This is a genomic window from Roseateles sp. P5_D6 (genome assembly GCF_054049415.1).
On sequence record NZ_JBFUMK010000008.1, the window covers coordinates 169090 to 223522 of the forward strand.

A 54433-nucleotide genomic window follows, 5' to 3' on the forward strand; every position below is an offset into this window, starting at 1 on the left:
TCCCCGAGGCCCTGGCCTCGCACAAGCAGGAACTGGTCGGCAAAACCGTGGTGAGCTATTGCACCGGCGGCATCCGCTGCGAGAAGGCGGCCATGGTGCTGGAGGAGGAAGGCCTGACGGCCTGGCAGCTTGACGGCGGCATCCTGAAGTACTTCGAGGACACCGGTGGCAAGCATTACCACGGCAACTGCTTCGTGTTTGACGATCGCAGGGGCGTCAACGCCGACCTGAGCCCAACGTGATGAAAGGGCGATTTGGCGACTTCGCGCTGAAGGCCATCGGCATCCTGCTGATGCTGGCGGCCCTCGGCTTTGCCGTTAGCAAGGCGCCGGACCGCTCGCTGGAAAGCCTAGTGCCGCGCTGGGCGCCGCCGCCGTCGGACTTCGTCGACCTCGATGGCCTGCTCGTGCACTACCGCGACCAGGGCCCGAGCAGCGACCCGCTGCCCATCGTCCTCATCCATGGCACCGGCGCCAGCCTGCACACCTGGGAAGGCTGGGCGGCCGAGTTGAAGTCCACCCGGCGCGTCATCAGCTTCGACCTGCCCGGCTTCGGCCTGACCGGGCCGAACGCCGACAACGACTACAGCGATGCCCGCTACGTCGCCTTCGTGCGCCAGTTGCTGGCGCGCCTGGGCGTGGGTCGGGTCATTCTGGGTGGCAACTCCCTGGGCGGCGAAATCGCCTGGCAGGTGGCCCTGGCCGACCCCGCCAGCGTCGCCGGCCTCGTCCTGGTCGACGCCGCTGGCTTCGATTTCGAGCCGGAATCCATGCCGCTGGGCTTTCGCATCGCCCGCATCCCGGTGCTGCGCGAGCCCATGCGCTGGCTGCTGCCACGCCGCGCGATCGAGGAAAGCGTGCTCGACGTCTACGGCGACAAGAGCCGCGTCACCGCCGCCCTGGTGGACCGTTACTACGAACTGACGTTGCGCGAAGGCAACCGTGTCGCCTTGATGCGGCGCATGGATCAGCTCGCTCCTGGTCCCTTCCAACGCCTGCCCGAGATCAAGGTCCCTACCCTCATCCTCTGGGGCGAGCGCGACCGGCTGATCCCGCTGCGCTGGGGCCGCGAGTTCGCAAAAGCCATCCCGAACAACAAATTGGTGGTTTTCCCGAAGCTGGGCCATGTGCCTCAGGAGGAAGACCCGGCTGCTACCCTTGCGGCCTTGCGCGACTGGTTGCCGACGGTCCCCTCGTCCAAGGACTACCTTGGCCGGTCCCCCGAGGGGACGGCGATGCTGTGGCCGGCGACCGGCAATCACATCGCCCCAGACGGGCCGGCTAGGGAGCGGCCCGTCGCTCGGCCCGCAAGTCGCTGAATAAATGGAAGGTCTGACATGAAGAAGATTGCCCTGTTCACCTTGGCCTTGGCCGCATCGCTGGCCCAGGCCCAGGCACCCGAATGGAAGAAGCTGCGCATCGGCGTCGAAGGCGCCTACCCGCCCTTCTCCGAGATCGGCCCGGACGGCAAGCTGAAGGGCTTCGAGATCGAGCTCGTGCAGGCCTATTGCGCCGAAATGAAGGCCCAGTGCACCCTGGTGCAGCAGGACTTCGACGGCCTCATCCCCGCCCTGCAATCGCGCAAGGTGGACGCCATCTTCGCCAGCGTCTCCATCACCGAGGAACGCCAGAAGGTTGTCGCCTTCTCCAAGCCTTACTACAACACCCCGGCCCGCCTTATCGCCAAGGCGGGTGTGAAGCTCGACCCCACGGCCGCCGGATTGAAGGGCAAGAAGATCGGCGTGCAGCGCGGCACGACGCATGAGACCTACGCCGCCGCGACCTTCAAGCAGAGCGAGATCGTTCGCTACGGCAGCCAGGACCAGGTCTTCCTGGATCTCAAGTCCGGCCGCATCGACGCCACGCTGATGGATTCGCCCGCCGGCGACTTCGGATTCCTGAAGAAGCCAGAGGGCAAGGGCTTTGCCTTCTCGGGCCCCGCCATCATCGACGACAAGGTCTTCGGCGTCGGCACCGGTGTGGGCATGCGCAAGGCCGACGAGGCCACGCTGGGCAAGAAGTTCAACGCCGCCATCGATGCCGTGCAGGCCAACGGCACGTTCAAGAAGCTCGCCGACAAATACTTCGACTACGACATCGCGCCGCGCACCAAGCAGTGATGCGTCGCCGCTCCGCCCTGGCCCTGCCCGTTGCCCTGGCCCTCGCCAGTACGGCCGGGGCCCAGGCGCCGCAGCGCCTGCGCATCGGTTTCGCCGTGGGCTACGCCCCTTTCAGCGAGATCGGCACCGACGGCCAGCTCAAGGGCTTCGAGATCGACGTGGCCCAGGCCCTGTGCGCACGTCTGGGCCAGCAGTGCGCCCCGGTCATCCTGGAGTTCGACGGCCTGATCCCGGCGCTGCAATCGCGCAAGATCGACGCCATCATGGCCTCGATGTCGATCACGCCGGAGCGCCAGCAGGTCGTTGCCTTCTCGTCGCCCTACTACTACTCGCCGGCCCGCCTGGTCATGCGCGGCGACCCACGCGCCGACGTCAGCCCAGCCGGCCTGAAGGGCAAGCGCATCGGCGTGGAGCGCGGCACCATCCATGAACGCTTCCTGGCCGAACAATTCAAGGGCATCCAGCTGATGCGCTACGCCACCCAGGACCAGGCTTTCCTGGATCTGAAGTCTGGCCGCCTGGACGCCACGCTGGTGGACGCCGTCATCGCGCAGTTCGGCTTCCTCAACCATGCCGACGGCCGCGGCTTCGGCTTTGTCGGGCCCGATTTCGCCAAGGACCAGCGCTACTACGGCAAGGGCATCGGCGTGGGCCTGCGCAAGGCCGATGCGGCGACGCTGGGCCAGCGCATCGACGAGGCACTGGCCGCAATGCGCGGCAACGGCACTTTGAAGACTCTCAACGACCGCTATTTCAGCTTCGACCTCATCACCCCTCCCCGCTGAGCGCGGCCTTCTTTCTCATGTTGCACGGATTCCTCCCCAGCCTGCTCGAAGGCTCCGCCGTCACGCTGGCGGTGGCGCTGTCTTCGCTGGCCATTGCCTCCCTGCTGGGCCTGATTGGCGCGCTGGCCAAGCTGTCGCGCTCACGCGTCGCGCGAGGCGTGGCAGCCACCTACACCACGCTGATCCGCGGCGTGCCCGACCTGGTGCTGATGCTGCTCGTCTTCTACGGTGGCCAGCTCGCCGTCAATACCATCGCGCCCAAGCTTGGCCATGATGACTTCATCGATATCGACCCCTTCATCGCCGGCGTGCTGACCATCGGCTTCATCTTTGGCGCCTACCTGACCGAGGCCTTCCGCGGCGCCTTCCTGGCCGTACCGCCGGGCCAGCGCGAGGCGGGCCTGGCCTATGGCATGAGCCCCCGCCTGGTGCTTTGGCGCATCACACTGCCGCAGATGTTGCGACATGCGCTGCCCGGCATCTCCAACAACTGGCTGGTGCTGATCAAGAGCACGGCCATCGTGTCGATCATCGGCCTGTCCGACCTGATGACGCGCGGCAAGCAGGCCGCCGGCACGACCCGCGAGCCCTTCACCTTCTTCCTGGCCGTGGCCCTCATCTATCTCGTGTTCACCAGCGTGTCGGAACTCGTCTTCGCCTGGGCACAGCGGCGCCTGGCCATCGGCACCAAGGCGGGCCGGTTATGAGCGCCGCACGGCCGCCCGAAGGGGCTCGCTCCCGCTTGGCGGGACAGCGCGAAGCGCGAAGGGTGCACAAATGAACTTCGATGCCGTCGGCGAGAACTTCCCGCTCTACCTCACCGGGCTCGTCACCTCGCTGCAGCTGCTGGCACTGTCTTTGGCAGGCGGCCTGGTGCTGGCCGTGCCGCTGGCCATCGTGCGGACCGTGTTCTTGGGCTGGCCATCGCGGCTTGTCTGGCTCTACACCTATGTCTTCCGCGGCACGCCGATGCTGGTGCAGCTCTTCCTCATCTACTACGGCGCGGCCCAGTTCGAGATCGTGCGCGACAGCTGGGCCTGGCCCTGGCTGTCGTCGGCCACCTTCTGCGCCTGGTTGACCTTCACGCTGAACACGGCCGCCTACACGACCGAGATCATTGCGGGCAGCATCCGCGCTTTGCCGGCCGGCGAGATCGAGGCAGCCAAGGCGCTGGGCATGGGCCGCGGGCTGATGCTGCGCCGCATCGTTCTGCCTGCCGCGCTTCGCCGTGCCCTGCCGGCCTATGGCAACGAGGCCATCTTCATGCTGCATGGCACCTCGCTGGCCAGCACGGTGACACTGCTGGACGTGACCGGCGCGGCCCAACAGGTCTATGCCAAGTACTACCTTCCCTTCGAGGCCTTCATCACGGCCGGCGCCTTCTATTTCGTGCTGACGCTGTGCCTGGTCGGTCTGTTCCGCTGGGCCGAGAACCGCTGGCTCAAGCCGATGATGTCCCGCTAGCCATGAATATCCAACGCCATCCCTTGCTCTCCCCTGCCCCGGGCACGCAGCGCGAGCTGGTCTCGCTGCATTACGGCCAGCCCGGCGGACAAAAGGCCTACATCCAGGCTTCGCTGCACGGCGACGAGCTCCCTGGCATGCTGGTCGCCCACCACCTGCGCCTGCAGCTTGACGCGCTGGAGGCTGCCGGCCAGATCAGCGGCGAGATCGTCCTCGTCCCCATGGCCAACCCCATCGGCCTGAGCCAGTTCATGCTGCATGCCCATCTGGGCCGCTTCGAGCTGACGACGGGTGAGAACTTCAACCGCCATTACCCGGACCAGATCGATGCCGTCGCCCAGGCGGTCGCAACCCAACTGGGCAGCGACGCCGCGGCCAATGTCGCCCTGCTGCGCCGCGCGCTGAAGGCGGCGGTGCTGGCCAGCCCGGTCGATACCGAGCTGCAGTCGCAGCGCCGCAAGCTGCTGAGCCTGTCCTGCGACGCCGACATCGTGTTGGACCTGCATTGCGACGCCCAGGCGCTGATGCACCTCTACACCGAGACGCCCTGCTGGCCTGACTGCGACCCGTTGGCGCGCTTCCTGCGTTCGCGCCTGACGCTGCTGGCCCAGGACTCGGGTGACAACCCCTTCGACGAGGCCTGCTCCCAGGTCTGGTGGAAGTGGGACAAGCATTTCGGCGGCAAGTTCCCGATTCCGCAGGCCTGCCTGTCGGTCACCGTCGAGCTGCGCGGCGCGGCCGACGTGACGCATGAGCTGGCCGCCGCCGATGCGAAGAACATCGTCGACTTCCTGCGCTGGCGCGGCCTGATTGCCGGCGACAAGCCCGAAGTGCCGGAGGCCATCGGCGACGCCCGCCCGCTGGCCGGCAGCATGCCGATCAAGTCGCCGGTGGCCGGCGTGCTGACCTTCGTCAAGGAGGTGGGTGTGGAGGTGACGGCCGGCGAAGTGCTGGCCCATGTCATCGACCCCATCACGGCCGAGGTCACTGAATTGAAGAGCCCGGTCGACGGCCTGTTCTTCGCGCGCGACTTCCTGCGCTTTGCGAACGCCGGCATGCGCGTCGCCAAGGTCGCGGGCCGCGAGGCGCTGCGCACCGGCAAGCTGCTCGGTGCTTGACATGAAGCCCCTCGCCCAGCCCAGCCGCGCTGAACGCGGGCAGGTCCGGTCGGTCTTGCAGACCGCGCTGCGGCATGTGCCGCAGCCCTTCGGCAGGCACATGCCGCCCGCAGGGCGCCATGTGTCCGGCCTCAGCCCCCTGGGGGACGGCGATGCTCGCGGCATCGAGCCGCGAGCACATCGCCAGCGCGGGCCGGCTTGGGAGCGGCCCTGCGTTCGGCCCGCAAAGAGAAACTGAAATGACGATCCAACTCCAGGCCACCAACATCCACAAGCGCTTCGGTGATCGCGAGGTGCTCAAGGGCATTTCCTTCGCGGCGCGGCGCGGCGATGTCGTCACGTTGATCGGGTCCTCGGGCTCGGGCAAGAGCACCTTCCTGCGCTGCCTGAACCTGCTGGAACAGCCCAACGAAGGCGAACTGAGCCTGTGCGGCGAAGCGCTGAAGCTGACCCGCGACCGCGACGGCACGCTGAAGGCCGCCTCGCCTCAGCAGCTGCAGCTGTGGCGCGCCAAACTGGCCATGGTGTTCCAGAACTTCAACCTCTGGGCTCACATGACAGTGCTGGAGAACGTCATCGAGGCACCCATCCACGTGCTGGGCAAGCCCAAGGCCGAGGCCATCGAGCGCGCGCAGGCGCTGCTGGCGCGCGTCGGCGTCTCGCATCGCGCGAACGTCTACCCGGCCCAGCTGTCGGGCGGCGAGCAGCAGCGCGTGGCCATTGCCCGGGCGCTGGCGGTCGACCCCGAGGTCATGCTGTTCGACGAGCCCACGTCGGCGCTGGACCCGGAACTGGTCGGCGAGGTCCTCAAGGTCATGCGCGACCTGGCGGCGGAAGGCCGCACGATGATCGTCGTGACCCATGAAATGGGCTTTGCGCGCGAGGTCTCCAACCACTGCCTGTTCCTGCACCAAGGCAAGGTCGAAGAGGAAGGCGACCCCAAGGAAATGTTGCTGCGCCCGCAGTGCGAGCGGTTGCAGCAGTTCCTCAGCGGCGGGTTGAAGTAGGCAGCGGCATGCACCGCGCGCTGGCCCGACTGCTGTGGCGCGCGCTGGCGGCGCTGAGCCTCGTGCTGGCCATGATCGGCGTCGTGCTGCCGGTCCTGCCGACGGTGCCCTTCCTGCTGCTGGCCGCCTGGGCGGCCGGCAAGGGCTGGCCGGCGCTGGAGACCTGGCTGCTCAACCACGCGCACTTCGGCCCCGGCATCCGCCGTTGGCGCGAGCGCGGCGCCGTGCCGCGTCGCGCCAAGTGGCTGGCGGTCGTGATGATGGCCTGCAGTGCCGTCATGCTGGTGCTGACACCGGCGCCGCTGGCCGTGAAGATCGCCGTGCCCGCCATGATGGCCGCCGTGGCGATCTGGCTGTGGCGCCGCCCGGAAACCTAGGCCGCCGGCCGCCAGTCGTGGGCCACCAGTGAATCGATGAAGGCCTGCTGCGCCGTGCTCAGCGGCCGCTCCGACTGCACCAGCAGCTTGACCTCTCGGACGATCGGGCAGTCGGCCGTGCGCACATGCATCAGCCCGGCCGCGTCGGCGATGGACCGGGGCATGAAGGCGACACCGAAGTTGGAGCGCACGAAGGCCTGGATCCAGTCCTCGCGGTGGGACTGCTGTACCACCTCCAGGCGCACGCCGCGCTCGTCCAGCAGGCGCTCGATGTAGCTTGAGAACTCGCAATAGATGCGCTCGCAGTAGCGCTCCCGGTCCAGTTCGGCCATGGCGATGGCGTCGCGGCCGCTGAAGCGGTGATCCTCGCCGATGGCGACGACATAGTCCTCGCGAAACAGCAGCCGCGCGTCAAAGCGCCGCGGCGTTTCGTAGGGCGAGCACATGATGCCGATGTCGACGTCGCCGCGGTCCAGCTCGTCGGTCAGCGCCTCCAGGTTGCCCTCGCGGAAATGCAGTTCGATGGCATGCCGATCCTGGCTGTCGACAAAGCCCGGCAGCACCTGATGGAAGTCGATGGTGCACATGACGCCCACGCGCACCACCTCGCGCTTCTCGCGCTTGAAGCGCCGCGCCTGTTCGCGGGTGGCCTGGGCGGTGTCGAAGATCTGTCGGAAGTTGGGCAGCATGGCCTGGCCCAGCTCGCTGAGCTGCACGGAGTTCTTGGTGCGGTCAAACAGCCGCCCGCCGATGGTCTCTTCCAGGCGCTGGATGGCCTTGGTCAGCGCGGGCTGGGACACGAAGGAACGCTCCGACGCACGCGTGAAGTTCAGCGTCTCGGCCACGGCCAGGAAGTAGCGGATCTGGTAGAGCTCCATGCGCGGCGGTCGCACGGGCCGGTGGTTTCCTTACACAAACCGCGATAACCGACACGCATCGGGTCATGAATTGATGAGATTTCACGGCTGACGCGGCGATCCAGACACTGCGGCCCTCGCTTCCTCCAGCCGCCATGTCCACCACAGCACCTAACCCGCCAGTCCGCACGCTCGCCATCATCGGCGGCGGCTTTGCCGGCACCACGCTGGCCAAGTCCCTGCATGGCCGCCTGCCCGCGGGCTGGCAGCTGCTGCTGATCAGCGAGGAGAGCTACACCACCTTCAACCCCATGCTGCCCGAGGTGGTCGGCGCGGGTGTCTTTCCGGAGCATGTGGTGGCACCCATCCGCGAGATGCTGCCCGGCGTGCGCTTTGTGATGGGCGCCGTCAGCCGCATCGACAAGGCCGCGCAGCGCCTGACCTGCGACACCCTGCACGGCCCATTGACATTCGGCTACGAACACCTCGTGCTGGCCCTGGGCCAGCACGCCCGGCTGGACCTGCTGCCCGGCATGGCCGAGCACGCGCTGCCGCTGAAGCTGGTGGGCGACGCGATGCACATCCGCAACCGCGTGCTGCAGGCGCTGGCTCGCGTGGAACTCTGCGATGACGCGACGCAGCGGCGGGCCCTCGCCCACTTCGTCGTCATCGGCGGCGGCTTCTCCGGCGTCGAGGTGGCCGGCGCGCTGGCCGACTTCGTCAAGAGCGCCAGCCGCCACTACCCACGCACCCGCGCCGCCGGCTTCGGCATCACGCTGCTGCACGACGGCGACCGCCTGCTGCCCGAACTGCCGCCGGCCCTGGGCGACGCCGCCGCACGCTCGCTGTCGCGCCGCGGCGTGCACGTGCGCTGCGGCACGCGGGCGGCGCGCATCAGCGCCGATGCCGTCGAACTGTCGGGCGGCCAGAAGCTGCCCAGCGCGACCGTCGTCTGCACCGTCGGAACCCGCCCCAATCCGCTGGTGGAGGCGCTGGCTTTGCCGCTGCAACGTGGCCGCGTCGCCACCGGCGCGGACGGCCGCGTGTCAGGCGAGCCCGGCCTATGGGCGCTGGGCGACTGTGCCGCCCAACCCAACGCCCGGGATGGCCAGACCTGTCCACCGACGGCGCAGTTTGCCGTCGCCCAGGCCAAGGCCCTCGCCGACAACCTGCTGCGCTGCCTCAGCGGCCAGCCGACCCGGCCCTTCGCTCATGCCGCCCGCGGAATGATGGCCACGACCGGTCACCTCAAGGGCGTGGCGCTGCTGTTCGGCCTGCGGCTTTCCGGCCTGCCCGCCTGGCTGCTGTGGCGCGGCTACTACCTGCTGCGCATGCCCACGCTGGGCCGCAAGACGCGCATCTGGGTCGAGTGGACCTGGGGCCTGTTCTTCCCGCTCGACATCACGCACCTGCGCTTCACCCGCACGACCGAGGTTGACCGCGGCACCCCACCCCCTTCAGTTTCCAAGTAAGGAGAACCCTCATGTTCATCGGCAAGACCGCCCTCGTCACCGGCTCCACGTCGGGCATCGGCCTCGGGATCGCCCGCTCGCTGGCCGCCCAGGGCGCCAACGTCGTGCTCAACGGCTTCGGCGACCCGCACGACATCGAGAAACTGCGCCTGACCCTGATCGAGCAGCACGATGTGCAGGTGCGCTACGACCCGGCCGACATGAGCCAGCCCGACCAGATCGACCGCATGATGGGCAAGGCGATTGCCGAGTTCGGCGCCATCGACCTGCTCGTCAACAACGCCGGCATCCAGCATGTGGCGCCGGTCGAAGAGTTTCCGATCGACAAGTGGTACGCCATCCTGGCGATCAACCTCAGTGCGGGCTTTCACACCACCCGCCTGGTCGTGCCGGCCATGAAGAAGAAGGGCTGGGGCCGCATCGTCAACGTGGCTTCGGCGCATGCGCTGGTGGCCAGCAAATACAAGTCGGCCTACGTGGCGGCCAAGCACGGCGTGGCTGGCTTCACCAAGACCGTGGCGCTGGAGTTGGCCGAGGCCGGCATCACGGTCAACGCGGTCTGCCCGGGCTATGTGCTGACACCGCTGGTCGAGCAGCAGATCCCCGACACCGCCCGCGCCCGCGGCATCAGCGAGCAGGCCGTCATCCGCGACGTGCTGCTGGCCGCCCAGCCCACCAAGCAATTCGTCACCGTCGAACAGGTCGCGGCGCTGACGTCCTTCCTCTGTTCCGACGACGCCGCCTCCATCACCGGCGCCGTGCTGCCCATCGAGGGCGGCTGGACGGCGCAGTGATTCTTTCCTCCCCTTCCCCCCAACGCTCCAGGAGCATCCCATGAAGACCATCCGCACCCGCACTTCCCGCTTCAGCCACCTCGTGGCCGCCGTTGCCGCCCTCGTCGCCAGCCTGGCAGGCGGCAGCGCGCACGCAGGCGATTGCCCCGCCGACAAGGTCATGGCCAACGCGCTGGCCGACGCCGCCACGGCCCCCATCGGCGTGACCGACACCGAGCTGGCGTCCATCGACCTGGCCAAGGAGAACGTGCACCTGGCCCAGCGCCGCCTGCGCATGCGCCACATGACCATTGCGCCCGGCGGCGTCGTGCCCTTCCACAGCCACGAGGACCGGCCCGCGCTGATCATGGTCAACAGCGGCGAGATCTACGAGAACTCCAGCAAATGCGCCGTGCCCATCCTGCACAAGGCCGGCGACATCTCGCGCGAGTTCCTCGGCACCAAGCACTGGTGGAAGAACAGCACCAACGCGCCCGTCGAGCTGACCATCGCCGACATCGTCAACGACGGCAAGCCCGCCACGATGAAGGAACACATGTAAGCCCGCGCCCCAGCCCGCCGACCCACGCCCACCTACCCAGCCGAGACCCACCATGGCCACCAAGAATGCTTCTCCCACATCGCGTCCGCAGGTCGTCCTGGTGCTCCAGGGCGGCGGTGCGCTGGGCGCCTACCAGGTCGGCGTCTACCAGGCGCTGCACGAAGCCGGCATCGAGCCGGACTGGGTCATCGGCACGTCCATCGGCGCCATCAACGCCGCGCTGATCGCCGGCAACCCACCGGAGCGGCGCATGGAGAGGCTCAACGACTTCTGGCGCCACGTCGAGCAGCAGAACCGCCTGGCCGGGCCGCTGGACTGGCTGGGTATGGGCAACCTGATGGCCAACATGACGACGGTGATGCGTGGCATCCCGGCCTTCTTCGAGCCCAACCTGGCGGCCCTGCGCGGCAGCCAGGCGCAGCTGGGCGTGGACAAGGCGTCCTACTACAGCACCGAGCCGCTGCGCGAGACACTGCGCGGCCTGGTCGACTTCGAGCAACTGCAACGCGGCGGCATGCGCCTCACTGTCGGCGCGGTGAATGTGCGCAGCGGCCAGATGCGCTACTTCGACTCGCGCGAAGAACCCGTCGGCCTGGAGCACGTCATGGCCTCAGGCGCATTGCCGCCGGCCTTCCCGGCCGTCGTCATCGACGGCGAGGCCTACTGGGATGGCGGCCTCTACTCCAACACGCCCATCGAGGCCGTGCTGGACGACAACCCGCGCCGCGACGCGCTGATCTTTGCCGTCAACGTCTGGCACCAGACGGCGCCACAGCCTGAGTCGATCTGGCAGGTGATGGGCCGCCAGAAGGACATCCAGTACGCCAGCCGGGCCGACAGCCACATCACCCGCCAGAAGCAGATCCACCGGCTGCGCCACATCATTCGCGAGCTCGGCGGCCTGCTGTCGCCCGCGCAGCAGCGCGCCGCCAAGGAGCTCACCGCCTGGGGCTGCGGCACCACCATGCACGTGGCTCACCTGCTGGCGCCGCGCATCGAGGGCGAAGACCACACCAAGGACATCGACTTCACGCCCGCCGGCGTCAAGGCGCGCCGCTCCGCAGGCCTGGTGGACGCCCGCCGCATGATCGAACGAGCGCCCTGGCAGGCGCCAGTGGACCCGATCGAGGGCGTCATCGAGCACGTGTTGGAAGAGGCGGCATGAACCCTTTGGCGTTCATCGGCGCCGCGGCCTGCGCGCTGCTGATGGGCGCGGCCATCCAGCGCGGCGCCACCTGTACCGTCGCCGCCGTGGGCGAACTCGTTGACCAGCGCAAGGCCAGCCGCCTGCGCAGCCTGCTGGAAGCCTCGCTGTGGGTGGCCGGCGGACTGCTGTTGTTGCGCCTGCTGCCTCTTCCCCACCCAATCCTGCCCGCGCCCTTTGCACTGACCGTTTGGACGCTGCTGGGCGCCGCTCTGCTGGGCCTGGGCGCCTTCGTCAACCAGGCCTGCGTCTTCGGCGCCATCGCGCGGCTGGGCAATGGCGAGTGGGCCTATCTGGCAACGCCGCTGGGCTTCTATGTCGGCTGCGCCAGCGTGGATGGCCTGTTCGCCGCGGCCCGGCCACAACCGCTGCCGGCTGGCTCCGCGCTGTGGGTGGCACCCGCCGCGCTGGGGCTGGTGTTTGCCGCCTTTGCGTTGTGGCGCGCCTTCATGCGCAGGCGCCAGCCGTGGTGGACGCCGCACACGGCCACCGTCTCCATCGGCCTGAGCTTTTTGGCACTGCTGCTGCTCGAAGGCGCCTGGGCCTACACCGACGCGCTGGCCGAGCTGGCCCATGGCATGACCATGCGCAGCGCCGCGCGCCTGACCCTGTTCGCCTGCCTGCTGGCCGGCGCCATCTTCGGCGGCTGGCACGCCGGGCTGTTGAAAACCCGCCCACCGAGCGCGGCCGGCCTGGCGCGTTGCCTGATCGGCGGCCTGCTGATGGGCTGGGGCAGCCTGCTGATCCCCGGTGGCAATGACGGCCTCATCCTGCTCGGCCTGCCTCTGCTGTGGCCCTACGCCTGGATGGCCTTCGCGACGATGTGCGCCGTCATCGCGCTGGCCCACCAATGGGCCGGCCGCTAAGTCACGCCAACACGCGCGCAGGGCTTCACCGCAACTCGGCCCAGGTCTTCAGCACCTGCGTCTCGTTGATGCCGTCGCCCTGGGTATCCAGTTCCAGGCGGGCCTGGGTCGAGCTGACCGGGGTGATGCGAAGCGTCGAGTTGTCGCTGCCCTTGATCACCCACTGGCCGCTGCTCGGGTAGGCGTCGTTGCCCGTGGCCACGAGGGGCAGGCGCGTCGTGATCAGCACCTGCTTGTCGCCAAAGCGGCTGCTGGCCAGGCCGCCGGCGTAACTGAAGCTGCTTTTCTGGCCGCCGCCCAGCGGTTCGACGCGCAGGGTCAGCTGGGCGTCGATCAGCGTGGTCGAGAACGCCTGGCCGCTCAAGCGACCACTGAGGACGAGACGAGGCGTGGACAGGCTCAGTTCGCTGACGCCGGCAGGCGTCTGGCTCAACGTGAGATTGAGCGTGCCGTCGCCCTGCACGGTGTCCGTGCCGCGGGTGGCGCTGAAGGCGGTCAGCGTCATCGCCAGCGTCGCGCTGTAGCTGTTGCTGTCGAAGACGCCGGTCAATACCTGCAGCCCCAAGCCGATGCGCCCCTGCATGACGGAGCCATCTTCCTTGCAGGCCTGGGCGTCGAGGGTGATGGCATCGCCGACGTCGACGTTGCCGTTGTTGTTGGCATCGCTGATGTTCAACACAACATTGCCGCCCTGGCTGCAGCTGATGGTCTGGCGCAGCTCGATGCCCATCGGCAGCGCAGGCTGAACGCGCGCCTCAAGCACCGTGCGGCGCGCGACGACGATCGCGCGGCGCAACAGGCCTGCCTCGCCGCCGACCTGGGTACCGGTCAGCGTGCCTCCGGTGTTGCCGAGGTAGAAGGCGCTGGACACCGTCGCCTGGCCGATGGCCTCGTAGTTGCTCGCGCTGACTGCCAGCAGCGACGAGTCGGGCGGCGCCGGCAGGTTGGGCACGCCGGCGGTGCCGCCGCCGCCACCGCAGGCGGCGAGGCCGAGCATGCCGGCCAGCACGGGAGCAGACAGGAGGATGCGATGTGTCGACATTTGTTGGAACTCCCTGGATAACGTCGCGACCGCCCGCAATGCGGTCGCGCCAGGGTTTTACATCAGGCGGGCAGCAGACCCCTATCCTTCAACATGGGCTCCACGACCGGGTCACGGCCGCGGAAGGCGCGGAAAGCCTCGCCCGGCTCGCGGCTGTTGCCAGTCGAATAGATGCACTCGCGCAGCCGCGCAGCGACCGCCGCATCGAACACATTGCCGGCCTCGACGAAGGCGTCGAAGGCGTCGCAGTCCAGCACCTCCGCCCACAGGTAGACGTAGTAGCCCGCCGCATAGCCAGCGCTGCTGAACAAGTGCTGGAAGTGCGTCAATCGGTGATTGAGGCCGACCTCGCTGGGCAGCTGCCACTTTTCGAGCGTTTCGCGCTCGAATGCAACCACGTCATCAGGTGCTGCCGGCAGCGCGTGCGCGGCCATGTCGACGAGGGCGCTGGCCGTGTAGCGCAGCGTCTCGTAGCCCTGGCCGAACTGGCGCGCGGCCTGCAGCTTGGCCAGCAGCGCATCGGGCAGCGGCTCGTCGGTCTGCCAGTGACGGGCGAAGGTCTTCAGCACCTGGGGCTCGGCCATCCAGTGCTCGTAGAGCTGGGAGGGCAGCTCGACAAAGTCGCGCAGCACCTGAGTGCCCGCCAGGCGCTCATGCTCGACGCTGGACAGCAGGCCGTGCAGGCCGTGGCCAAATTCGTGGAAGAGCGTGCGCACATCGTCGAAGCTCAGCAGCGTGGGCTCGCCAGCGGCGCCGCGGGCGAAGTTGTTGTTGTTCAGGATGACCGGCGTCGCACCCAGCGCGCGGCTCTGGTTGCGCATCGCGTTCATCCAGGCGCCGCTGCGCTTGGTCGGGCGGGCGAAGTTGTCCTGCAGGAAAAGGCCGCGCAGACTGCCGTCGGCGTTGAAGACCTCATAGGCGCGCACGTCGGCGTGGTAGCCGGCGAGGTCGGGCCGGGCCTTGAATTGCAGGCCGAAGAGCCGGCTGGCGCAGTCGAACATCGCCGCCACCATGCGCTCCAGCGAGAAGTAGGGCTTGACCTCGGCCTCGTCCAGCTCGAAGCGGGCGCGCCTGGCCTGCTCGGCGTAGAAGCGCCAATCCCAGGGCTCAAGTTCATGTGTGGCACCGGCCGCGGCCATGGCACCGAGTACCGCCTCGCGCTCGCGGGCCTGAGCGGCCAGCGCCGGGTGCCAGACGCGCTCCAGCAGGCCCATGACGGCGCCCTGGCTGCGTGCCATGGTGTCTTCCAGCGCATAGTCGGCGTAGCAGGCATGGCCGTGCAGCTTCGCCTGCTCGGCGCGCAGCTCAAGGATCTCGCGGCAGATCTCTCGGTTGTCCGTGTCACCGGTGTCGTCGCCGCGGCCAACCCAGGCACGCCAGGCCTGCTCACGCAGGTCGCGCCGCGCGCTGAAGGACAGGAAGGGCACGATCAACGAGCGCGACAGCGTGATGACGTGGACACCCTCTTGAAGGCCACGGTCGACGGCAGCCTGGCGGGCGGCGGCACGCACGAAGCCGGGCAGGCCGGCGAGCTCCTCCTCGGTCGTCAACCGCAGTTGGTAGCCGCTCTCTGCGGCCAGCACGTTCTGCGCAAAGCGCGTGTTCAGCTCAGCCAGGCGGGCCATCACTGCGGCGTAGCGGGTACGCGCCTCGGGCGCCAGGCGGGCTCCGGCACGCAGGAAGTCCAGATGCACGCGCTCCAGCAGCCGGCGCTGCTCGGGCGTCAGCCCCAGGCGCTCGCGCTGTTCGAACAAGGCGTCGACCCGGGCAAACAAGCCCTGATGCATGTAGATGGCGCTGCCATGTTCGGCCAGCGGCGCGGCTAGGGCGCGCTGCACGGCCTGCAGCTCGGGCGAGGTGGCCGAGGCAGCCAGGGTGTAGAAGAGGTGTTCGAGCCGGGTGAGCTGGCGGCCGCCGGCGTCGAAGGCGGCCACGGTGTTGGCAAAGTCCGGCGCCGCGGCCTGCGCCGCGATGGCGTCGATCTCGGCGCGGTGGGCAGCCAGCGCGGCGTCGAAGGCAGGTTGGAAATGCGCCGGGGTGATGTCGGCGAAGGGCGGCAGGCCGTGTGGGCCGGCCCAGTCGTGCAGCAGCGGGTTGCTCATGCAAAGTCCTTCAGAAAACAAAAAGGGCCGCTTCCTGCCGGAGGCGGCCCGCTTGCAAGGGTCAGTGAACGGCGCGGATCACTTGCCCGCGGCCGCCTTTTCCTTGCGGATGGCCTTCTCGTCGTTCTCGTCGTAGGCCTTGTTCTGGCACTCGGCCTTCCACTTGTCGTTGCCGTCGAAGTGCTTCTCGGTGCGCTCTTCGAGCGCCTTGAACTGGGCATCCAACGCGTCCACCTTGTCAGAGAAGCCCTTGCGCTTGATGCCTTGCTCGGCATCCGCGGCCTTGACGGCCTCGACCGCCGTGCCGAAAGCTGTGGTGCGCGCCGTATAGGCGTCGTTGCGAGCCTTCAGTTCGGCCTTCTCGAGCTTGGGGGCCTCGGCCGTCAGCGCCTCGTGCGCCTTCAGGATGGCTTCCTTCTCGGCCTTCACGTCGGCGATCTGCTTGCCCAGCACGGCCTCGGCGGCCTCAAGGGTGGCCTTCTCCGACTTGAGTTTGTCGGCATTGGCCTTGTAGGAAGCCTGCTCGGCCTTGATGGCCTCGGCTTCCTTGCTGTTGTTGTCCTGCTGGGTGATGCAGGCGCGCAATTCGTCGCGCGACATCAGTTTGGCCTTGGGCTTCTCGACAACCGGGTTGCTGACCTTGTTGTTCTTCGGGTCGACCTTGGCCTTGGAATTGGTGGTGACTTGTGCCTGGGCGGAGACAGCGAGACCCAAGGCCAACGTAAGAAGAATGCGTTTCATGAAGAGGGCGCAACCGGGTTGCGAAGGTTCAAAGCGGGAGGCGGAATGATGCCACGAGGCTTCGCCGCGATAATCCTCGGCTGCTCTTCGTTACAGGGGCCCCGGCCCCTTCCCCATGGCGCTCAAAGCCACCATCCACAAAGCCCAGCTGCAGATCGCCGACATGGACCGCCATGTCTACGGCGACCACGCCCTCACGATCGCCCGCCACCCGAGCGAGACCGACGAGCGCATGATGATCCGCGTGCTGGCCTATGCACTGAATGTGCCGGCCGACGATCTCAACGGCCGGCTCGAATTCACCAAGGGCCTGTCCGACGTGGACGAACCCGATCTCTGGCAACCCGACCTGACGGGCGAGCTGCAGCACTGGATCGACCTCGGCCAGCCCGACGAACGCCGTCTGATGAAGGCCCATGGCCGCGCCCGCCGCGTCAGCGTCTACAGCTTCGCATCCAGCACGCCGGTGTGGTGGAGCGGCATCGAAAACAAGCTGACGCGCGCGCCACGCCTGGCCGTATGGCAGATTCCCGCCGAGCAGTCCCAGGCCCTGGCAGCCCTGGCCGAACGCAGCATGCAGCTGCAGATCAGCATCCAGGACGGCAGCGTCTACGTGTCGACCGCCAGCGCATCGGTGGAGGTCCACCCGGTTGCCCTGAAGGCACCCACCGAATGACACCCCGGCACGAACCCGGCCACCAGCGCTTCACGCTGCCGACCACGCCCCTCAGCGTGCTCGACTACGAGCTGAGCGCTGGCCGCGTCGTGTTCACCCACACCGGCGTGCCGCCGGCCTATCGTGGCCAAGGTCTCGCCGCCAAGTTGGTTGAGGCCGGCCTGCAATGGGCCCGCGCAGAAGGCCTCAAGGTCGTGCCCGCCTGCAGCTACGTCCAGCTCTACATCCAGCGCCACCCCGAGTGGCAGAACCTCGTCTAAGAGACCCTCACCATGTCCACGATCCTGCAATCCGTTCCCGTTGGCCAGAAGGTCGGCATCGCTTTCTCCGGTGGCCTCGACACCTCCGCAGCCCTGCATTGGATGAAGCTCAAGGGCGCCCTGCCCTACGCTTACACGGCCAACCTCGGCCAGCCCGACGAGCCGGACTACGACGAAATCCCCCGCAAGGCCATGCTGTACGGCGCCGAGAAGGCCGTTCTTGTCGACTGCCGCGCCCAGTTGGTCGCCGAAGGCATTGCCGCGCTGCAGGCCGGTGCCTTTCACATCAGCACCGCCGGCGTGACCTACTTCAACACGACGCCCATCGGCCGCGCCGTGACCGGCACCATGCTGGTGGCGGCCATGCAGGCCGACGGCGTCAACATCTGGGGTGACGGCTCGACCTACAAGGGCAACGACATCGAGCGCTTCTACCGCTACGGCCTGCTGACCAACCCGGCGCTGAAGATCTACAAGCCCTGGCTGGACCAGACCTTCATCGATGAACTGGGCGGCCGCGCCGAGATGTCGGCCTTCATGACCGAGAAGGGCTTCGCCTACAAGATGAGCGCGGAGAAGGCCTATTCGACCGACTCCAACATGCTGGGCGCCACGCACGAGGCCAAGGACCTGGAGCATCTGAACAGCGGCATCAAGATCGTCAATCCCATCATGGGCGTGGCGTTCTGGCGCGATGACGTCGTCGTCAAGGCCGAAGCCGTGTCGGTACGCTTCGAGGAAGGCGTGCCCGTGGCGCTGAACGGCGTCGAGTACCGCGATCCGGTGGCCCTGCTGGCCGAGGCCAACGTCATCGGCGGCCGCCATGGCCTGGGCATGAGCGACCAGATCGAGAACCGCATCATCGAGGCCAAGAGCCGCGGCATCTACGAGGCTCCGGGCCTGGCGCTGCTGCACATCGCCTACGAGCGTCTCGTCACCGGCATCCACAACGAAGACACCATCGAGCAGTACCGCGACAACGGCCGCAAGCTCGGCCGCCTGCTCTATCAGGGCCGCTGGTTCGACCCGCAGGCCATCATGCTGCGCGAGGCCGCCCAGCGCTGGATCGCCCGCGCCGTCACCGGCGAGGTGGCCATTGAGCTGCGCCGCGGCAACGACTATTCGCTGCTGGACACCCAGAGCCCCAACCTGACCTATGCGCCCGAGCGCCTGAGCATGGAAAAGGTCGAAGGCGCCTTCAGCCCCGCCGACCGCATCGGCCAGCTGACGATGCGCAATCTCGACATCAGCGACACGCGCGGCAAGCTGGGCATCTATACCGGTGTCGGCCTGCTGGCCGGCGGTGGCCTGCCCAAGCTCGAGTGATTTCCCGCTGAGGGCTGGCGAGGCCCTGGTGAATACTGTATAAATCAACAGTATTCGCTTTTGAGGAGCCCGCCATGCACAGCCAGTACCGCCAGAACTACGTCCCCGGCCGCCCGCTGCCTCTGTGGTTGCAGAAGCTGCTGAGCTGGCTTTGACAAGCCTTCAGAACGCCTCGGCCACCCGCAGGAAGCTCGCAAAGCGCGGCTTGCCACTCGGCGTCAGGTCGCGATAGCGATAGGTGACAGTCGAGCCGATGGGCGGCGGGTCGCGGCGTTGGGCGTCGCTGAAGCCGGTGCCCAGCTTGAAGCGCTGGCCCTCGGGTGTCTGCAACTCCAGTGCTCCCAGCTGACCCGCCAGCCGTCCCTTGCCCGGCTCATGGCCGACAACAACGGCTTCAGCATCCTCCAGTGGCTTGAGCTTGAGCAGCAGATCGCTGCGGCCCGAGGCCAGCGGCGCGTTGGCCCGGTGCAGCATCAGGCCCTCGCCACCGGCGTCGACCACCTGCTTGAGCCTGGCCCGAAGTTCGGCGTTGGAGTTGAGGCGCTGCTGCTGCACCGGCATGACGACGCCGCCGGCCATCGTCGCGAGCTTGGCCGCGCGCCGTTCGAAATCTCCGTCGCCCGCTGGCAGCTCGAAGACGCGATAGCTGACGAGCCGCCATTCGGCGTCCACCGGCTCGGTGCGCCGTACGGCCGCCGATAGCGCATCAAAGCTGCGCCGCCCCATCCACAGTTCACCGTCGAGCGGCTGCCTGGGAAGTTCGGCCAGGAACCAGGCCGGCGCAGCGACGGTGCGACCGCTGCGGAACTTCAAAGCCTGCCCATCCCACAACGCCCGCACGCCATCGAACTTCTCGCTGACGAGATAGGGCCGCGGGTCGATGCCGGCCGGCGCATTGCGCGCTAGCAGCGGCTCCAGCGCCCAAGCTGGAAGCCCGGCAGCCCCCAGCAGGCCCAAGAGTGCACGCCGGGTTAGCCTCATAGGACGACCGGCTCCGGCTCCAGCCGGATGCCAAAGCGCCCGTAGACGCTCTCCTGGATGGCCCGTGCCAGCGTCACGACTTCCGCGCCGCGCGCGTCCGCCTTGTTGACCAGCACCAAGGCTTGTTTTTCGTAAACCGCCGCTCCGCCCACTGTCTTCCCCTTCCAGCCGCAGGCGTCGATCATCCACCCGGCGGCCAGCTTCACGCTTCCGTCGGGCATGGGATAGTGAACGATGCCGGGGTCGCGGCCAATGATGTCGCGGCACTGCTCGGCCGTGACGACCGGGTTCTTGAAGAAGCTGCCGGCATTGCCGATGACGGCAGGGTCGGGCAGCTTGGCGCGGCGCACGGCGCAGATCCAGTCGTAGATCTGGCGCGCATCCGGCGCGGTGATGCCGGTCTCGGCCATCTTGCGTTCAATTTCGAGGTAACCGAGCACCGGCTGCCAGGGCCGGGGCAGGCGAAAGCGCACACGGGTGATGACGCTCTTGCCCGCCAGACCGCCGAAGTCGCTGTGCTTGAACACGCTGTCGCGGTAGCCGAAGCGGCAGACCTCCGCCGGCAGCAGGGCCGGCCGCCCGGTGATGAGATCCATGACCTCGACGGCCTCCAGCCGGTCCTTGACCTCGATACCGTAGGCGCCGATGTTCTGCACCGGTGCGGCCCCCACCGTGCCGGGGATCAGCGCCATGTTCTCCAGGCCTGGGTAGCCGTGGTCCAGCGTCCAGGTGACCAGCTCATGCCAGACGACGCCGGCACCTGCCTCGACGATCCAGGCGTCGTCGCGCGCTTCCAACAGCCGGATGCCGGTAATTTCCACCTTCAGCACGACGGCATCGACATCCTTGGTCAAGACGAGGTTGCTGCCGCCGCCCAGCACGAACTTGGGCGCACGGCCCAGTTCGGGGTGATCGACGACGCGGCGGACGTCGGCCGCCTCGCGGATGCGCACCAGGCGCTTCGCCACGGCCGGCAGGCCGAAGGTGTTGTAGGGCTTGAGATTGACGTCCGCCTCGATATGGAGGGGGAGCGGCACTCCGTTCGAGGGGGTCTGTAACTGCGTGGACATGGGACAATTTTTGGATGGTTTGCGCGGCGCGCAAACAGCAAAATTTTCGCCGATTCATCTACCGACCTCCCAAATGCCCAGCTTCGACACTGTTCTCGAGCCCGATCACGTCAAGATCCGCAATGGCGTGGACAACGCCATCAAGGAAATCGGCACCCGTTTTGACTTCAAGGGCACGGGCGCCAAGGTCGAGCTCAAGGACAAGGAAATCCACGCCACGGGCGACAGCGAGTTCCAGCTGGAGCAGATCGAGGCTGTGTTGTACGGCAAGCTGACCAAGCAGGACGTGGTGATCAGCTTCCTCGACAAGGCCGAGAAGATCGAAAAGCTCGGTGGCGACAAGGTGCGCCAGGTCTACAAGATCAAGGAAGGCATCGAGGCAGCGCTGGCCAAGAAGATCGTGAACTCGCTGAAGGAAAGCAAGCTCAAGGTCCAGGCCAGCATCCAGGGTGATGCCGTGCGCGTGACCGGCAAGAACCGCGACGACCTGCAGACCGGCATCGCCCACCTGAAGAAGAACTTCAGCGACACGCCGCTCACCTACAACAATTTCCGCGATTGAGCATGCGCCGCTTTACGGGGCTCATTGCGCCCCTTCTCCTGTTGCTGGCCACGAGCCGCGCCCCGGCGCAGCCGCTGCCACCCCCGCCATCGCAGGTCCAGCTCAATGGCATGCTGGGATCACGCGCGGCCCTGTTGGTCATCGACGGTGAGCCGCGCACTGTCGAGGTCGGCGCCATGGTCAAGGGCGTCCGGTTGATCTCACTGGAGGATGGTCGCGCCGTCGTGGAATACGGCGGTCGGCGCCAGGCTCTCGCCCTCGGCGCCGCACCGGGCCGAGTGCTTGCGCAGAATGCCGCGCCGCCGCGCCAGATCGTGCTGCCCGTAGGCCCCGGCGGACATTTCACGACGCTGGGCATGATCAACGGCCAGGTCACGAGCTTCCTCGTCGACACCGGGGCGACCAGCATCTCCATCGGCCAGATCGAGGCCGAAAAGCTGGGCCTGCGCTATATGTACGGCAGGCGCATCGTCACCCAGACGGCCAATGGCGTCGTGCCGGCCTATCAGCTCCAGTTGGCGAGCGTGCGCATCGGCAGCGTCGAGGTTCGCGACGTCGAGGCCATCGTCATCCCCGGCCTGATGAGCCATGTGCTGCTTGGCAACAGCTTTCTGAACCGCTTCCAGATGCGGCGCGAGAACGACGTCATGACTTTGGAGCTGCAGCACTGATAGCAGCGGGCGGCTTCTGCAAGAATCCGGCGCCCCTCCCTAGCCGGTCCGCCTCGATGCCCCTTCAACCCGCCTTGCTGTCTGGCCTGCTGGCCGCCCTGTTGATTGCCGGCGCCCCCGCCGCGCTCGCCCAGGACGCCGCCAAGGCCTCGCGCTTCTACGAAGACGCTCTGCAGCGGTATGAAAAGCGGGACATTCCCGGCGCCATCGTGCAGCTGAAGAACGCGCTGCAGGCCGACAAGAGCCAGCTCTCGGTCCACGTGCTGCTGGGCAAGGCCTTGCTGGCCGACAGCCAGCCGGCGGCGGCCGAATTCGAGCTGGGCGAGGCCATCCGCATGGGCGTCAACCGCGCCGAGGTTGCCGTCGCCCTGGTCATGGCGCTGAATGCCCAGGGCAAGCAGTCCCAGGCGCTGGAGGACCCACGCATTCAGCCCGCCGGCCTGCCATCCGGCATCCAACAGCAGCTCATGCTGGAGCGCGCTCTGGCTCAGTCCGATATGGGCGATACCAAGGCCGCACTGGCAAGCGTGCTGGATGCACGTGCGCTGAACACCAGCGACGTGAACAGCTGGATCGCCGAAGTCCCGCTGCGGGTGCGCGGGCGCCAGTTCAACGAGGCCCATGCCGCGGCCGACCAGGCACTCAAGCTCTCACCCGACAACGCCGAGGCTCTCTATCAAAAGGCATCCGTCTTCCATGCCAACGGCCAGGTCGCCCCGGCGCTGGCCGGCTATGAGCGTGCCCTCAAGGCCCAGCCCAAGCATGCCGAATCCCACCTGGGCCGCGCCGGCCTGCTGATCGACCTGAACCGCGACGCCGAGGCGCTGGCCGAGGTCAACGAGCTCCAGACCATCAAGCCCAACGATCCGCGCGGCGCCTATCTGCGTGCTGTGCTGGCCGAGCGCGCCAACGACGCGCCCACTTCACGGGCCGCGTTGAAACGGATCACCGACCTGCTGGACCCCGTCCCCATCGAGTACATCCGCTACCGCACCCAGTTGCTGATGCTCAACGGCCTGGCGCACTACAGCCTGGGCGAGCTGGAAAAGTCCAAGCCCTTCCTGGAACTGGCCTCCCGCCAGCAACCCGGCAGCCCTCTCGTCAAGCTGCTGGCCCAGGTCGCATTGAAGGAACCCAACGTCAACCGCGCCGTCGAATTGCTGGACGCCTACGTGAAGGCCCGGCCGGGCGACGGCCAGGCATTGCTGATGCTGGCTTCCGCCCACATGAGCCAGGGGCGGCACTCGCGCGCCGTCGCGCTGATGCAGGACGCGATCAAGGCCAAGGATTCGCCGGAGTACCGCACGGCTTTGGGCCTGTCCCTGCTGCAAAGCGGGAAGGCGACACCCGCAGCCGACGAACTTGCCAAGGCCTACAAGAGCGACCCCAAGCAGACCTATGCCGGGCTGGCGCTGGTCACCCTGTATCTGCGCGAAGGCCAGGCCCCCAAGGCCCTGGCCGTGGCCGATACCCTGGCGCGCGCCAACCCGAACAATGCAACCGTCCTCATGGTCCAGGCCTATGCCAAGACCCAGGCGGGCGACTATCCCGGCGGACGCTCCGGCTATGAGAAGGCGCTCAAGCTCGATCCGCAGCTGATGGAGGCCCGCCTGGGCCTGGTTCGCATCGACACCGTGACTGGCAATTTCGAAGCCGCCAACAAGCGGCTGCGGGAAGTTCTGAAAAATGACGAGCGCAATACCAATGTGCTGTTCGAACTGGCCCTGCTGAACGAACTGTGGGGCAAGGACGACGAGGCACTCAAATGGCTGGAAAGTGCCGCAGAGGCCAGCAGCGCCCGCGAAACGCGCGCCAATTTCGCCCTCGTCGCCTGGCACCTGCGCAAAGGCCAGCCGGCCCGCGCGGTCGACGCGGCCAAGTTCTTGCTGGCCAAGCTGCCCGAGGATGTCGAAGCCCTGCAGGCCTATGCCAGCGCCCAGGCTGCCAACGGCGACGCGGCCGGGGCCAAGACCACATTGACCAATGCCGCCCGCCGCGCCGCCTTCGATGCACCGCGCCTGCTGGAAGTCGCGCGCCAGCAAGTCGGCATCAAGGACTACGCCGGCGCTGCCTACAGCCTTGACAAGGCTCTGAGCGGCAACCCCGACTATCTGCCGGCCCAGGCCATGCTCGCCAGCATCGAGCTGACGCAGGGCGATGCGGCGAAGTCGGAGCAGCGCGCCAAACAGGTCATCCAGGCAGCGCCCAAGTCGGCGCTCGGCTACAACCTGCTTGCCGAAGTCGCCACCTACCGGGGCCAGGCCACGGCCGCCATCGACGCGCTGCGCAAGGCCCATGACATCGAGAAATCCCAGGCCAGCCTGGTGCGTTTGATGCGCGCCGTCGGCAACCAGAGTGGTCCCAAGGCCGCCGTCGAGCTGGGAGACGCCTGGCTCAAGCGCAGCCCCAGCGACCTCGCGGTGCGCAACGCCGTCGCTGTGCAGCACTTGCACGCGCGCGACTTCGCCGCTGCGCGCAAGCAGTACGAAGCCATCCTGAAGCAGCGTCCCAACCATGCCGAAACGCTGAACAACCTCGCCAACGTGCTGATGGAGTCGAAAGACCCCGGCGCCTTGGAGATGGCCGAGCGCGCCTACAAGGTCGACATCCGCAACCCCATGTTGATGGACACCGCCGGTTGGGCCAACCACCTCGCCGGGAAACCCGATCGCGCGTTGCAATTGCTGCGCGACGCCCGCCTGCGCGCGCCCGACAACCCCGACATTCGCTACCACCTTGCCGCGGTGCTCGCCAAGGCGGGGCGCAGCGGTGAAGCGCGCGAGGAACTCCGCGCCGCTTTGCGCACCGTGAGTTTTGCCTCGGCCGAGGACGCCAAGAAATTGCTGGCCACCCTCAACTGAGGGGGCGAAAGGCCTTATTTGGCTGTCGGTTGTTCTTACAATTTCCAACAGTCACCACCCTGATCAAATTGGCAAGACATTGAAAGTCAAGGAGTTTTCTGGTTTGGCATCAAGCTTGCTAGAAACCTCTCGAATGCGAATAAAAGCTGGTGACAGCCCAAAAGGAAAACCGATGAAAGCCCAAAAGTCCCGCTGGATTGCCCTGAGCGCCCTCGTCGCCGGCTTGAGCCTGGCTTCGAGCGCCCAAGCCTACTGGGGCCTGGACACCACGCCCACCACCACGGTCGGCGATAGCGGCAACGCCGCCTACACGGTTCAGATGTCGGGCTTCTACGCCTCCAACGACGTCAACAACAAGGTCAATGGCAACTGGACCAGCAGCGCGCTGACCCAGTTCGCGGGCAACGGCCAGGGCATGTACACCGGCACCGACAACGGCTCGCCCTATCACGCATTGGACAATAACCAGAATACCGAGGCGGTGCTGTTGAGCTTCAGCGCTTCGACCGTGCTGAGCAGCGTCGGCCTTGGCTTCACGTCCAACGTCGAGATCAGCTGCAAGAACACCACCACGCAGGCGATGACGTACCAGAACGGCGGCACCTGCGGTGCAGGTACCACGCAAGTCGGCACCGGCCTGGTTGATGTGTCCGTGTTCCGCTGGACCGGTGCCGCAGCGCCCACGCTGACTGGCGCTGCAGCCGGCACGATGGCTGGCTGGGAACTGGTTGGCAACTATGGCGACATGGTTCAGGACACCAGCAATCCCTACAACTCGGTCAACGGCGCCGGCAAGACGTCCAGCTGGTGGCTGATTAGCGCCTACAACTCCGGTTTTGCTCAGACGGCCGGTGGCGCCAACAGCATCGCGACCGAAAACCGCGCCACGCTGACCAATGGCGACGATTTCTTCAAGCTCTACGCCGTGGCCGGCACCAAGTGCACGCAAGCCGTCGATTCCAAGGGCGTCTGCGGTGGCACCAACCTCAAGCTGCCCGAGCCCGCCTCGCTGGCCCTGACCAGCGTCGCTCTGGTCGGTGTCGCCGGCCTGCGTCGCCGCAAGGCAAAGCTCGCCGCCTGATCCGAGTCATCTCGACTGAAAGCCGCCTCCGGGCGGCTTTCTGCTTTCTGGAAACCAGCTCGCTGTTCTGTCCCAGGCCGGACAGCCAGGATGCGAACGACCGTGCTAAAAGCCGGGTATTCCCATCACGACAATACGGCGAGACATGGACCTCAACTTCACCGATGCGGAGCTGGCCTTCCGCGCCGAGGTGCGCGACTGGGTGCGCGCCAACCTGCCGGCCGATATCGCCCACAAGGTACGCAACGCGCTGCGCTTGAACAAGGACGATCTGCAGCGCTGGGCCAAGATCCTCGGCGCCAAGGGCTGGCATGGCTGGGCCTGGCCCAAGCAGTTCGGCGGCCCAGGATGGAACGCCGTGCAGCGCCATCTGTTCGAAGAGGAATGTGCGCTGGCCTGCGCGCCGCGCATCGTGCCCTTCGGCCCGGTCATGGTCGCGCCGGTCATCATGGCCTTTGGCACGCCGGAGCAGCAGCAGCGCTTCCTGCCCGGCATCATGAGCGGCGAGGTCTGGTGGAGCCAGGGCTATAGCGAACCCGGTTCGGGCTCTGACTTGGCTTCGTTGAAGTGCCGCGCCGAGCGCCAGGGCGACAAGTTCATCGTCAACGGCCAAAAGACCTGGACGACGCTGGGCCAGTACGGCGACTGGATCTTCTGCCTGGTGCGCACATCGACCGAAGGCAAGCCGCAGACCGGCATCTCATTCCTGTTGATCGACATGAAGACGCCCGGCGTCAGCGTCAAGCCCATCATCATGCTCGACGGCGAGCACGAGGTGAACGAGGTCTGGTTCGACAACGTCGAGGTGCCCGCCGAGAACCTGATCGGCGAGGAAAACAAGGGCTGGACCTATGCCAAGCACCTGCTCTCCCACGAGCGCACCAACATCGCCGACGTGAACCGCGCCAAGCGCGAACTCGAGCGGCTCAAGCGCATCGCCAAGGCCGAAGGCCTCATGGACGACCAGCGCTTCCGCGACCAGATCGCGCTGTGCGAAGTCGACGTCGTCGCGTTGGAGATGATGGTGCTGCGCGTGCTTTCGGGCGAGCGCACCGGCAAGCAGCCGCTGGACGTCGCGGGCCTGCTCAAGATCCGCGGCAGCGAACTGCAGCAGCGCTACACCGAGCTGATGATGCTGGCCGGTGGCCCGCTGGCCCTGCCCTATGTGCACGAGGCCATGGAGGCCGGCTGGCAAGGTGACCAGTGGCTGGGCGGTGCCTGGATCGGCGGCGCCACGCACGCCATCCCGCTGACCGGCAACTACCTGAACGTCCGCAAGACGACGATCTACGGCGGCTCGAACGAAGTGCAACGCAACATCGTCGCGCAGACGGTGCTTGGCTGAGCGGGAGACAGGACAAATGGATTTCGATTTCAGTGAAGACCAGGAAGCCCTGCGCGACGCGGTGCGCCGCTTTGTCGACAAGGACTACGCCTTCGAGCGCCGAACAAAGATCGAGCGCGCTGGCGGTTTCGACCGCGCCGCCTGGGACGGCCTGGCGGGCCTGGGCCTGACCGCGCTGGCAGTGCCTGAGGCACACGGCGGCATGGGCTTCGGCGCCGTCGAGGCGATGGTGGTCATGGAAGAGCTCGGTCGCGGCCTCGTCATGGAGCCGGTGGCGCAGGGCGCGCTGATCGCACCGGCGCTGCTCGGACGCGCGCCCGATGAACTGCAGGCCGCCTGGCTGCCACGCATCGCCGGTGGCGAGGCCCTCGTCGTGCTCGCGCACCAGGAAGCCAAATCGCGCTACCGCCTGAATCAGGTAGCCACGCGCGCCGTCGACGGCAAGCTGACCGGCGTGAAGAGCCTGGTGCCGGCTGGCGACGTCGCCGACGCCTTCATCGTGCCGGCCCGCGTGTCCGGCACCGACGACGCCCCGCACGGTGTTGCCCTCTACCTCGTTGAGCGCTCGGCGGCTGGCGTGCACACGCGGCCCTATTCGCTCTATGACGGCTCGCGCGCGGCCGAGGTCCACTTCGACAACACGCCCGCCCAGCTCATCGCCGGTCCCGACCAAGGCCTGGCCCTGCTGGAACTGGCCGCCGACATCGGCATTGCCGCGCAGGCTGCCGAGGCCATCGGCGTCATGGAGAAGTACCTCGCGCTGACCGTCGAGTACATGAACACGCGCAAGCAGTTCGGCGTCGTGATCTCCAGCTTCCAGGCGCTCAAGCACCGTATCGCCGACGTGAAGATGCAGCTCGAACTGGCCCGCTCGATGAGCTACTACGCCACACTGCGCCTGGGCGACACGCCCGCCGTGCGCCGCCGCGCGCTGTCGCAGGCCAAGGTGCAGCTTGGCAACTCGATGCGCTTCGTTGGCCAGCAGTGCACCCAGCTGCACGGCGGCATCGGCGTCACCGACGAGTACGCCGGCAGCCACTACTTCAAGCGCCTGACCGTCATGGAGATGCAATGGGGCGACACCATGCATCACCTGGGTCAGGTCAGCCAGAGCATGTTGGATACTGCGGGCGTGTTTGCCTGAGCGTGAAGGAGCCAAGGTCTCACCACGCTTTCATTCGGGAGACCTTGCCATGATCGCTGCTCGCTGTATTGCCCTTTCCCTGGTCGCGCTGGCGACTTCCGCCTCGGCCCAGATGATGAAGCCGGGCCTGTGGGAGATGAAACAAACCACCCAGGTCGACCCCGAGCGCAAGGCGCAGATGGAAAAGGCCCAGAAGGCCATGGAGAGCATGCCCCCGGCTCAGAAGCAGATGATGCAGGAGATGATGGCCAAGCGCGGCGTCAGCATGGATTTCGCGGGTGGTGCGGTCACTGTCAAGAGCTGCCTCACCGAGGAGCAGGTCAAGCGCGACCTCACGCCCTCTCATCCGGCCGGCAACTGCACCCACGATGTCCGCCGCAGCGGCAATGTCATCCACAGCCATTTCGTCTGCACCGACCCGGCCACCGAGGGTGAGGGCACGACCACCTTGCAAGGCAACACCGCCTTCACCAGCGACGTCAAGCTGACCCGCCAGCGCGACGGCAAGACCGTGACCACGGCCGTCAGCGGCGAAGGCCATTGGATCAGCGCCGACTGCGGCAACATCCAGCCCATTCAGGCTCGGCCCAAAGCCACGCCGTGAAGCAGCGGCTCTCACAGATCCTCTTCAGCCAGGGCTTCGGAACGCGGCGCCTGTGCGCAGGGCTGGTATGGAACGGCGAGGTGTCGGTCAACGGCGAAGTCGTCGACGACCCGGAGGCCGAGTTCGAGACTCAAGGCATGCGCTTCACGGTCGGTGGCCTGGAGTGGCCCTGCTACGACAAGGCACTGATCCTGCTGAACAAGCCGGCCGGCTACGAATGCTCGCAAAAGCCCAAGCACCACCCCAGCGTGCTCAGCCTGCTGCCAGCGCCGCTGCGCGAGCGCGGCGTGCAGCCCATCGGTCGGCTCGATGAAGACACGACCGGCCTGCTGCTGCTGACCGACGACGGCACCTTGATCCACAAGCTGACCTCGCCCAAGCACCATGTGCCCAAGGTCTACGAAGCGCGCTGCAAGCATCCGCTGACGGCGACCATGGTCGAGCAGTTGCTGGCCGGCGTCGAGCTGAAGGAGCCAGAGAGCAAGCTTCCGGCCAAGTTCCAGCGACCGCCCGAGATCAGCAAGGCCGAAGGCGCCGAGATCGCCGACGAGACGCTGCTGCGGCTGACCCTTGTCGAAGGGAAATACCACCAGGTCAAGCGCATGGTCGCGGCCGTCGGCAACCGCGTCGAGGCCCTGCACCGGCCGCAGTTCGGCGCGCTGACGCTGCCGGCCGACCTGGCGCCCGGCCAATGGCGCTGGGTGGCGAGCCCTGCGGAGGTCTGGGGCCAATGACGCAGCGGGGACAATGAGCCCATGCGAGTTTTCAGAGGCTTCCACCACCCCGGCATCGCACCTGCCTGCGCACTGACCATCGGCAACTTCGACGGCGTGCACCGTGGGCACCAGGCCATGCTGGCACTGCTGCAGTCCGAGGCCCGCCACCGCGGGCTGCCGACCTGCGTGCTGAGCTTCGAGCCGCATCCGCGCGACTTCTTCGCCGCCAAGGCCCACAAGCCCGAACTCGCGCCCGCCCGCATCGCCAATCTGCGCGACAAGCTCGTGGAGCTGGAGCGCTGCGGTGTCGACCAGGTCGTCATCCTGCGCTTCGACGAGGCCCTGGCCTCACTGCCGGCGCCGGACTTCATCCGCCAGGTGCTTGTCGACGGCCTGGGCGCTCGCTATGTGCTGGTCGGTGACGACTTCCGCTTTGGTGCCAAGCGCCAGGGCGACTATGCGACGCTGGATGCCGCCGGCCAGGCGCGCGGCTTCGACGTGGCCCGCATGATGAGCTACGAGGTGCACGGCCTGCGCGTCAGCAGCTCGGCCGTGCGCGAGGCGCTGGCCGCGGGCGACATGGCGGCCGCCGCGGCGCTGCTGGGTCGGCCCTATGCCATCTCGGGCCACATCACGCACGGGCGCAAGCTGGGCCGCCAACTGGGCGAGAGCGCCCCCGGCGCGGCCGACGGCTTTCGCACCTTGAACCTGCGCTTCGACCATGACAAGCCGGCCGCCCAGGGCATCTTCGCGGTGCTGGTGCATGGCCTGACGCCCGAGCCGCTGCCGGGCGTCGCCAGCCTGGGCCGGCGGCCCACCGTCGAAGATGCCGGCCGCGTGCTGCTGGAGGTGCATTGCCTGCGGTGGCCCCTCGGCCCCGAGGGGGGCTACGGTAAACTCGCCCGCGTGGAACTGCTGCACAAACTTCGCGACGAAGCCAGGTACGACGGGCTTGAAGCGCTCACGGCTGCCATCGCAGCCGACACGGCGGCGGCGCGCGCCTTCCTGGCCACCCACGCCGCCCAGCGACGCCAGACCACGCGCGACCGAATTTGAAGCGGCTCCCCGCCGCTCTTCGCTCCGCCCTCCCCGCTTCTTGATCGCCAGGCACGCCGCCTGGCCGCATGCCATGACCACCCCGGACTACCGCTCCACGCTCAACCTGCCCGACACGCCCTTCCCGATGCGCGGCGACCTGCCCAAGCGCGAACCGGGCTGGGTCAAGGCCTGGGACGAGCAAGGCCTGTACAAGCGCCTGCGCGACGCCCGCTGCGGCGCGCCGAAGTTCGTGCTGCACGACGGCCCGCCTTATGCCAATGGCCAGATCCACATCGGCCACGCGGCCAACAAGATCCTCAAGGACATGATCGTCAAGGCGCGCCAGCTGGCGGGCTTCGACGCGGCTTACATCCCAGGCTGGGACTGCCACGGCCTGCCGATCGAGAACCAGATCGAGAAGACCTTCGGTCGCGGCTTGCCGCGCGACGAGGTGCAGGCCAAGAGCCGCGCCTACGCCACCGAGCAGATCGACGGCCAGCGCACGGACTTCAAGCGCCTGGGCGTGCTGGGCGAATGGGACAACCCGTACAAGACGATGAACTACGCCAACGAGGCCGGCGAGATCCGCGTGCTGAAGCGGATGTTCGAGCGCGGTTTCGTCTACCGCGGCTTGAAGCCTGTGTACTGGTGCTTCGACTGCGGCTCGTCCCTGGCCGAGTTCGAGATCGAGTACGCGGACAAGCAGTCGCCGGCCGTCGATGTGGCCTTCCTGTCGGCCGAGCCCGAGAAGCTGGCCGCCGCGTTTGGCGTGGCGCCGCTGACGAAGGACGCCTTCACCGTCATCTGGACGACCACGCCCTGGACCATCCCCGCCAACCAGGCGCTCAACCTGAACCCCGAGCTGCCCTACGCGCTGGTCGACACGGCCAAGGGCTACTTCGTCGTCGCAGAGGCGCTGGTGGAGAAGTGCCTGGCGCGCTGGCAGCTCGAAGGCAGCGTCGTCGCCGTGGTGCCAGGCCGCAAGCTGGAGCTGCAGAAGTTCAAGCATCCGCTGGCCCACGTCGACCCCGGCTATGACCGCGAAAGCCCGGTCTACCTGGCCGACTACGCGACTGCCGAAGACGGCACCGGCGTCGTCCACTCCGCACCCGCCTATGGCCTGGACGACTTCCAGTCCTGCGTCGCCCACGGACTGGCCTTCGACGACATCCTCAACCCCGTGCAGGGCAACGGCGCCTACGCCGCCGACCTGCCGCTGTTCGGCGGCCAGCACATCTGGAAGGCCAACCCCGTCATCGCCCAGGCGCTGCAGGACGCCGGCCGCCTGATGGCGCAAAGCAAGCTGACCCACAGCTACCCACACTGCTGGCGGCACAAGACGCCGGTCATCTACCGTGCGGCGGCGCAGTGGTTCGTGCGCATGGATGAGGGCGACGGCTTGTTCACGACGAACAAGGCGCCCGACAGCCTGCGCAAGACCGCGCTGGCCGCTATCGAAGCCACCAGCTTCTACCCCGAGAACGGCCGCGCCCGCCTGCACGACATGATCGCCGGCCGTCCCGACTGGTGCATCTCCCGCCAGCGCAGCTGGGGCGTGCCGCTGCCTATCTTCCTGCACAAGGACACGGGCGAGGCGCATCCGAAGACGCTGGAGTTCATCGAGCGCGCGGCCCAGCTGGTGGAGCAGAACGGCATCGAGGCCTGGTCCAAGCTCGACGCCGTCGAGTGGCTGGGTGCTGAGGCGGCCCAGTACACCAAGGGCAACGACATCCTCGACGTCTGGTTTGACTCCGGCTCCACCTTCGAGCATGTGCTCAAGGGCAGCCACCAGGGAGCGGGCCACGACAGCGGCCCCGAGGCCGACCTTTATCTCGAAGGCCACGACCAGCACCGCGGCTGGTTCCATTCGTCGCTGCTGATCGCCTGCGCCCTCTATGGCCGCGCGCCCTACCGGGGGCTGCTGACGCACGGCTTCGTCGTTGACGGCCAGGGCCGCAAGATGAGCAAGTCCATGGGCAACGTCGTCGCGCCGCAAGCCGTGTCGGACAAGTTCGGCGCCGAGATCCTGCGCCTGTGGACGGCCGCAACCGACTACTCGGGCGACCTCGGCCTGGACGAAAAGATCCTGGCCCGCGTCGTCGACAGCTACCGCCGCATCCGCAACACGCTGCGCTTCCTGCTCGCCAACGTCAGCGACTTCGACCCGGCAACGGACACGGTCGCACCCGGCGATCTGCTGGAAGTCGACCGCTACGCGCTGGCTCGTGCCGCCGAATTGCAGGCCGACATCCTGAGCCACTTCGAGCGCTACGAGTTCCACCCGGTGGTGTCGAAACTCCAGGTCTACTGCTCCGAGGACCTCGGCGCCTTCTACCTGGACGTGCTGAAGGACCGCCTCTACACGACCGCGCCCAAGAGCCTGGCCCGCCGATCCGCACAGACGGCGCTGTGGCAGATCACGCACGCCATGCTGCGCTGGATGGCGCCTTTCCTCAGCTTCACGGCCGAGGAGGCTTGGACGATCTTCGGCAAGGGCGAGAGCATCTTCACGGAGACCTATTGGGACTTCGGCAAGACGGATTTAGCGCTGCTGGCCAAATGGCATCGCATCCACGAGATCCGCGATGAGGTCAACAAGGCCATCGAGGCGGTGCGCACGACGGGTGCTGTCGGCGCCTCGCTGCAGGCCGAACTGGTGCTCAAGGTAAACGAGCAGGACCAGATGCTGTTGGCCAGCCTGGGTGACGACCTGCGCTTCGTCTTCATCACGTCGGCCGTGCGCTTGGCATCAGCAGGCGAACTGGGCGTCGTCGTCACGCCCAGCGCCCATGCCAAGTGTGAGCGCTGCTGGCACTACCGCGCCGACGTCGGCAGCATTGCGGCTCACCCGACGCTCTGCGGGCGCTGCGACAGCAACCTCTACGGCGCGGGCGAGACCCGCACCGTCGCGTAAGCACGCGCTGGTTTTTGACGCGGACCGACGCCGGGCCGTCCCAAGTCGGCCCGCAGGCGATGTGCATGCGGCTCAATGCCGCATGCATCGCCGTCCCCTCGGGGGCTGAGGCCGGACGAGGGGCTCACGGGAACGCAGGCACGTTCGGCTCCATCCCCTCGAAGTGCGCTTCGGGGTGGGTGCGAGCCAGCAGTTCCTCGATCTCGGTGATGCGCGAGCGAGGCACGTCGACGATGAGCAGGTATTGGCCTTGCTCGATGGCCGCCTCGAAGCGTTTCAAGCGCCGGCTCGGCGTGGAGCTGCCGATCATGCTGGACGACCAGGTGCCCAGCATGGCGCCTACGGCCGCCAGGCCGATGACGACCGCCGCCGGAGAGGCCGCGCTGATCGCCAGGGCCGCCGCAACGCCGCCCGCGGCGCCGAGGCCGGAGCCGATCAGCGCGCCGTTCTGGGCCGCCTCGACCAGGTCAGAGGTCTGCAGCACATTGGCCGCGTGAAGACCGTCCATCGCGGCACCTTCGGCGGCGACGAAATGGATGTGGTGTTCGGTGATGCGGGCGAGCAACAGCTCGTCCATCGTGCGCCGCGCGCTGCTCAGGTGGGGCAGCAACCAGTAGATGCGCTTTCGCATGGGATCCTCCAGCGAGCAGGGAGAGTTCCGCTTCTACGCCGCTTCTCCTGCGCCTACAAGCCCCGGCTCGGCGGCAAGTTACATTGGCGGCCCTCGCCTCGCGACCCCATTCCATGCCTTCTCGCTCGTCGTCCTCGTCCTCCGGCCTGACTTCCTGGCTGCTGATTGCCGCCCTCATCATCCTGGCCGACCAGCTCACCAAGGTGCTCATCCTGCGCACCTTCCAGCTCGGTGACGTGCACCCAGTCACCAGCTTCTTCGACGTCGTGCGCGCCCACAACTTCGGCGCCGCTTTCAGCTTCCTGCATGGCGCCTCCGGCTGGCAACGCTGGTTCTTCCTCGGCCTGGGCCTGGCCGCGGCCGGCTTCATCATCTGGATGCTGCGCCGCCACGGCCACCAGAAGCTGTTCGCTTGGGCGTTGACGCTGATTCTGGGTGGCGCGCTAGGCAATGTCATCGACCGCGCCATCCACGGCTACGTCGTCGACTTCATCCAGGTTCACGCTCGAAGCTGGTATTTCCCTGCTTTCAACGTCGCCGACAGCGCCATCACCGTCGGCGCCATCCTGCTGATCCTGGACGAATTGCGCCGAGTGCGCCGCGGTTGAACCTGCGCGGCGCGGCCGCGCAGTAGTTCACGGGCGACAGATGTGACGAGCGGTGACAATCGCGCGCCTCTCAACGCGCCCACATGCTCCTCGACTTCGCCAGCCTGAGCCATTACGACTGGCTCGACGTTCCTCTGTGGGTCTTCGACCCCGAACAACAGCGCAACCTCTGGGCCAATGCCGCAGCCCTGCGCTTCTGGCATGCCGACAGCGCCGAGGAATTCCTGTCGCGCGACTTTTCCGAGCATGGCGATGCCGTGCGCGAGCGCCTGGCCGTCACGGCGGCCGACCATGCGCAGGGCAAGATCGTCCGCGAGCAGTGGACTCTCTATCCCAAGGGCGAGCCGACGACGGTCATGCTGGTGTCGCGCGGCATGCGCACGCCGGAACGCCGTCAGGTCATGCTGTTCGCGGCCGATTCGCTGGGCGGTGGTGCCGATCTCGCCATGCTGCGCGGCGTTGAGGCTGTGCAACACACCTCGGTGCGCATCGCCGTTTTCGGCCTCGGCCAGGGCGAACTGCTGATGCGCAACCCGGCCGCGGCCCTGACGTTCGGTGATACGCCGCCCGGCCCCGACCAGACCGAGTTCACCCGCCTGTTTGCTCACATTGGCGATGCCGCCAGCATCCTGGGCCGCGTGGAGCGCGGCCAGACCTGCCACCAGGACGTCGAGTTGCAGACGCTGGCCGGCCTGCGTTGGCATGCACTGGACGCGCGGCCCATGCGCGACCCGGTCACTGGCGACACGGTCATGCTCTTCAATGCCCACGACATCGCCGATCTCAAGGCCAGCCAGGCGGCCCTGGTCGCCGCACGCGAGGCCGCCGAGACTGCCAGCCAGGCCAAGAGCAGCTTCCTGGCCAATATGAGCCACGAGATCCGCACGCCGATGAATGGCGTGCTCGGCCTGACCGAACTGGTGCTGCAGACCGAACTCAACGAGCGCCAGCGCCGCTTCATCGGCATGGCCCACCAGTCGGCCAAGGGGCTGATGACCATCATCAACGACCTGCTGGACGTGGCCAAGATCGAGGCCGGCCGCATCGTCATCGACGAGCAGCCCTTCAGCCTGCACGACTGCCTCGGCGAATCCCTGCAGCCTCTGCTGCTACAGGCGCATGACAAGGGCATCCAGCTGCACGCCCGCGTACAGCCCGGCGTGCCGTCGTGGCTGGTCGGCGACGCGCTGCGGCTGCGTCAGGTGCTGATCAACCTGATTGGCAACGCATTGAAGTTCACCGAGCGCGGCGAAGTGCGCATCGAAATCGCCCTGGCCGACGCGCGCGACGGTGACGGCCCCGACCGCCTGCGGCTGCGCGTGGCCGTCACCGACACCGGCATCGGCATGACGCGCGACCAGATCGGCCAGATCTTCGACCCCTTCACCCAGGCCGATGGCAGCATCACGCGCCGCTACGGTGGCACGGGCCTGGGGCTGACCATCGTGCAGCGACTCGTCAGTCTGATGAGTGGCGAGATCACCGTCGAGAGCGAGCCCGGCGTCGGCTCCTCCTTCAGCTTCGAGCTGCAACTCGGCCGGGCGCCGGCTTAAAGTTTCAGGGCAGCAGCACGGCGCTGCCCACCAACTGGCGGGCTTCCAGATCGCGGTGGGACTGGGCCGCGTCCGCCAATGCATAGCGCTTGTCGATGCGGATCTTGACCTGGCTGCTGGCCACCATCTCGAACAGCTCGTCGCCCATGGCCTGCGTGGCCTCGCGCGTGGCGATGTGCGTGAACAGCGTCGGCCGTGTCACATAGACGGAGCCCTTGGCCGCCAGCGTGCTCACGCTGAAGGGCGGCACGGGGCCCGAGGCGCCGCCGAAGCTGGCCAGCAGGCCGAAGGGCGCCAGGCTGTTCAACGAGCCCTCCCAGGTGTCGGCGCCGACCGAGTCGTAGACCACCTTCACGCCGCGCCCGCCGGTGATCTCGCGCACCTTGGCGGCGAAGTCCGTATCACGGCGGTAGTTGATGGCATGTGCCGCGCCGTTGTCCAACGCCAGCTGGCATTTCTCGTCGCTGCCTGCGGTGCCGATGAGCTGCAGGCCCAGTGCGCGCGCCCACTGGCAGGCAATCAGCCCGACACCGCCGGCCGCCGCGTGAAAGAGCACAAAGTCGCCCGGCTGCAGGCCACCCTGGGGCAGGGTCTTGCGCAGCAGGTATTGCACCGTCAGACCCTTGAGCATCATGGCCGCGGCGGTCTCGAAATCGATGGCGTCAGGCAGTTTGAGCACGCATTTGGCGGGCATCACACGAGCGGTCGCGTATGCCCCCGGTGGATTGCTGGCATAGGCCGCGCGGTCGCCGGCCTTCAGGTGGGTGACACCCTCGCCCACCGCCTCGACAACGCCCGCGCCTTCCATGCCCAGCCGCGCCGGCAGCGGCAAGGCGTAGGTGCCGTTGCGGTGGTAGACGTCGATGTAGTTCAGCCCGCAGGCCTCGTGGCGGATGCGGATCTCGCCCGGACCTGGGGCGCCGACCTCCACGTCCATCAGCTTCAGTTGCTCGGCCCCGCCCGGAGCTTCGATGACAACGGCTTTTTCACTCATGCGGCGTCTCCTGTTCGCGAGTCCGGTATCGTGCCAGCCCTTTGGCCCACGCGGCGGCGCCTGATGAAACTGACCCCACGCCTTGCTCTGCTGTTGACGCTGCCACCACTGCTGTGGGCCGGCAACGCCGTCATCGGCCGCATGGTGCGCAACGACATCCCGCCGATGGCGCTGAACGCGTTGCGCTGGCTGCTCGCCTTCGTGCTGCTGGCTCCGCTGGCCCGCCGCCTGCTGGCCGACCCGCGGGAGGCCTTGAAGCGCTGGCGTGGTCTGGCCTGGCTGGGCTTTCTTGGCATGGGTTGCTACAACTCGCTGCAATACTTGGCGCTGCACACCTCGTCGCCGCTGAACGTCACGCTGATCACCGCCAGCATGCCGGTCTGGATGCTCGGCGTGGGTGCCGTCTTCTACGGCGTGAAGCCGACTCGCCGCCAGCTGGCCGGCGCAGCCCTGTCGCTGCTCGGCGTGGCCGTCGTTATCGCACGCGGCGACCCCGCCGCCCTGCTGGCCGTGCAATTTGTACCCGGCGACCTGTTGATGCTCCTGGCCCTCTTCACCTGGGCCATCTACTCCTGGATGCTGGCGCGGCCGGTGCGCGGGCTGCGCCCAGGCGAACGGCCGGACTGGAACTGGGCCGAGATGCTGATGGCCCAGCTGATGTTCGGCGTGGTGTTCTCGGGCGTGGCGGCGGGCGTGGAACAGGGCGTTGCACCGGCCGCCATCCACTGGAGCCCGACCCTGGTCGCCGTGCTCGCCTATGTCGCCATCGGTCCGTCGCTGATTGCCTACCGCTGCTGGGGCCTGGGCGTGGCCGAGGCCGGGCCGGCGTTGGCCGGTTTCTTCGTCAATCTCACGCCGGTGTTTGCCGCCGTCATCTCGGCGGCGCTGCTGGGCGTCGCGCCGGCCTGGTATCACGGAGTCGCCTTCGCGCTGATCGCAGCAGGCATCCTCGTCTCTTCACGTTGATGCGGGTGCTGCACGCCGACGACCGCCTGGTCGTCATCGACAAGCCCACCGGCCTGCTCAGCGTGCCGGGCCGCCGCGAGCCCGATTGCGCCAGCGCACGCGTGCAAATGCTCTACCCCGACGCGTTGGTCGTGCATCGCCTCGACCAGGCCACTTCGGGCCTGCTGCTGTTCGCCCGCGGCCTCGACGCCCAACGCGATCTCAGCGCCGACTTCGCCGGGCGCCGCATCGACAAGCTCTACGTCGCCGTCGTCGCCGGCCATCTCGAGGGCGAAGGCCTCATCGACCTGCCGGTCGGCGCCGACTGGCCCAACCGGCCGCGCCAGCAGGTCAACTTCGAACACGGCAAGCCCTCGCAGACGCGTTGGCGCGTGCTCGGCCATGAAGGCGATCACACGCGCGTGGCCCTCGAGCCCCTGACCGGTCGCACCCATCAATTGCGCGTGCATCTCGCCGCCATCGGGCATGCCATGCTGGGCGACACGCTCTATGCCGCGCCCGACATCGCTGCCGCCAGCCCACGCCTGCTGCTGCATGCCAGCGAACTGCGAATCGGCGACCATCACTTCATCAGCCCACCGGAGTTCTGAGCATGCATCTCTACATCGTCACCGGCAGTTCACGCGGCCTGGGCGCGGCACTGGTTCAACAGCTCACGCAAGCCGATAACACGGTGATCGGCATCGCTCGCAAGACCAACCCGGCGCTGCAAGCGGAGCAATGGGCGCTTGATCTGGCGGACCCGATTGCTGCTGCGGAACACCTGCAGGCCTGGTTGCGCGCCAACAAGCGCTGGGAAAGTGCAACGCTGGTCAACAACGCCGCCCTGCTCAGCGAGCCCGGCCCGCTGGCGTCCTCCGATCTCACCAGCCTGTCGGCCGCGCTACGCGTCGGCCTGGAAGCGCCAACGCTGCTGAGCCGTGTCTTCCTGGCCGAAACGGTGGGCGTGCCGACGCGACGCATCCTGAGCATCTCATCGGGCCTGGGCCGCCGCGCCATGGCCGGCAGCGCAGCCTACTGCGCCATCAAGGCCGGGCTGGACCATCTCAGCCGCGCCCTGGCCCTGGAAGAGCCTGGCGTCGGCGTCGTCTCACTGGCGCCGGGCGTCATCGACACCGACATGCAGGTGCAATTGCGCGGCGCCGACCCCACCCGGTTCCCCGAGCAAACCCGCTTCCAGGGCCTGAAAGATGGCGGCCAGTTGCAGACGGCGGCCGACACGGCTGCGGCGATTGTTCGCTTTCTCATGCGGCCAGACTTCGGAAAAACCGTGGTTTCCGATATCAGAGACGCTTGAAAATCCTGATCCGAACCTGCATCTGCCGGTTCGTTTCCAAGCTTCTGGAGAACTCGCTTGAACCGCATCTTTGCTGTGACCCTCGCCACCCTGCTGGCCGTCACGCTGCCCGCCCATGACGCCGAGGCCAAACGCCTCTCCAGTGGTGGCCTGAAGCGCAGCGTGCCTACCCAGACCGCGCCACAAACGCCGCCCGCCCAGCAGCCTGCGCCCCAGCAAGCTGCTCCCGGCAAACAGGCTGCTGCAACACCCGCGGCCGCTCCCGCTGCGGCGCCCAAACGCTCCTGGCTTGGCCCCATTGCCGGCCTGGCTGCAGGCCTGGGCCTGGCCGCGCTGGCCAGCCACTTCGGTTTTGGCGGCGAACTGGCCAGCATCATGACGATGGTGCTGCTCGGCCTGGTGGCGGTCTTCGTGATTCGCTTTCTGGTGCGCCGCTTCGCCGCGCCGAAGCCGCAGCTCGCCAGCGCCAACGGCGCCAACTTCCGGGCGGCCGAGCCGGCGTGGAATCCGGCAGCGGCCCCGGTTTCCGGCGCTGCCGCCGCCTCCGCAGGCTTCGACGCCGCGGGCTTCGAGAAGCTCGCCAAGCAGGTCTTCATCCGCCTGCAGGCCGCCAACGACGCCGGCGACCAGGCCGACCTGCGCCGCTTCACGACGCCGCAGATGTACGCCAACATCCAGCACGATCTGCTGGAGCGCGGCGCCCAGGCTCAGCGCACCGAGGTGCTGCAGCTCGATGCCAGCGTCGTCGACGTCGCGACGGAGACCGGGGAACAGATCGTCTCCGTGCGCTTCTCGGGCCTGGTGCGCGAGAAGAGCGAACAGGCCGCGGAGGACTTCGACGAGATCTGGCATCTGGTCAAGGCCGGTGACGGCTGGCTGATTGCCGGCATCCAGCAGACCGCATGACCCAAGGCATAGCGGGTTAGACCCGAGTCCGGGCCAGTCGAGAATGGGCGCTTCGAGCGCCCATTTCCTTTTGAGGCCCCACATGATTCGTTTGCGTCTTTCTCTTTGCGCACTCGGCACAGCATTGCTGGCCGCCTGCGCCTCTTCGCCTGCGCCGGCACCGGTCTCCACGGCCGTCGTTGCGTCCAATGCGAACCTGGTGATCCAGGGCATCCCGCCCGTGCCCCAGAGCCTGGCTGACGCCATCGGCCGCTACAACGACTTCCGCGGCCATGCCTTCGCCGACTGGCACCCGACCCAGCGCGAGATGCTGGTCAGCCACCGCAAGGCCGGTGCCAACACGGCGCAGATCATTCGCATGACGACACCGCTGACCGATGGCGAGCAGCTCACCGACGGCATCGACCCGGTCGTGCGCGCGACCTACGAACCGCGCAACGGTCGGTACATCGTCTTCGAGCGCGCCACCGGTGGCAACGAAGTCGCGCAGCTCTATCGCCTGCCGCTGAACCAGGCTGGCGCTCAGCCAGTGCTGCTGACCAACCCCGACGAGCGCCACTCAATCAACACCTGGCTGCGCAGGAGCGGCCAGCTCGTCTACTCATCGGTGCCCATCGACCGCACCGCCCAGGGCGGCACGCGCACCAAGATCACCACCACGCTGTGGTTGATGGACCCCGAAAAGCCCGAGGCGCGGCGCAAGCTGGCCGAGCTGGACGGCGGCGGCTGGTTTGCCGGCCGCCCCTCGCCCGACGAGCGCCTGGTGTCGCTGACGCGCTATCTGTCGGCCAATGAATCGCAAATCTGGATGCTGGACCTGGACAGCGGTGTGGCCAAGCAAGTCGCGCCGACGGCGGGCAGCCAGGAGGCCAAGGCCACCTACTCACCCGCCGGCTGGGCGCCGGACGGCCGCACGCTGTGGATTGCCAGCGACCGCGCCGGCGAGTTCCGCGAGCTGATGAAGCTGGATCTCGCCAGCGGCCGCATCGACCGTGTCAGCAGCCACATCCCTTGGGACGTCAGCGGTGTCACGCTGACCGAGGACGGTGCCAGGCTGGCGGCCCAGTTCAATGTGGATGGCCGCGACGAGCTGCATTTCTTCGATGCGGCGACTGCCAAGGAAGTACCGGCCGCCGCCCTGCCGAAACTGCCCGAGGGCAATGTCGGCGCCGCTTCCTACCACAACGGTCGCGGTGAGCTCGCTTTCTCAATCAGCAATGCCCAGGGCCCGAGCCAGATCTATTCGCTGGGCACGGACGGCAAGGTCCAGCAATGGACGCGCGCCACAGCCGCGCCTGGTGTCGACACTGCCGCTTTCAGCGAGCAGAAGATCGTGCGCTGGAAGAGCTTTGACGGCACGACGATCTCGGGCCTGCTCACCGCCCCACCGAAGAAGTTCTCCGGCAAGCGCCCGGTGCTGATCTCCATCCACGGCGGCCCCGAGTCGCAGGCCAGCTTCGGCTTCCTGGGCCGCAACGCTTACTACGTGCAGGAGCTGGGCATGGCCCTGATCCAGCCCAATGTGCGCGGCTCCAGCGGCTACGGCAAGAGCTTCCTGGCGATGGACAACGGCTTCAAGCGCGAGGACTCGGTCAAGGACGTCGGCGCCCTGCTCGACTGGATTGCGACCCAGCCCGACCTCGACGCCTCGCGCGTGCTCGTCACCGGCGGCAGCTACGGCGGCTACATGACGCTGGCTGTGTCGACGAACTACGCCGACCGCATCGCCGGCTCCATCGATGTCGTCGGCATCTCGCACTTCGTGACCTTCCTGAACAACACCGAGAGCTACCGCCGCGACCTGCGCCGGGTTGAATACGGCGATGAGCGCGACCCGGCGATGAAGGCCCACCTGGACAAGATCTCGCCGCTGACCAACGCGGTCCGGATCAAGAAGCCCCTCTTCGTCATCCAGGGCAAGAACGACCCGCGCGTGCCCTACACCGAGGCCGAGCAGATCGTCGCGACCGTGCGCCAGGGTGGCACGCCGGTCTGGTATCTGCGCGCCGAAAACGAAGGCCATGGCTTCCAGAAGAAGGACAACCAGGACTTCCAGTTCTACGCGACCGTGCTGTTCATGCAGCAGACGGTGCTGAAGTAGGCCCGGCTTTGGACCTGCTCGGCCCGGTCAGCCCGCTGCCTGCGGTTGCGGCGCTGCTGCTGGCTTTTGCCACGGCGGCGCTGCTGCGGCGGCGTGTCGGTGCGCCGCCCGCACCGGGCCGCTTCGCGAGCATCGACGGCTTGCGCGGCTATCTGGCCCTGGGTGTCTTCCTGCATCACGGCTGCATCTGGTACTTCTATCAGCACAGTGGTGAGTGGAAGCTGCCGCCATCGCGGCTCTACACCCATCTGGGTCACAGCAGCGTCGCCCTGTTCTTCATGATCACGGGCTTCCTGTTCTTCTCCAAGCTGATCGCCGCCCGCCAGCGGCCGCTGGACTGGCTGCAGCTCGTCGTGTCGCGCGTGCTGCGCCTCGTGCCGCTGTATCTCTTCGTCATGCTGCTGCTGTTCACGACGGTCGCCGTGCTGTCGGGCGGCGAGCTGCATGAGCCGGCCCGCACCGTCACCAAGCAGGCCCTGCGCTGGCTGGGCTTCACGATGTACGGCAACCCACCGATCAACCAGATCGAGGTGACCAAGATCGTTGTCGCCGGCGTGACCTGGTCCCTGCCCTATGAGTGGTTCTTCTACGGCGTCCTGCCACTGCTCGCGCTGACGGTCGGCGTGCTGCCGCGCTGGCCCTATCTGCTGTTGGGCCTGGTGTCTGTCACCGCCCTGCTGAACTGGCCCGCACAACCTGTGTACCTGTGGGCGTTTGCCGGCGGCATTGCGGCCGCGGTGGGCTCCCGCTCGGCACGGCTGTGCCGCTGGGCCGCCAGCCACTTGGCCAGCGTGTTGATCCTGGCATGCCTGGCAGCGGCGGTCACGCTGTTCCCCCTGGGTACTGACTATGGTGCGCTTGCGCTGATGACGCTGGCCTTCGTGCTGATCGCCTGCGGCAACAGCCTCTTCGGCCTGCTGCTGCACCCGGTCTCGCGCCTGCTGGGTGAGTCGGCCTACAGCATCTATCTGTTGCACGGCTTTTTGCTGTTCAGCCTCTTTCATTTCGTGCTGGGGGCAGATCAGCCGGGAGCCGCCTTGCCTGCGGCCGTGCACTGGGGTTGGGTGCTGGCACTGGCGCCGGTCCTCGTGCTGGTCAGCCATGCCAGCTATCGCTTCATCGAGGCCCCGGCGATGCGGGCCACGCCTGCCGTCACGGCGGCCTTGCGCCGCCGGTTTCAGAAATCGCCGGACCGGCTGGCTGCATAGGCCAACGGCTTGGGCCACCGGGCCGGCGTGGGCGGATCGCCGCGCCATGCCCGGGCATTGATCCAGCCGCCGTGGCCCACGGCCAGGGCACATGGGGGCTGCCAGGCGGCCGCGCGCAGCAGCAGCGCATTGAGCGACTCGCCACCGTCGAACTCGAAGCCGCTGAAGTCGCGCGTCCAGCGCTCGAATTCCGCCGCGGAGATGGCGCTCCAGGGCTGGCCGTCCCAGCGGCCGAAGTCCATCTCCGCCAAGGCTGGGTCGACGCACCACAGGAAGCCCCATCGCTTCAGCCAATGCCCCACCGACGCGGCGCGCGCGAGCGGCGACGTGACGACCTCGCGCGGCAGCCCCTGCAGGCGTGCATGCGTGCGAATGCGATGGGCCAGGCGCTTGGCTTTGCGCGGGTCGACGGGAAGGTCGGTGCGGCCACCGATGCAGCGACCCGCAGCACCGATGGGCTTGGGGTGGCGCCAGATCGTGAACACAGGCTTCAGAACGAGGCCGTGAAGGCCAGCAGCACGGCGATCTCGGCCAGTTGCTCGGTCGCGCCCAGCCCATCGCCGGTGTAGCCGCCGAGGCGGCGCTTCAGCCATTGGTGCATCAGTACTGCGGCAACCGCTGCTGCGCCTGCGGCGGCCAGCAAGCGCGGCAGATCAACGCCTCCGGCGGCGAGCGCCAGCAACAGCAAGCCGCACCAGCCCAGCGCGATGGCGAAATTGCGGAGCGCCACGGCCATTGCCAGTGGCTTGGCCTTGGCATGCTCCGCATCGCCGCCGTAGGGCAGGCTGACCATCACGCCCACGGCCGCCGCGCGAGCAAAGGCGTGGCTGGCCAGCAAGGCGGCCACGGCACCCAGCAGCGGCCGCGTCGCCAATACGGCCAACAGCGCGGCGCGTAGCAACAAGCTCAGGCCCAGCGCCAAAGCGCCATAGCTGCCGATGCGCGAATCCTTCATGATCGCCAGCGCCTTGTCGCGGCTGACCACGCCGCCCAAGGCATCGAAGGTGTCGGCCAGGCCATCCTCGTGAAACCCGCCGGTCAACGCGACGGTGGCCGCCAGTGCCAGCACCGCGGCCACCCAGGCCGGCCACAAATGACCGGCCCCCGCCAGCACCACTGCGCCAACGCCGCCGACCAGCGCGCCCACCAGCGGGAAGTGCCGCACGCAATCGTTCAGCCAGGCCGGCTCGAAGCCCTCCAGCCGCACCGGCAGCCGCGTCAGGAACTGCAATGCAACAAGGAAAAGCCGCACAGGGCTACTCGCGGTTGCTGACGCCGGCGCTGTCGAAGCTGGCCATGTCGGCCAGCAGCGCACAGGCGGCCGTCAGCAGTGGCCAGGCCAGCGCCGCACCACTGCCCTCGCCCAGGCGCAGGTCCAGGTCCAGCAGCGGGCGCACACCCAGTTGTTGCAGCCAGCGCGCATGGGGCCCCTCGGCCGAGCGATGGGCGAACACGCAGGCCGCCAACAAGCCGGGGCGCAGCGCCTCGGCCAGCGCGACGGCAGCCGTCGTGATGAAGCCATCGACGACGATGACTCGGCGCTGCGCGGCGGCGGCCATGACGCTGCCGGCCATGGTGAGGATTTCGAAACCGCCGAGAGCCGCGGCGAGCTGCAACGGGGTCTCGGCGTCAGTGTTGGCCGCGAGCGCCTCTGCAAGCACGCCAAGCTTGCGGCCCAGGCCGGCGTCATCCAGACCGGTGCCGCGCCCCACACATTCGGCCAGCGGCAAACCCGTCAGGCGCTGCATCAAGAGGCTGGCCGACGAAGTGTTGCCGATCCCCATCTCACCCAGCAGCAGCGCATTGCCGGGCAAGCGCTCGACGAGGGCCATGCCATTGCGCAGCGCACGCTCGGCTTGTTCGGCCGTCATCGCCGGCCCGACGCTCGCGTCGGCCGTGCCCGCAGCAATGCGCAGGTCGACGGCCCCGTCGGCCAGCGGCGCATCGACGCCACAGTCGGCGATCGTCAGCGCCAGACCTTGTTGACGCGCCAGCACGGACACGGCCGCACCGCCGGCCAGCATGTTGGCCACCATTTGCGGGGTGACCTCACGCGGGTAGGCCGATACGCCGCGCCGGGACAGGCCATGGTCGGCCGCGTAGACGACAAGCTGCGGCTCGCGCAGCGCGGGCCGCTCCACACCCTGGATCAGCGCGAGCTGCAGGGCCAGGGCCTCGATGCGGCCGAGGGCGCCCAGAGGCTTGGTCTTGTGGTCGATGGCGTGCTGCACGCGCGCAGCAAGTCCGGGCTCGGCCAGGGCCGGCAGGTTGGGAAAGTTCATTTCAATTGCTTTGCTTGATATCGGCGGGCCGAGCGCTGGGCCGCTCCCGAGCCGGCCCGCTCAGGCGATGAGCTTGCCGGTCAAACCGGCAAGCATCGCCGTCCCCTTGGGGGACCGGCCGGGCTCGCCCGCGTTCAGCGCGGCGAGACTGGACGAGGGGCACCATGACTAGCCGACGAGGTTGGCCAGGGTCAGCAGCGCGAGCAGCAGCATCCACAGCACGACGGAACGCCAGACGAGGCCGACGACGCTTTGCAGATGACCGAGCTGCGGCGGTGCGCCGGCCGTGGAGCCGGCGGCGCCGGTGAACTCGGGTTCGGTACCGGCATCGAAGGTCTTGCTGCGATCCGGCGTGACGCCAGGCGCCGCCGCGCCGCCGAGCTGCAGGCCCACAGCGCCAGCAGCGGATGCGAGGATGATGCCCTCGTTGGAATGCAGCCAGAGGCTGGCGTCGCGGCGCCAGCCATTCACGGCCTCTTCGAAGTTGCCGACGATGGCAAAGCCGGTGGCTGTCAGCCGTGCGGGCAGGTGGTCAATCCAGGTGAAAGCCTGACGCGACAAGGCCAACAGGCGGGTGTTGGTCGGTGCGTCCAGCGTGCGGCTCTTGAAGGCCCAGTAGCGGCCAGCGAATTCGGCCATGCGGTAGACCACCGCGCCTGCCGGCCCCAGGCCGACGGTCGAGCAGACGATGAACCAGAAGAACACGCCGAAGACATGGCGATGCGCGGCGAGCAGCGAATGCTCGATGACATGTCGGATTAGCTCGGTGCGCGGCAACTCGCTGGCATCCAGGTGGCGCCATTCGGCCAGCAACTGGCGCGCGGTGGCGTCGTCGCCGCGCTCGAGGGCATCACGGATGTCGGTGTAGTAGTGGCTGAACTGCCGGAAGCCCAGCGTCAGATACAGGATGAGGACGTCCAGCCCTAGGGCGAGCAGCACGCTGAAATGGCGCAGCGCCCAGTAGATCAGCGCAACGGCCAGGCCCGGCACCAGAACCGTGATGGCCCAGACGACGGCAGCATGGTGCTCGTCGCCAGCGTCGAAGTTGCGGCCCGTCCAGCGCACCCAGCCGATGACCGACTGGTGCACGCGGTTGCCATGCCTCAGGGGCTTGAGTTGCTCACACAACAGGGCCAGCAGCACCGCGAAGAAATTCATGGGCCGGGATGATAGTGGCGCGCTCAGGCGCCGCTGAGAAGACGGTAGAAGTTGCGCAACATCGCGGCGGTCGCGCCCCAGATGAAGTACTCGCGTTCGGGCCCTTGCCAGGGCATGGACAGAAAGCGCCGCTCGGCGCCCGCGAACTCGAAACGGTGGTGGCGGTGGTGGGCCGGATCCATCAGGAAGGCCAGTGGCACCTCGAAGGCTTCGGCGACCTCGAAATCATCCAGCGTCAATGTGAAGCCGGGTTCGACAAGAGCCACCACAGGCGTCACCTGAAAGGCCGTCACTGTCGAATAGACCGGCAACTGGCCAATGATCTCGATGTGCTGGCGCGACAGGCCGATCTCCTCCTCGGTCTCCCGCAGCGCGGTCGCGACGGGACCATCGTCCTCGGGCTCGACACGGCCGCCGGGGAAGCTGATCTGGCCGGCGTGATCGCGCAGATGGTCGGTACGCCGGGTCAGCAGCAGGTTCAAGCCTGCCTCTCGCTGCACCAGCGGGATGAGCACAGCGGCACCAGACGGCTCGCGATTGGCGAAGAGACCCCCGTCGCCGACGAACTCAGGCGTCCAGGCCGCCACCTCCGCCAGGCGCGCCCGTATGGCCGAAGCCGTCAGCGCCAAGTCTGGCACTGCCGGGAGATGATCATCGATGCTCGTGACCGGCACGAGTTGGGGCTGGGTGATAGCGGGGCGGGTCATGCGACAGAAAAACAAAAGCCGCCGAGAGCGTACGCCCTGGCGGCTTTGGCGGTAGGAACCGGCTGATTAAGCCAGCTTCTCTTTGATTCGAGCCGACTTGCCCGAACGCTGGCGCAGGTAGTACAGCTTGGCGCGACGGACGTCACCGCGGCGCTTGACTTCGATCGTGGCGATCAGCGGGCTGTAGAGCTGAAAGGTCCGCTCGACGCCTTCGCCGCTGGAGATCTTGCGGACGATGAAGCTGCTGTTCAGGCCGCGATTGCGCTTGGCAATCACGACGCCTTCGTAGGCCTGCACGCGCTTGCGGGTGCCTTCAACGACGTTGACGCTGACGATCACCGTGTCGCCAGGGGCGAAGGGCGGGATGGTCTTGTTCAGGCGAGCAATTTCTTCTTGCTCAAGGGTTTGGATCAGGTTCATCTGTACTCCTGGAGATCTTGGCGAGACGCTATTTATCGGGATGTTTGCAGCTGGCTCCCTGTATAGGACCCAGCCACTCGCCCCGCCAGAGGATCGGACAGCCCGCTAGTGTAGCCTGGGCCGCGGGTTTAGCCTAGAGCTTGGCCAGGAAGGATTCATCGGCCTTGCTGAGGCGGCCGGCGGCGCGGGCGGCGGCAATCAGGTCGGGCCGGCGCGCGGCCGTCAGCACCAGAGACTGCTCGCGGCGCCAGCGCCGGATGTCGGCGTGGTGGCCCGACAGCAGCACGGGCGGCACGCCGCGACCATCGGCCAGGACTTCGGGGCGGCTGTAGTGCGGGCAGTCCAGCAGGCCATCAGAGAAGCTGTCCTGCTCGTGGGATTTGGCGTCGCCAAGGACCCCCTCCTGCAGCCGTGCGACGGCGTCCAGGAGAGCGAGCGCCGGGAGCTCGCCGCCCGAAAGCACGAAGTCGCCCAGGCTGAGTTCCAAGGTCACATGACGGTCCAGCACGCGCTGGTCGATGCCCTCGTAGCGGCCGCAAAGCAGGACGGCACCCGGGCCCGCAGCGAGATCCTGCACGCGGGCCTGATCGATTCGCGCGCCGGTCGGGGTGAAGTGGATGACGACGGGCGCCGCCTCGCCACGATCCGCCTTGACAGCGGTGAGCGCCTTTTCAAGCGGCTCGGCCAGCATGACCATGCCTGGGCCGCCGCCATAGGTACGGTCGTCGACGCGGCGGTAGTTGTCCTCGGCGAAATCGCGCAGCAACCACAGCCGCACGTCGACCTGACGGCTCTCGAAGGCGCGCCGCGTGACGCCATGCGTCAGATGCGGCGCGAACAGCTCCGGGAAGATCGTCAGGACGTCGAAGCGCATGGCTTCGGTCAGAAGTCCAGGCCCCAGTCGACGCGGATACGCCGGTCTTCCAGGCTGACGTCGTCGATGAAACGCCCGACGAAGGGGATCAAGCGCTCCTGGTCCGGCTTGGCGGGCTCTTCCACGCCTGGCGGCAGGATGCGCAGCACGGCATGCGGACCGGTGTCGATGAGGCCGATCACTCGTCCCAAGGCCTCGGACTCGCGATTGATGACGTCCAGGCCGATCAGGTCAACCCAGTAGTACTCGCCGTCGGGTGTGCGCGGAAAGTCGCTGCGGGGAATGTGGATCTCGTGGCCCCGCAGCGCTTCGGCGGCATTGCGGTCGTCCACCCCTTCGGCGACGGCGACGATGCCCTCGCCCTGCTCGCGCACCGATTTCACGGCCAACACCAGTTGGCTGGGCTTGGGGCCGGTCGACTTCAGATACCAGCGCTTGGCGCTGAACAACGCGTCCGCGTCGGCCGAGTAGGCCTGCACCTTGAGGCCGCCTTTGATGCCCCAGGCATCAAGGATGCGGCCCACCGGCAGCAGATCTTCGGGCCAGGAAGCAAAAGACGGCGCCGAGGCGCCGTCTTGCTGAGGCTTGTTGCCTGCCACGCCTGCTTAGGCGGCGACAGCGGCCGTCTTGGCGTCACCCACCAGGCGGGCCACCGTGGGCGACAGCTGGGCGCCGACACCGATCCAGTAGCTCACGCGGTCCTGCTCGACGCGCAGCTTCTCGGCGGAACCGGAAGCGACGGGGTTGTAGAAGCCGACGCGCTCGATGAAGCGGCCGTCACGGCGCTGGCGGCTGTTGGCGACGACGATGTTGTAGAAGGGGCGCTTCTTGGAGCCGCCGCGGGCCAGACGAATCACAACCATGATGTTTCCTAAAAATTGGGTGACCACCGCACGAGGAGACACTCAAGTAGCGACAAGTCGAATGGCAGGAACCCCTGCCGGGGTAGGCTCTGTAGATACGCCGCAGCCATCTGCGACCAGAGCCGAAAACCCAGCATTATAAACTCGATCAAGCTCCTCTTGCGCAGTCCCCAAAACCGACAAATGTCACAGCCCGCCCCCATCACCCTGCCCCTGACGATCCGCCCCAGCACTGACGCCGACTTGGCCGCCATCCAGGCCATTTACGCCCACGCCGTGCTGGAAGGCACCGGCACCTTCGAAACCGAGGTGCCCGGAGTCGACGAGATGGGCCGCCGCCGCGCCGAGGTGCTGAGCCGCAATCTGCCCTGGCTGGTGGCCGAGCGCGGCGGCGAAGTGCTGGGCTATGCCTATGCCAACTACTTCCGCCCCCGCCTGGCGTATCGTTTCTGTGTCGAAGACTCGATCTACCTGTCGCCCGCCGCACAGGGCCAGGGCGTGGGCCGGCTGCTGCTGGCCGAACTGATGGCCCGCTGCGAAGCGGCCGGCGCGCGCCAGATGCTGGCCGTCATCGGCGACGCGGCCAATGCCGGCTCCGTCGGCGTGCACACGGCGCTTGGCTTCGAGCACACCGGCGTGCTGAAAAGCGCAGGCTGGAAGTTCGGCCGCTGGCTGGACGTCGTGTTGATGCAGCACACCTTGGGCCTGGGTGACAGCGCCGCCGCCGAATGAGCGGCGTCACGAAACACAAGGCCGTTGCGACCTGGCTGGCCTTGCTGGTCGGTGTCTTCGGCCTGCACCGCTTCTATCTGTATGGGCTCAAGGACCGCTGGGCTTGGCTGTTCCCCGTGCCGACGCTGCTCGGTCTGCTCGGCGTACAGCGCATGGACACCCTCGGCCAGGACGATCGCCTGGCGTGGTTGCTGATTCCGCTGCTGGGCGCCAGCCTCGTCGCCGCCCTGCTCGGCGGCATCGTCTACGGGCTGATGCCGGATGAGCGCTGGAACGCCCGCTTCAATGCCGGCCGGCCGGCCAGCACGGGCGGCTGGGCCGCCGTCATCGGCGTCGTGCTCTGCCTGCTGTTCGGCGGAACGGCGCTGATGGCGACCATCGCCTTCAGCGCCCAGCGCTATTTCGAATCGCAGGCCGGTCAGTAGAGAATGAAACTGACCCAGTAGCAGATGCCGGCCATCAGCGCCGCGGCCGGGATCGTGAAGATCCAGGCCCAGACGATGCTGCCGGCCACGCCCCAGCGCACGGCCGACGGACGCTGCACCGAGCCCACGCCGACGATGGCGCCGGTGATGGTGTGCGTCGTCGACACCGGGATGCCCAGAGCCGTCGCCAGGAACAGCGTGATGGCCCCGCCCGTCTCGGCACAGAAGCCGCCCACCGGTTTGAGCTTGGTGATGCGCTGCCCCATCGTCTGCACGATGCGCCAGCCGCCAAACATCGTGCCCATGCCGATGGCGATGTAGCAGGCGACGATGACCCAGCTGGGCGGTGCCTTGTCGCCGACGCTGACCATGCCGGCGGCGATCAGCAGCATCCAGATCAGGCCGATGGTCTTCTGCGCGTCGTTGCCACCGTGGCCCAGGCTGTACAGGCCAGCCGACACGAGCTGCAGCCGCCGGAACCAGCGGTCGATGCGTATCGGTGACTTGTGCCGGCAAACCCAGGCCACGATGACCATCATCAGCGAACCCAGTAGATAGCCCAGCAAAGGCGACACGATGATGAAGGCAACGGTCTTCCAGATGCCACCAGCGACAAGGGCCGACGGCCCCGCCTTGGCGACGACGGCGCCGGCAATGCCACCGATCAGCGCATGCGAGGAACTGGACGGGATGCCCCACCACCAGGTGATGAAGTTCCAGGCGATGGCGCCGATCAGCGCACCAAAGACGACATGGTGATCCACCACACCCGGCTCGACGATGCCCTTGCCCACGGTGGCCGCCACCTTGAGCTGGAAGATGGCGATCGCGACGACGTTGAAGAAGGCGGCGAACAGCACGGCCTGCTGCGGCTTCAGCACGCCGGTGGAGACGACGGTGGCGATGGAGTTGGCCGCGTCGTGGAAGCCGTTCATGAAGTCGAACAGCAGGGCCAGCACGACCAGCAGGGCCACCACCCAGAAGGCGATCTCAGCGGATGCCATGTCAGCGGCGCGCGGCCGTCCGAAGGCGCTGACACTCCCCCTCGGGGGGCAACGAACGAAGTGAGTGTGGGGGTCGATTCATCTCGGCGGTCAGGAGTTCTCGAGGACGATGCCCTCGATCAGATTGGCGACGTCTTCGCAGCGGTCGGAGATGGATTCGAGCTGCTCGTAGATCGCCTTGAGCTTGATCAGCTCGCGCACGTCCTCCTGCTCGCGAAACAGACGAGACATCGCCGAGCGCATGACGCGGTCGGCATCGGACTCCAGGCGGTCGATCTCCTCGCAGGTCTTGAGGGCTGCTTCGGTCGTGGCAGGTTTGCTGAGGTGCGGCAGCAGCGTCACGGCATGCTGCACGCGCTCGCAACAGCGCACCGACAGCGTGCACAACTGCAGAACCTGTTCGGGCACGGCGCGCACATCGTAGAGCGACAGCGTCTCGGACGAATCCTGCAGCAGGTCGACGATGTCGTCCATCGCGTTGATCAGGCCGTGGATCTGCTCGCGATCAATGGGCGTGATGAACGTGCGGTGCAGCAGCCGGTTCACCTCCGCGGTGACGCGGTCGGCGGCATGCTCGGCCTTGTCGACCTCGTCGGCGTACTGCGCGCGCAGCGCTGGGTCGGCATAGTTTTCAATCATTTTCTGGAAGGCGCGCGCACCTTCCAGGATGAAGCCACCGTGCTCATTGAACAGCTCAAAAAAATTGCCCTCACGGGGCAGCAGCTTGCCAAACAGCATGGGCGTCCTTGATCTCTCGAAGGGTCGGAGTTTACCGGGCGCCGTCACCGAACCGTCATCAAGCCGACCTGAAGATGAAGTAGACAGCGCCCATCAGACACAAACCCGCCCAGAGGAAATCCAGCTTCAGCGGTTCACCCATGTAGTACAGGCTGAAGGGCACGAAGACGGCGAGCGTGATGACTTCTTGCGTGATCTTCAGCTGGGCCAGGCTGAAGCCGGCGCCATGGCCGATGCGGTTGGCCGGCACCTGAAGCAAGTACTCAAACAGCGCGATACCCCAGCTGATGAGGGCGGCTATCCACCAAGGCTTGGTCGCCAGGCCCTTGAGATGGCCATACCAGGCGAAAGTCATGAAGACGTTGGACAGCAGCAGCAAGCCGACGGTCTGCCAGCCGGCGAGGGTCGAGAACATCGTTGTTTCTCCGAGTCAGAGGGACAGTGGGCCGAGCCGCTCGATGCGCTGGGTCTGCCAGCCCTTCCCCGCCGCCAAATGCACCAGCTCCGGCGCTATCTCCAGCAGCGGGCGCAACACGAAGGCGCGTTCGCCCAGGCGCGGGTGGGGCAGCGTCAGCCGTGGCGTATCGAGGGTCAGCTCGCCATAGAGCAGCAAGTCGAGATCCAGCGTGCGCGGCGCATTGCGGTAGGGCCGCTCCCGGCCGTGCGCCAGTTCGATGGCCTGCAGCGCGTCCAATAGTTCAATGGGTAGAAGCGTCGTGTCCAGTGCCACGACGGCGTTCAGGAAGTCCGGACCGCCAGCATCCACCGGCGCGCTGCGCCAGACGCTGGACAGCGCCGCGACATGGCTGCCCGGCAGCGCCGCAAGGCGCAACGCTGCCTGCATCAACGTGGCAGAAGGGTCGGCGCCCAGGTTGGCGCCCAGTCCGACGTAGGCGCGCGAGCTCACTCGGCGGCAGTTGCGGGCGCTGCGGCGCCCTCCCCGCCACCCGGCTTGCGGCGGCGACGGCGGCGCTTCTTGGCCGGCGCGTCATCGGCCGCCGGCTCGGTTTCTTCACCCACCGGCGCCTCGGGACGCGGTGCACGCACGACGCGGGGCTGCTTCTGCTGGGTCGCACGGGCGTCGGCCAGCAGGGCCTGACGGTCGTCATCGCTGCCCAGCGCAAAGTCCTCCCACCAGTCGGCCAGGGCCGGGTCGATCTCGCCGACGTCGGCGCGCAGGCGCAGGAAGTCAAAGCCGGCACGGTAGCGCGGCTGCTCGATGAGGCTG

The 54433-nt window shown here is 67.4% G+C and carries 59 protein-coding genes (2 of these 59 running past the window's edge); 37 read left to right on the forward strand and 22 right to left on the reverse strand.

The annotated features are described in order from the left end of the window. The 9 genes from ACXJKM_RS13150 to ACXJKM_RS13190 all read left to right on the forward strand — a co-directional run. Window positions 1-242: the end of a sulfurtransferase gene (locus ACXJKM_RS13150; RefSeq protein ID WP_457352823.1), read on the forward strand. Its footprint begins 496 nt before the window's first position; 242 of the gene's 738 nt are visible here — the last part of the coding sequence; the start codon falls outside the window, past its left edge; it ends in the stop codon at window positions 240-242. Further along, the gene (locus tag ACXJKM_RS13155; protein ID WP_457352825.1) at window positions 242-1318 is read left to right on the forward strand and encodes an alpha/beta fold hydrolase; all 1077 of its coding nucleotides are present in this window, start codon (window positions 242-244) and stop codon (window positions 1316-1318) included. The genes ACXJKM_RS13150 and ACXJKM_RS13155 overlap by 1 nt, the downstream gene beginning before the upstream one ends. An 18-nt stretch (window positions 1319-1336) precedes the next feature. After that, window positions 1337-2119, forward strand: a complete 783-nt coding sequence (locus tag ACXJKM_RS13160) for an ABC transporter substrate-binding protein (protein WP_056202041.1) — start codon at window positions 1337-1339, stop codon at window positions 2117-2119. Continuing rightward, entirely contained in the window at window positions 2119-2904 is a 786-nt protein-coding gene (locus ACXJKM_RS13165) for a transporter substrate-binding domain-containing protein (protein ID WP_457352827.1), read from the forward strand. Before ACXJKM_RS13160 ends, ACXJKM_RS13165 begins: the two co-directional genes overlap by 1 nt. A 17-nt stretch (window positions 2905-2921) precedes the next feature. Next, window positions 2922-3611: an ABC transporter permease gene (locus ACXJKM_RS13170; RefSeq protein WP_457352829.1), complete on the forward strand. Its 690-nt coding sequence runs from the start codon at window positions 2922-2924 to the stop codon at window positions 3609-3611. Between the two features lie 70 nt (window positions 3612-3681). Next, window positions 3682-4368, forward strand: coding sequence for an ABC transporter permease (locus ACXJKM_RS13175; protein ID WP_457352831.1), 687 nt, complete (start codon window positions 3682-3684; stop codon window positions 4366-4368). Window positions 4369-4370: 2 nt separating this feature from the next. Next, window positions 4371-5486 (forward strand): succinylglutamate desuccinylase/aspartoacylase family protein, encoded by a 1116-nt coding sequence (locus ACXJKM_RS13180; RefSeq protein ID WP_457324338.1) that lies wholly within the window; start codon window positions 4371-4373, stop codon window positions 5484-5486. Between the two features lie 239 nt (window positions 5487-5725). Continuing rightward, window positions 5726-6493: an ABC transporter ATP-binding protein gene (locus tag ACXJKM_RS13185; RefSeq protein ID WP_457352833.1), complete on the forward strand. Its 768-nt coding sequence runs from the start codon at window positions 5726-5728 to the stop codon at window positions 6491-6493. Between the two features lie 8 nt (window positions 6494-6501). Continuing rightward, the gene (locus ACXJKM_RS13190; RefSeq protein ID WP_457352835.1) at window positions 6502-6870 is read left to right on the forward strand and encodes a YbaN family protein; all 369 of its coding nucleotides are present in this window, start codon (window positions 6502-6504) and stop codon (window positions 6868-6870) included. On the opposite strand, the gene ACXJKM_RS13195 is transcribed toward ACXJKM_RS13190, so the two are convergent. After that, window positions 6867-7763, reverse strand: coding sequence for a LysR family transcriptional regulator (locus tag ACXJKM_RS13195; protein ID WP_457352837.1), 897 nt, complete (start codon window positions 7761-7763; stop codon window positions 6867-6869). The genes ACXJKM_RS13190 and ACXJKM_RS13195 overlap by 4 nt on opposite strands. 119 nt (window positions 7764-7882) lie before the next feature. Here ACXJKM_RS13195 and ACXJKM_RS13200 point away from each other — a divergent pair, with 119 nt between their 5' ends. The 5 genes from ACXJKM_RS13200 to ACXJKM_RS13220 are packed head-to-tail and all read left to right on the forward strand — an operon-like array spanning window position 7883 to window position 12604. Continuing rightward, window positions 7883-9199, forward strand: a complete 1317-nt coding sequence (locus ACXJKM_RS13200) for an NAD(P)/FAD-dependent oxidoreductase (protein WP_457352839.1) — start codon at window positions 7883-7885, stop codon at window positions 9197-9199. Window positions 9200-9210: 11 nt separating this feature from the next. After that, a complete protein-coding gene (locus ACXJKM_RS13205; protein ID WP_056202015.1) occupies window positions 9211-9993 on the forward strand; it encodes a 3-hydroxybutyrate dehydrogenase in 783 nt (260 codons plus the stop codon). 40 nt (window positions 9994-10033) lie between these two features. Beyond that, window positions 10034-10534, forward strand: a complete 501-nt coding sequence (locus ACXJKM_RS13210; protein ID WP_157281940.1) for a cupin domain-containing protein — start codon at window positions 10034-10036, stop codon at window positions 10532-10534. Window positions 10535-10586: 52 nt separating this feature from the next. After that, a complete protein-coding gene (locus tag ACXJKM_RS13215; protein WP_056202011.1) occupies window positions 10587-11699 on the forward strand; it encodes a patatin-like phospholipase family protein in 1113 nt (370 codons plus the stop codon). Then, complete coding sequence (locus ACXJKM_RS13220; RefSeq protein WP_056202008.1) at window positions 11696-12604, forward strand: YeeE/YedE thiosulfate transporter family protein; 909 nt, start codon at window positions 11696-11698, stop codon at window positions 12602-12604. The genes ACXJKM_RS13215 and ACXJKM_RS13220 overlap by 4 nt, the downstream gene beginning before the upstream one ends. A 25-nt stretch (window positions 12605-12629) precedes the next feature. Here ACXJKM_RS13220 and ACXJKM_RS13225 read toward each other — a convergent pair whose 3' ends face one another. The 3 genes from ACXJKM_RS13225 to ACXJKM_RS13235 form a co-directional block, all read right to left on the reverse strand. After that, a complete protein-coding gene (locus ACXJKM_RS13225; protein WP_056202006.1) occupies window positions 12630-13646 on the reverse strand; it encodes a hypothetical protein in 1017 nt (338 codons plus the stop codon). A gap of 62 nt (window positions 13647-13708) precedes the next feature. Next, window positions 13709-15748, reverse strand: coding sequence for a M3 family metallopeptidase (locus ACXJKM_RS13230; protein WP_457352843.1), 2040 nt, complete (start codon window positions 15746-15748; stop codon window positions 13709-13711). A gap of 78 nt (window positions 15749-15826) precedes the next feature. Beyond that, a complete protein-coding gene (locus ACXJKM_RS13235) occupies window positions 15827-16489 on the reverse strand; it encodes a hypothetical protein (RefSeq protein ID WP_157281937.1) in 663 nt (220 codons plus the stop codon). Window positions 16490-16604: 115 nt separating this feature from the next. On the opposite strand from ACXJKM_RS13235, the gene ACXJKM_RS13240 reads away from it, so the two are divergent. The 3 genes from ACXJKM_RS13240 to argG are packed head-to-tail and all read left to right on the forward strand — an operon-like array spanning window position 16605 to window position 18751. After that, window positions 16605-17165: a YaeQ family protein gene (locus ACXJKM_RS13240; RefSeq protein WP_056201997.1), complete on the forward strand. Its 561-nt coding sequence runs from the start codon at window positions 16605-16607 to the stop codon at window positions 17163-17165. After that, window positions 17162-17425 (forward strand): GNAT family N-acetyltransferase, encoded by a 264-nt coding sequence (locus tag ACXJKM_RS13245; RefSeq protein WP_056201994.1) that lies wholly within the window; start codon window positions 17162-17164, stop codon window positions 17423-17425. The genes ACXJKM_RS13240 and ACXJKM_RS13245 overlap by 4 nt, the downstream gene beginning before the upstream one ends. A gap of 12 nt (window positions 17426-17437) precedes the next feature. Next, window positions 17438-18751, forward strand: a complete 1314-nt coding sequence (argG, locus tag ACXJKM_RS13250) for an argininosuccinate synthase (RefSeq protein WP_457352845.1) — start codon at window positions 17438-17440, stop codon at window positions 18749-18751. Window positions 18752-18913: 162 nt separating this feature from the next. Here the strand turns inward: argG and ACXJKM_RS13255 are convergent, their stop codons facing one another. Together ACXJKM_RS13255 and murB are read right to left on the reverse strand one after the other, a co-directional pair. Beyond that, entirely contained in the window at window positions 18914-19732 is an 819-nt protein-coding gene (locus ACXJKM_RS13255) for a DNA ligase (protein WP_457352847.1), read from the reverse strand. After that, window positions 19729-20802 carry a UDP-N-acetylmuramate dehydrogenase gene (gene murB, locus ACXJKM_RS13260; protein WP_056201985.1) on the reverse strand — a complete coding sequence of 358 codons (1074 nt, stop codon included), beginning with the start codon at window positions 20800-20802 and terminating at the stop codon, window positions 19729-19731. The genes ACXJKM_RS13255 and murB overlap by 4 nt, the downstream gene beginning before the upstream one ends. A 73-nt stretch (window positions 20803-20875) precedes the next feature. Between murB and ACXJKM_RS13265 the strand changes: the two genes are divergently transcribed. The 10 genes from ACXJKM_RS13265 to ileS all read left to right on the forward strand — a co-directional run bounded on the left by ACXJKM_RS13265 (window position 20876) and on the right by ileS (window position 33738). Further along, the gene (locus ACXJKM_RS13265; protein WP_056201983.1) at window positions 20876-21364 is read left to right on the forward strand and encodes a YajQ family cyclic di-GMP-binding protein; all 489 of its coding nucleotides are present in this window, start codon (window positions 20876-20878) and stop codon (window positions 21362-21364) included. Window positions 21365-21474: 110 nt separating this feature from the next. Beyond that, complete coding sequence (locus ACXJKM_RS13270) at window positions 21475-22035, forward strand: retropepsin-like aspartic protease family protein (RefSeq protein ID WP_457325664.1); 561 nt, start codon at window positions 21475-21477, stop codon at window positions 22033-22035. Window positions 22036-22091: 56 nt separating this feature from the next. Beyond that, window positions 22092-24896: an XrtA/PEP-CTERM system TPR-repeat protein PrsT gene (prsT, locus tag ACXJKM_RS13275; protein WP_082532908.1), complete on the forward strand. Its 2805-nt coding sequence runs from the start codon at window positions 22092-22094 to the stop codon at window positions 24894-24896. A 172-nt stretch (window positions 24897-25068) separates the two neighbouring features. Further along, window positions 25069-25977, forward strand: a complete 909-nt coding sequence (locus ACXJKM_RS13280; protein WP_056201975.1) for a PEP-CTERM sorting domain-containing protein — start codon at window positions 25069-25071, stop codon at window positions 25975-25977. 145 nt (window positions 25978-26122) lie between these two features. Then, complete coding sequence (locus ACXJKM_RS13285) at window positions 26123-27322, forward strand: acyl-CoA dehydrogenase family protein (RefSeq protein ID WP_457352850.1); 1200 nt, start codon at window positions 26123-26125, stop codon at window positions 27320-27322. 16 nt (window positions 27323-27338) lie between these two features. After that, window positions 27339-28466 (forward strand): acyl-CoA dehydrogenase family protein, encoded by a 1128-nt coding sequence (locus ACXJKM_RS13290; protein ID WP_457352852.1) that lies wholly within the window; start codon window positions 27339-27341, stop codon window positions 28464-28466. Between the two features lie 49 nt (window positions 28467-28515). Beyond that, window positions 28516-29070: a DUF3617 domain-containing protein gene (locus ACXJKM_RS13295; protein ID WP_056201967.1), complete on the forward strand. Its 555-nt coding sequence runs from the start codon at window positions 28516-28518 to the stop codon at window positions 29068-29070. Next, complete coding sequence (locus tag ACXJKM_RS13300) at window positions 29067-29804, forward strand: 16S rRNA pseudouridine(516) synthase (RefSeq protein ID WP_457352854.1); 738 nt, start codon at window positions 29067-29069, stop codon at window positions 29802-29804. The genes ACXJKM_RS13295 and ACXJKM_RS13300 overlap by 4 nt, the downstream gene beginning before the upstream one ends. 21 nt (window positions 29805-29825) lie before the next feature. After that, the gene (locus tag ACXJKM_RS13305) at window positions 29826-30842 is read left to right on the forward strand and encodes a bifunctional riboflavin kinase/FAD synthetase (RefSeq protein ID WP_056201961.1); all 1017 of its coding nucleotides are present in this window, start codon (window positions 29826-29828) and stop codon (window positions 30840-30842) included. Window positions 30843-30915: 73 nt separating this feature from the next. Then, the gene (ileS, locus tag ACXJKM_RS13310) at window positions 30916-33738 is read left to right on the forward strand and encodes an isoleucine--tRNA ligase (RefSeq protein WP_056202503.1); all 2823 of its coding nucleotides are present in this window, start codon (window positions 30916-30918) and stop codon (window positions 33736-33738) included. 124 nt (window positions 33739-33862) lie between these two features. Here the strand turns inward: ileS and ACXJKM_RS13315 are convergent, their stop codons facing one another. After that, entirely contained in the window at window positions 33863-34369 is a 507-nt protein-coding gene (locus ACXJKM_RS13315) for a hypothetical protein (protein ID WP_056201958.1), read from the reverse strand. A gap of 113 nt (window positions 34370-34482) precedes the next feature. Here ACXJKM_RS13315 and lspA point away from each other — a divergent pair, with 113 nt between their 5' ends. Both lspA and ACXJKM_RS13325 read left to right on the forward strand, forming a co-directional pair. Then, window positions 34483-34977, forward strand: a complete 495-nt coding sequence (gene lspA / locus ACXJKM_RS13320; protein WP_056201954.1) for a signal peptidase II — start codon at window positions 34483-34485, stop codon at window positions 34975-34977. 83 nt (window positions 34978-35060) lie between these two features. Then, a complete protein-coding gene (locus ACXJKM_RS13325; RefSeq protein WP_056201951.1) occupies window positions 35061-36530 on the forward strand; it encodes a hybrid sensor histidine kinase/response regulator in 1470 nt (489 codons plus the stop codon). A gap of 4 nt (window positions 36531-36534) precedes the next feature. Here the strand turns inward: ACXJKM_RS13325 and ACXJKM_RS13330 are convergent, their stop codons facing one another. Beyond that, entirely contained in the window at window positions 36535-37524 is a 990-nt protein-coding gene (locus ACXJKM_RS13330; RefSeq protein ID WP_056201948.1) for a quinone oxidoreductase family protein, read from the reverse strand. A gap of 63 nt (window positions 37525-37587) precedes the next feature. Here ACXJKM_RS13330 and ACXJKM_RS13335 point away from each other — a divergent pair, with 63 nt between their 5' ends. The 6 genes from ACXJKM_RS13335 (at window position 37588) to ACXJKM_RS13360 (ending at window position 44002) form a co-directional block, all read left to right on the forward strand. Next, on the forward strand, window positions 37588-38490 hold the full coding sequence (locus tag ACXJKM_RS13335) for a DMT family transporter (protein ID WP_056201946.1): 903 nt from the start codon (window positions 37588-37590) through the stop codon (window positions 38488-38490). After that, window positions 38490-39080: a pseudouridine synthase gene (locus tag ACXJKM_RS13340; RefSeq protein ID WP_457352858.1), complete on the forward strand. Its 591-nt coding sequence runs from the start codon at window positions 38490-38492 to the stop codon at window positions 39078-39080. Before ACXJKM_RS13335 ends, ACXJKM_RS13340 begins: the two co-directional genes overlap by 1 nt. 2 nt (window positions 39081-39082) lie before the next feature. Beyond that, window positions 39083-39787: an SDR family NAD(P)-dependent oxidoreductase gene (locus tag ACXJKM_RS13345; protein WP_457352860.1), complete on the forward strand. Its 705-nt coding sequence runs from the start codon at window positions 39083-39085 to the stop codon at window positions 39785-39787. Window positions 39788-39844: 57 nt separating this feature from the next. Beyond that, a complete protein-coding gene (locus ACXJKM_RS13350) occupies window positions 39845-40693 on the forward strand; it encodes a Tim44 domain-containing protein (protein WP_457352862.1) in 849 nt (282 codons plus the stop codon). A gap of 82 nt (window positions 40694-40775) precedes the next feature. Then, window positions 40776-42794: a prolyl oligopeptidase family serine peptidase gene (locus ACXJKM_RS13355; RefSeq protein WP_457352864.1), complete on the forward strand. Its 2019-nt coding sequence runs from the start codon at window positions 40776-40778 to the stop codon at window positions 42792-42794. An 8-nt stretch (window positions 42795-42802) separates the two neighbouring features. After that, window positions 42803-44002, forward strand: a complete 1200-nt coding sequence (locus ACXJKM_RS13360; protein ID WP_457352866.1) for an acyltransferase family protein — start codon at window positions 42803-42805, stop codon at window positions 44000-44002. On the opposite strand, the gene ACXJKM_RS13365 is transcribed toward ACXJKM_RS13360, so the two are convergent. From ACXJKM_RS13365 to rpsP, 9 genes are all read right to left on the reverse strand, one after another. Next, window positions 43972-44487 (reverse strand): histidine phosphatase family protein, encoded by a 516-nt coding sequence (locus ACXJKM_RS13365; protein WP_457352868.1) that lies wholly within the window; start codon window positions 44485-44487, stop codon window positions 43972-43974. The two genes, ACXJKM_RS13360 and ACXJKM_RS13365, sit on opposite strands and share 31 nt — an antisense overlap. 5 nt (window positions 44488-44492) lie before the next feature. Continuing rightward, on the reverse strand, window positions 44493-45254 hold the full coding sequence (gene cobS, locus ACXJKM_RS13370; protein WP_457352870.1) for an adenosylcobinamide-GDP ribazoletransferase: 762 nt from the start codon (window positions 45252-45254) through the stop codon (window positions 44493-44495). Between the two features lie 4 nt (window positions 45255-45258). After that, window positions 45259-46284 carry a nicotinate-nucleotide--dimethylbenzimidazole phosphoribosyltransferase gene (cobT, locus tag ACXJKM_RS13375; RefSeq protein ID WP_457352872.1) on the reverse strand — a complete coding sequence of 342 codons (1026 nt, stop codon included), beginning with the start codon at window positions 46282-46284 and terminating at the stop codon, window positions 45259-45261. A 168-nt stretch (window positions 46285-46452) separates the two neighbouring features. Then, on the reverse strand, window positions 46453-47442 hold the full coding sequence (locus ACXJKM_RS13380; protein ID WP_457352874.1) for a CobD/CbiB family protein: 990 nt from the start codon (window positions 47440-47442) through the stop codon (window positions 46453-46455). Between the two features lie 23 nt (window positions 47443-47465). Next, entirely contained in the window at window positions 47466-48149 is a 684-nt protein-coding gene (locus tag ACXJKM_RS13385) for a CoA pyrophosphatase (RefSeq protein WP_056201925.1), read from the reverse strand. A 66-nt stretch (window positions 48150-48215) separates the two neighbouring features. After that, window positions 48216-48569 (reverse strand): 50S ribosomal protein L19, encoded by a 354-nt coding sequence (gene rplS, locus ACXJKM_RS13390; protein WP_056201923.1) that lies wholly within the window; start codon window positions 48567-48569, stop codon window positions 48216-48218. Window positions 48570-48702: 133 nt separating this feature from the next. Further along, window positions 48703-49443 carry a tRNA (guanosine(37)-N1)-methyltransferase TrmD gene (gene trmD, locus ACXJKM_RS13395; RefSeq protein WP_457352877.1) on the reverse strand — a complete coding sequence of 247 codons (741 nt, stop codon included), beginning with the start codon at window positions 49441-49443 and terminating at the stop codon, window positions 48703-48705. Between the two features lie 8 nt (window positions 49444-49451). Continuing rightward, window positions 49452-49967: a ribosome maturation factor RimM gene (gene rimM / locus ACXJKM_RS13400; RefSeq protein ID WP_457352879.1), complete on the reverse strand. Its 516-nt coding sequence runs from the start codon at window positions 49965-49967 to the stop codon at window positions 49452-49454. Between the two features lie 81 nt (window positions 49968-50048). Then, window positions 50049-50306 (reverse strand): 30S ribosomal protein S16, encoded by a 258-nt coding sequence (gene rpsP / locus ACXJKM_RS13405; RefSeq protein ID WP_056201913.1) that lies wholly within the window; start codon window positions 50304-50306, stop codon window positions 50049-50051. Window positions 50307-50489: 183 nt separating this feature from the next. Here rpsP and ACXJKM_RS13410 point away from each other — a divergent pair, with 183 nt between their 5' ends. Together ACXJKM_RS13410 and ACXJKM_RS13415 are read left to right on the forward strand one after the other, a co-directional pair. Then, window positions 50490-51038, forward strand: coding sequence for an N-acetyltransferase family protein (locus tag ACXJKM_RS13410; RefSeq protein ID WP_457352881.1), 549 nt, complete (start codon window positions 50490-50492; stop codon window positions 51036-51038). Then, window positions 51035-51463 carry a TM2 domain-containing protein gene (locus ACXJKM_RS13415; protein WP_056201911.1) on the forward strand — a complete coding sequence of 143 codons (429 nt, stop codon included), beginning with the start codon at window positions 51035-51037 and terminating at the stop codon, window positions 51461-51463. Before ACXJKM_RS13410 ends, ACXJKM_RS13415 begins: the two co-directional genes overlap by 4 nt. Here the strand turns inward: ACXJKM_RS13415 and ACXJKM_RS13420 are convergent. From ACXJKM_RS13420 to pcnB, 5 genes are all read right to left on the reverse strand, one after another. Further along, complete coding sequence (locus tag ACXJKM_RS13420) at window positions 51457-52467, reverse strand: inorganic phosphate transporter (protein WP_056201908.1); 1011 nt, start codon at window positions 52465-52467, stop codon at window positions 51457-51459. The genes ACXJKM_RS13415 and ACXJKM_RS13420 overlap by 7 nt on opposite strands. A gap of 90 nt (window positions 52468-52557) precedes the next feature. Beyond that, complete coding sequence (locus ACXJKM_RS13425) at window positions 52558-53205, reverse strand: DUF47 domain-containing protein (protein WP_056201905.1); 648 nt, start codon at window positions 53203-53205, stop codon at window positions 52558-52560. A 58-nt stretch (window positions 53206-53263) separates the two neighbouring features. Next, window positions 53264-53620 carry a DMT family protein gene (locus ACXJKM_RS13430; protein ID WP_056201903.1) on the reverse strand — a complete coding sequence of 119 codons (357 nt, stop codon included), beginning with the start codon at window positions 53618-53620 and terminating at the stop codon, window positions 53264-53266. Window positions 53621-53635: 15 nt separating this feature from the next. Beyond that, a complete protein-coding gene (gene folK / locus ACXJKM_RS13435; protein WP_457352883.1) occupies window positions 53636-54112 on the reverse strand; it encodes a 2-amino-4-hydroxy-6-hydroxymethyldihydropteridine diphosphokinase in 477 nt (158 codons plus the stop codon). Then, on the reverse strand, window positions 54109-54433 hold the 3' end of the coding sequence (gene pcnB, locus ACXJKM_RS13440) for a polynucleotide adenylyltransferase PcnB (RefSeq protein WP_457352885.1). It continues 1211 nt past the right edge of the window; only the last 325 of its 1536 coding nucleotides appear in the window; the start codon falls outside the window, past its right edge; its stop codon occupies window positions 54109-54111. The genes folK and pcnB overlap by 4 nt, the downstream gene beginning before the upstream one ends.

Excerpts from the sequence above, each read along its gene's own strand:
- ACXJKM_RS13210 (WP_157281940.1), top strand. The coding sequence starts at position 10,034 with ATGAAGACCATCCGCACCCGCACTTCCCGCTTCAGCCACCTCGTGGCC.
- ACXJKM_RS13185 (WP_457352833.1), top strand. The coding sequence starts at position 5,726 with ATGACGATCCAACTCCAGGCCACCAACATCCACAAGCGCTTCGGTGAT.
- ACXJKM_RS13285 (WP_457352850.1), top strand. The coding sequence starts at position 26,123 with ATGGACCTCAACTTCACCGATGCGGAGCTGGCCTTCCGCGCCGAGGTG.
- ACXJKM_RS13200 (WP_457352839.1), top strand. The coding sequence starts at position 7,883 with ATGTCCACCACAGCACCTAACCCGCCAGTCCGCACGCTCGCCATCATC.
- ACXJKM_RS13380 (WP_457352874.1), bottom strand. The coding sequence starts at position 47,442 with ATGAATTTCTTCGCGGTGCTGCTGGCCCTGTTGTGTGAGCAACTCAAG.
- rpsP (WP_056201913.1), bottom strand. The coding sequence starts at position 50,306 with ATGGTTGTGATTCGTCTGGCCCGCGGCGGCTCCAAGAAGCGCCCCTTC.
- murB (WP_056201985.1), bottom strand. The coding sequence starts at position 20,802 with ATGTCCACGCAGTTACAGACCCCCTCGAACGGAGTGCCGCTCCCCCTC.
- ACXJKM_RS13410 (WP_457352881.1), top strand. The coding sequence starts at position 50,490 with ATGTCACAGCCCGCCCCCATCACCCTGCCCCTGACGATCCGCCCCAGC.
- ACXJKM_RS13255 (WP_457352847.1), bottom strand. The coding sequence starts at position 19,732 with ATGAGGCTAACCCGGCGTGCACTCTTGGGCCTGCTGGGGGCTGCCGGG.
- ileS (WP_056202503.1), top strand. The coding sequence starts at position 30,916 with ATGACCACCCCGGACTACCGCTCCACGCTCAACCTGCCCGACACGCCC.
- ACXJKM_RS13315 (WP_056201958.1), bottom strand. The coding sequence starts at position 34,369 with ATGCGAAAGCGCATCTACTGGTTGCTGCCCCACCTGAGCAGCGCGCGG.
- ACXJKM_RS13245 (WP_056201994.1), top strand. The coding sequence starts at position 17,162 with ATGACACCCCGGCACGAACCCGGCCACCAGCGCTTCACGCTGCCGACC.
- ACXJKM_RS13230 (WP_457352843.1), bottom strand. The coding sequence starts at position 15,748 with ATGAGCAACCCGCTGCTGCACGACTGGGCCGGCCCACACGGCCTGCCG.
- ACXJKM_RS13340 (WP_457352858.1), top strand. The coding sequence starts at position 38,490 with ATGCGGGTGCTGCACGCCGACGACCGCCTGGTCGTCATCGACAAGCCC.
- ACXJKM_RS13325 (WP_056201951.1), top strand. The coding sequence starts at position 35,061 with ATGCTCCTCGACTTCGCCAGCCTGAGCCATTACGACTGGCTCGACGTT.
- ACXJKM_RS13330 (WP_056201948.1), bottom strand. The coding sequence starts at position 37,524 with ATGAGTGAAAAAGCCGTTGTCATCGAAGCTCCGGGCGGGGCCGAGCAA.
- ACXJKM_RS13265 (WP_056201983.1), top strand. The coding sequence starts at position 20,876 with ATGCCCAGCTTCGACACTGTTCTCGAGCCCGATCACGTCAAGATCCGC.
- ACXJKM_RS13430 (WP_056201903.1), bottom strand. The coding sequence starts at position 53,620 with ATGTTCTCGACCCTCGCCGGCTGGCAGACCGTCGGCTTGCTGCTGCTG.
- ACXJKM_RS13175 (WP_457352831.1), top strand. The coding sequence starts at position 3,682 with ATGAACTTCGATGCCGTCGGCGAGAACTTCCCGCTCTACCTCACCGGG.
- ACXJKM_RS13180 (WP_457324338.1), top strand. The coding sequence starts at position 4,371 with ATGAATATCCAACGCCATCCCTTGCTCTCCCCTGCCCCGGGCACGCAG.
- ACXJKM_RS13335 (WP_056201946.1), top strand. The coding sequence starts at position 37,588 with ATGAAACTGACCCCACGCCTTGCTCTGCTGTTGACGCTGCCACCACTG.
- ACXJKM_RS13155 (WP_457352825.1), top strand. The coding sequence starts at position 242 with ATGAAAGGGCGATTTGGCGACTTCGCGCTGAAGGCCATCGGCATCCTG.
- ACXJKM_RS13270 (WP_457325664.1), top strand. The coding sequence starts at position 21,475 with ATGCTGGGATCACGCGCGGCCCTGTTGGTCATCGACGGTGAGCCGCGC.
- ACXJKM_RS13235 (WP_157281937.1), bottom strand. The coding sequence starts at position 16,489 with ATGAAACGCATTCTTCTTACGTTGGCCTTGGGTCTCGCTGTCTCCGCC.
- ACXJKM_RS13165 (WP_457352827.1), top strand. The coding sequence starts at position 2,119 with ATGCGTCGCCGCTCCGCCCTGGCCCTGCCCGTTGCCCTGGCCCTCGCC.
- ACXJKM_RS13225 (WP_056202006.1), bottom strand. The coding sequence starts at position 13,646 with ATGTCGACACATCGCATCCTCCTGTCTGCTCCCGTGCTGGCCGGCATG.
- ACXJKM_RS13295 (WP_056201967.1), top strand. The coding sequence starts at position 28,516 with ATGATCGCTGCTCGCTGTATTGCCCTTTCCCTGGTCGCGCTGGCGACT.
- ACXJKM_RS13425 (WP_056201905.1), bottom strand. The coding sequence starts at position 53,205 with ATGCTGTTTGGCAAGCTGCTGCCCCGTGAGGGCAATTTTTTTGAGCTG.
- argG (WP_457352845.1), top strand. The coding sequence starts at position 17,438 with ATGTCCACGATCCTGCAATCCGTTCCCGTTGGCCAGAAGGTCGGCATC.
- ACXJKM_RS13215 (WP_056202011.1), top strand. The coding sequence starts at position 10,587 with ATGGCCACCAAGAATGCTTCTCCCACATCGCGTCCGCAGGTCGTCCTG.
- ACXJKM_RS13415 (WP_056201911.1), top strand. The coding sequence starts at position 51,035 with ATGAGCGGCGTCACGAAACACAAGGCCGTTGCGACCTGGCTGGCCTTG.
- ACXJKM_RS13170 (WP_457352829.1), top strand. The coding sequence starts at position 2,922 with ATGTTGCACGGATTCCTCCCCAGCCTGCTCGAAGGCTCCGCCGTCACG.
- cobT (WP_457352872.1), bottom strand. The coding sequence starts at position 46,284 with ATGAACTTTCCCAACCTGCCGGCCCTGGCCGAGCCCGGACTTGCTGCG.
- ACXJKM_RS13280 (WP_056201975.1), top strand. The coding sequence starts at position 25,069 with ATGAAAGCCCAAAAGTCCCGCTGGATTGCCCTGAGCGCCCTCGTCGCC.
- rplS (WP_056201923.1), bottom strand. The coding sequence starts at position 48,569 with ATGAACCTGATCCAAACCCTTGAGCAAGAAGAAATTGCTCGCCTGAAC.
- ACXJKM_RS13305 (WP_056201961.1), top strand. The coding sequence starts at position 29,826 with ATGCGAGTTTTCAGAGGCTTCCACCACCCCGGCATCGCACCTGCCTGC.
- ACXJKM_RS13205 (WP_056202015.1), top strand. The coding sequence starts at position 9,211 with ATGTTCATCGGCAAGACCGCCCTCGTCACCGGCTCCACGTCGGGCATC.
- ACXJKM_RS13240 (WP_056201997.1), top strand. The coding sequence starts at position 16,605 with ATGGCGCTCAAAGCCACCATCCACAAAGCCCAGCTGCAGATCGCCGAC.
- ACXJKM_RS13290 (WP_457352852.1), top strand. The coding sequence starts at position 27,339 with ATGGATTTCGATTTCAGTGAAGACCAGGAAGCCCTGCGCGACGCGGTG.
- ACXJKM_RS13385 (WP_056201925.1), bottom strand. The coding sequence starts at position 48,149 with ATGACCCGCCCCGCTATCACCCAGCCCCAACTCGTGCCGGTCACGAGC.
- prsT (WP_082532908.1), top strand. The coding sequence starts at position 22,092 with ATGCCCCTTCAACCCGCCTTGCTGTCTGGCCTGCTGGCCGCCCTGTTG.
- trmD (WP_457352877.1), bottom strand. The coding sequence starts at position 49,443 with ATGCGCTTCGACGTCCTGACGATCTTCCCGGAGCTGTTCGCGCCGCAT.
- ACXJKM_RS13420 (WP_056201908.1), bottom strand. The coding sequence starts at position 52,467 with ATGGCATCCGCTGAGATCGCCTTCTGGGTGGTGGCCCTGCTGGTCGTG.
- ACXJKM_RS13220 (WP_056202008.1), top strand. The coding sequence starts at position 11,696 with ATGAACCCTTTGGCGTTCATCGGCGCCGCGGCCTGCGCGCTGCTGATG.
- ACXJKM_RS13345 (WP_457352860.1), top strand. The coding sequence starts at position 39,083 with ATGCATCTCTACATCGTCACCGGCAGTTCACGCGGCCTGGGCGCGGCA.
- lspA (WP_056201954.1), top strand. The coding sequence starts at position 34,483 with ATGCCTTCTCGCTCGTCGTCCTCGTCCTCCGGCCTGACTTCCTGGCTG.
- ACXJKM_RS13190 (WP_457352835.1), top strand. The coding sequence starts at position 6,502 with ATGCACCGCGCGCTGGCCCGACTGCTGTGGCGCGCGCTGGCGGCGCTG.
- ACXJKM_RS13160 (WP_056202041.1), top strand. The coding sequence starts at position 1,337 with ATGAAGAAGATTGCCCTGTTCACCTTGGCCTTGGCCGCATCGCTGGCC.
- ACXJKM_RS13355 (WP_457352864.1), top strand. The coding sequence starts at position 40,776 with ATGATTCGTTTGCGTCTTTCTCTTTGCGCACTCGGCACAGCATTGCTG.